Genomic DNA, 42,224 nt, shown 5'->3' on the forward strand with positions numbered 1-42,224 from the left:
TCTGTTTAATTTTCAAAGACCTTATTTTGCTTAATCGCTTTAAGCGACTATTACATAATATCATTTTGCTGTTTTCATGTCAACACTATTTTATCTTTTTTTTCAAAAAGTTTTGCGTTGTTTTAACAACAGAATTTATTATATCATGTATTCTTGCTCTTCTTAAATAATTCCCTTTTTTCATTTTTAATATATCTATCATTTTTCTTTTAATTTCTTTTATTTTCTTTAATTTTCAATCATCGACACACTAGGATTTGTTTAATTATATTCACACCTAATTCTATATTAAAACACCTAATTTTTATTCTTTTCCATTTAAATTATCTTTAATTTTATAATTTTCCCCAATATAATTATAAAAAAATACAGGTATATCAATTTGATATACCTGTACTCCATTTTTTCTATTCTTCTGTTTCAGTTTTCTCAATTAAAACTTCTAAACTATTATCCATAGTTATATCTTCTTGAATAACTTCAACATTTTCATCAGTTTCTATTTCTTCACCTAATGAATTTACTTTTTCACTAGCTGGTATTTTAGCTATTGCAACAACAGCTTCATTATCTAATGTTCTCATAAGTTTTACACCCATAGTTGATCTTCCTGAAATTGAAACATCATCTACATTTATTCTTATGGCAACACCATTACTATTGATAAACATCATTTCATCATCAAATTTACAAACAGTTGCTCCAACTACTTTTCCTGTTTTCTCAGTTACTTTATATGTTAGAAGACCCATTCCACCTCTATTTTGAACTTTATATTCATCAAGTGGAGTTCTCTTACCATATCCATTTTCACTTATTACAAGGAATTTTTCTCCTTCAACAGCAATATCTAAGCAAACTGCATAATCGCCCTCTTTAAGTCTTATAGCTCTAACTCCAGATGCTGTTCTACCCATAGGTCTAACATTTTGCTCATTAAATTTAATAGCTAAACCATTTCTAGTAGCTATTATCATATTAGCATCTCCGTGTGTTCTCTTAACTTTAAGAAGCTCATCGCCCTCTCTTAAGTTTATTGCTATTAAACCTGATTTTCTTATATTCTTGAAATCAGCTATAGGAGTTTTCTTAACTACCCCTTGCTTTGTTCCCATAAATAAGAATCCATCTTTTTCTTCATCATCTTTAATTGTAAGAATAGTTTCTATTCTTTCATCCGGATCAATCTGAATAAGATTTACAAGGTTTAACCCTTTAGCTGTTCTTCCTGCATCTGGTATCTCATATGCTCTAAGCTTATAAACTTTACCAAGATTTGTGAAGAATAATAAATCTGAATGAGTTGATGTAACAAATACATGTTCAACAAAATCATCTTCTTTTGTTGTCATTGCTTGTATTCCCTTACCCCCTCTTTTTTGAGATGAATAAGTATCAGCTTGTATTCTCTTAATATAACCTGAGTTACTCAATGTTATAACAACATCTTCCTCTTGAATTAAATCTTCTATATCAATTTCATTCATTTGTTTTTCTATTTGACTCATTCTTGGAGTAGCAAACTTTTCTTTTATAGCTAATAATTCTTCTTGAATTACTTCTTGTAATCTTTCTTCACTAGCAAGAATTTCATTTAAGTAATTAATAAGTTTCATTAACTCGTTATACTCTGCTTCTACTTTATCTCTTTCAAGTCCAGTAAGTCTTCTAAGTCTCATTTCTAAGATAGCAGCTGATTGTCTTTCACTTAAATTAAATTTACTTGCAAGCTCAGCTTTTGCTATTTCAGAATTTTTAGAATTTCTAATTATACTAATAACAGCATCTATATTATCAAGTGCTATTCTAAGCCCTTCTAATATATGAGCTCTTTCTTTAGCTTTATTTACATCAAATATTGTTCTTCTTGTTATAACTTCTTTTTGGAAAGCTATATAATGCGTAAGCATTTCTCTTAAACTTAATACTTTAGGCTCATTATTAACTAAAGCAAGATTTATAACACCAAATGTATCTTGCATTTTTGTATGTTTATAAAGCATATTTAATACAACATTAGCATTAGCATCTCTTTTAAGTTCAATAACTATTCTCATACCTTCTCTATCAGATTCATCTCTTAAATCTGATATTCCAGTTAATTTTTTATCTTTTACAAGATTAGCTATATTTTCTACAAGTCTAGCTTTATTAACTTGGTACGGAAGTTCTGTAACTATTATTTTATTTCTTCCATTTTCTTCTTCTATTTCAGCTCTAGCTCTTGTTACAACTTTTCCTCTACCAGTTTCATAAGCAGCTCTGATTCCAGTTCTACCCATTATTATTCCCGCTGTTGGAAAATCTGGTCCTTTGATATATTGCATAAGCTCTAGAGATCCAAGCTCTGGATTACCCATTAAAGCTATAGTTCCATCAATTACTTCACCAAGGTTATGTGGTGGTATATTCGTAGCCATACCAACCGCTATTCCTGATGAACCATTAACTAAAAGATTAGGATATCTTGAAGGTAAAACTGTTGGTTCTTGCTCTTCACCATCAAAGTTTGGAATAAAATCAACAGTTTTCTTATTTATATCTCTAAGCATTTCACTAGCTATTTTTGTCATTTTAGCTTCTGTATATCTCATAGCCGCCGCTGAATCACCATCAACAGATCCAAAGTTACCATGTCCATCAACTAACATTTCTCTCATTGAGAAATCTTGAGCCATTCTTACTAAAGCTTCATAAACTGAAGTATCTCCATGTGGGTGATACTTACCTAAAACTTCTCCAACTATTCTTGCACACTTTCTATAACCTCTTTCAGGATATAATCCAAGTTCTTGCATTGCAAATAGTATTCTTCTATGAACAGGTTTAAGTCCATCTCTTACATCTGGTAATGCACGACCAACTATAACACTCATAGCATAATCTATATAGCATTTTTTCATTTCATTTTTAATATCTATGGGTATAATTTTTCCCTCATTAAAACTCATTTACTTACCTCCTACTAGACTATACATCTAAGTTGCTAACTTTATTAGCATTTTTCTGTATGAATTCTCTTCTTGGCTCAACTTTATCACCCATAAGAATTGTAAATATTTCATCAGCCGCCATAGCATCTTCTATTTGAGCTCTTAATAATATTCTTTCATCTGGGTTCATTGTTGTATCCCATAATTGAACTGCATTCATTTCTCCAAGACCTTTATATCTTTGGATATTTACACTACTATCTTTTCCACCAAACTCTTCAATTTTAGAATTAAGCTCGGCATCTGAATAACAGTATGATTCTTTTTTACCTTTTGAAACCTTATATAATGGTGGCTGTGCAATACATACATGTCCGCCCTCTACAAGTTCTCTCATGTATCTATAGAAGAATGTTAATAATAAAGTTCTTATATGAGCTCCATCAACGTCAGCATCAGTCATTATTATTATTCTATTATATCTAATTTTTTCTATATCAAATTCTGGTCCAATCCCTGCTCCTATAGCAGTTACAAGTGATCTTATAGTATCCGATCCAAGTATCTTATCAAGTCTTTGTTTCTCAACGTTCATTATCTTACCTCTTAAAGGTAAAATAGCTTGGAATTTTCTATCTCTTCCTTGCTTAGCTGATCCACCAGCTGAATCTCCCTCAACTATATATATCTCACACTCTCTAGGATCTTTTGATGCACAATCTGCAAGTTTTCCTGGAAGTGAACTTCTTTCTAAAACTGACTTTCTAGTAAGCTCTCTAGCTTTTCTAGCAGCCTCTCTTGCTCTTGATGCTACAAGTGCTTTCTCAACAACAATCTTTCCTGTTGCGGGATTTTCTTCTAAGAATGCTGCAACTCCTGGTCCAACAACTGATTCAACAGCACTTCTAACTTCACTATTTCCAAGTTTAGTTTTTGTTTGCCCTTCAAATTGTGGATCAGTCATTTTAATTGAAACAACTGCTGTAAGCCCTTCTCTGATATCATCTCCTGAAAGATTCTTATCATTCTCTTTAAGATATCCAAACTTACGCCCATAATCATTTATAATTCTAGTTAAAGAAGTTTTAAATCCTGCAAGGTGAGTTCCACCCTCAATAGTATCTATATTATTTGCAAAAGTGAATATATTTTCATTGTATCCATCATGGTATTGAAGTGAAACTTCAACCATAATTTCATCTTTATCACCCTCAATATAAATTGGCTCTTCAAATAAAGCCTCTTTATTTCTGTTAAGGTATGAAACAAATGATTTTATACCACCTTCATAGTGATATTTTTCTGTAACTAGCTCTTCTTCTCTTTCATCAATAAGAGTTATATTTATCCCTTTATTTAAGAAAGCAAGTTCTCTTAGTCTTTGTGATAATATTTCAAAATCATAAACAACATCTTCAAAAATAGTAGAATCCGCTCTAAAGAATACTTCAGTTCCTGTTGTTTCTGATGTACCAACAACAGTTAAATCTGTTACTATATTACCTCTTTCAAATGTTTGTTGATATTTTTTATTATCTATATTTACAGTTACAATACACTCTTCAGATAATGCATTAACAACAGAAGCTCCAACTCCATGAAGTCCTCCCGAAACTTTATAACCCCCACCACCGAATTTTCCTCCGGCATGTAAAACTGTCATTATAACTTCAACAGCTGGTCTACCCATTTTCGGATGTATTCCAACTGGCATACCTCTACCATTATCCGTAACAGTAATTGAATTATCTTTATGAATAATAACTTTTATAGTATCACAATATCCAGCTAAAGCTTCATCAATACTGTTATCAACTATCTCATAAACTAAATGATGTAAACCTCTTGAACTTGTACTTCCTATGTACATACCAGGTCTTTTTCTAACAGCCTCAAGACCTTCTAAAACCTGAATTTGACTGGCATCATAATTTTGATTATTTTCTTCTAACATATAACTCCTCCTACTGCATACACTTCCCCTAAAATATTAAGGCCAAAGCATTAAGATTTAAGGATTTTGATTATAATTTACCTCTGTTCTCTTTGTTAAAGTTGCTGATGAAATTGGTGATAGATATACTCTACTCATTTTATCAACTTCAGCTATAACAAATGATTTAGGTTTTTCCTTTGTTATTCTTTCAACAAATCCATCTTCATCTGCCATTCTTAAAAATTGGATTGTATCAGAACTATCCATTGCAGACTGTATGTCAAATATACCTATAACATCTTTAATGGGAACAACTACATTTTCCCCTAAGTGTAGAAACACAGATATTCCTCCTTTTAAACACTCAGAATTCCATCTTTAACCTTAAAAACTCTTGATTTATTATCAAGATAACTTGTTAAATCTTCAATTCCTGTGCATGTTATTATACTTTGAATTTCTTGTATCGATTTTAAAATATATGATTTTCTTTTAAAATCTAATTCAGATAAAACATCATCTAAAAGTAAAACAGGATACTCACCAGTGAGCTCCTTTATAATTTCTAATGATGCGAACTTTATAGTTAAAACAGCTGTTCTTTGCTGTCCTTGTGAACCATAAATTTTAGAATCCATAGCGTTTATTAAAATACTAAAATCATCTCGATGAGGACCTACTGATGTCATTCGTTTCTCAATATCCCTCTTTCTCAATGATTTTAATTGTTCTACTATGCTATCCTCTACAGAATCTAAATTTTTAACTGTAGAAATATATTTAAACTCTATAAACTCTTTCCCACTAGTAATATCCCTGTGGATATTTTCTGAATAAGAATTTAATTTTTTAAGATATTCTAATCTAGAATTTATTATAAATTTTCCAAAACCTGCAAGCTGTATATCATAAATATCTAACATTGATTCATCTACATCACGTTGTTTTAAAATTGTGTTCCTTTGCAGCAACACTTTATTATACTGAACAAGATTGTAGTAATACTTAGTATTAAGTTGACACAATTCCATATCTATAAATTTCCGTCTAACACCTGGTGATTCTTTAACGATTTTTAAATCCTCTGGCGAAAACATTACGACATTAAAAATCCCAACAAGTTCACTAATTTTAGAAACTTTTATAGAATTTATTGATATTGCTTTTTTACCATCTTTTAAAATATTTATATCAATTCTTTTATCTAATCTATCTCTTCCAACTTCTAATCTTATAAATGATTTTTCTTCATTAATCCTTATAAGCTCTTTATCTCTATTCGTTCTATGTGATTTAGCAAATGCACAATAATATATCGACTCAAGTATATTAGTTTTTCCTTGAGCATTATCGCCCATAAACACATTCACATTTTTTCCTAGTTCTATTGCTAGGCTTTCATAATTTCTATAATTTAATAATTGTAAACTCTTAATATACATAAAAACACCTTTGTTAATTATAACATAATAGAACCTATAAAGACTTTATTTTATTAAATTAACTTGTAAATTTCTTCTTGGAAAGTTATTTCATCTCCAACTCTTAATTTTTTACCTCTTTGTGTACAAACTTCACCATTAACAAGCACTGCTTCTTCTTTTATATAAAATTTAGCTTCTGACCCTAAACTTACAGCTCCACACCATTTTAAAAGTGAATCTAATTTGATTATTTCTGTCTCTATTTTAACCATTTCCATAATTTTATTTTACTACAGACTCCTATCGCCCGTAGTATCCTCCTATTTTTTTATTTTGCCATTCTAACTGGGAGTACTAAATACTCACAATCATCATTATCTTTATTTTTTATAATACATGGTGAAACACTACTTGTTAATTTTATCTGTATAATTTCTTCTTCCATACTTTTTAAAACATCTATTAAATATTTTGAGTTGAAAGCAATTTGTAAATCTTCGCCTTGTGTTTCAACAGAAACTTCTTCTCTAACTTTTCCAAGTTGAGAATTTGATGTTATAACAATATTATCATTTGAAATATTAAATTTAACTAAATTAGTATTACCATCTTTAGCCATAAGAGAAGCTCTTTCTATTCCATTTTGTAATTCTTGTCTATTAACATCAATTAATATTTTATGTTCTTTTGGGAGTAATGAACTATAACTAATAAAATCACCTTCTAGTAATCTTGATATTATTCTAGTTTTCCCCATATTGAATAATATATGATTTGGTGTAAACATAATTTCAACAAGTGTATTTGCATCATCTAATATTTTTGATACCTCATTAAATGCTTTACCTGGAATAACTGCTGTAATTTCATTTGAGTTATCTATAAATTCTCGTCTTAATGCTAATCTATATCCATCTAAAGCAACTAAATTAAGATTTGAATTTGCTACTTCGAATAATATTCCTTGAAGTATTGGTCTTGTTTCATCCTGTGCAGTTGCAAAAGAGGTTCCTTTTATCATATTTTTTAACAGACCTTGAGGAATTGAAAATACTTTATCCACATCTATTGTTGGTAAACTTGGAAATTCTTCAGAACTCATGTGTAGTAAATCAAAAACAGATTTTTGACATTCTATCTTAAGCATATTATTTTCTAAGGTACTTAAAGTTACTTCTGCATTAGGTAATTTCCTAACTATTTCACCAAGTAATTTAGCATCTACAACAATTGTTCCTGGTTCAAGAATGTTAGCTTCTATTTTTGTTTCTATACTCACATCTTTATCTGAACCTATAAATGTTATTATATTATTTTTACATTCGATATACATACCCTCTAATATAGGCATAGTTGTTCTACCAGTTATTGCCTTTTGAGCTATAGCGATAGCATCTTGTAATTTATTTTTTTCACATATGAATTTCATAGTAAAATCCTCCTTAAAAATTCTAAAATTTATAATCCTAAAAACCCCTTAGATATAGATAAATATATATAGATAATATATATAGTAATAGTAATAGGGCCTGTGGATATTGTGGATAACTTTTTGAAACATAGAGTTTATCATTGTTTACAGGGCAAAATGCCTGTGGATAAACCTGTGGATAACTAACGCAGTTATCCACAGGTGAATTTGGAATTGTGGATAACTTTTTCATTGGAAAATAATCCACAGAAATTAATCCACAACCTGTGGATTAATTGTGACCAAATTTATTCGTAATATCATTAATTATATTTTGAAGTGCTTCATCAGTTTTATAATTTTCAGATATTTTTTCATAAGCATGAATAACAGTAGTGTGATCTCGACCACCAAATTCAGCACCTATTTTAGGTAATGACATATCAGTTAATTTTCGACTTAAATACATTGCTATTTGTCTTGGGTGTGAGATTGCTCTTGTTCTTCGTTGAGATTTTAAATCATCAACTCTTAAATTGAAATAATTAGCGACAGCTTCCTGTATAGTATCAACAGTAATAACTGCAGTTCCTTTATTTGCAATAATATCTTTTAGTGCTTCAGCAGCAAGTTCTACTGATAACTCTCTATTTGTTAGAGATGCGTAAGCAAGTACTCGTATTAATGCTCCTTCAAGTTCCCTAATATTAGATTTTATTTTAGTAGCAACATAAACCATAACATCATTTGAAACATTTAAATATTCAGAATCAGCTTTTTTCTTTAATATAGCCATTCTTGTTTCAAAATCTGGAGCTTGAATGTCAGCAATTAAGCCCCATTCAAACCTAGAACGTAGTCTAGCTTCTAAAGTTGGTATTTCTTTAGGTGGTCTATCAGATGATAATATTATTTGTTTATTAGCTTCGTGTAAAGCATTAAATGTATGGAAAAATTCTTCTTGAGTTCTTTCTTTACCAGCAATAAATTGTATATCATCAATTAGTAAAACATCTATATTTCTATATTTGTTTCTGAATTCTTCATTCTTGTCATCTTTGATTGCATTTATAAGCTCATTTGTAAATTTTTCTGAAGATACATAAACAACTTGAGCTTTAGGATTTTCTTTTAGTATGTAATGTCCTATTGCATGCATTAAATGAGTTTTTCCAAGACCTACACCACCATATATAAATAATGGATTATAGGCTTTAGCTGGAGATTCTGCAACAGCAAGTGAAGCTGCGTGTGCAAATCTATTACTGTTACCTATAACAAATGAGTTAAAAGTATATTTAGGATTTAATGTAGTAGACATTTCATCACTAACAAGTATAGAACTTTTTCCAGAATAATCACGTTCAATAACTTCAGATGGGTCTTCAATTTCTTCTTCTGTTTCACTTTCTAAACGAAATTCAACATCCATTTTCTTGGATGTAACAATGTTAAGAGCCTGTATTACAAGGTCTTTGTATCGTTTATCTAAAATACCACGAGTAAATTCATTAGGTACAGTAAGTCTTAAAACATGGTCGGTTAATGATTGTGGTTCGCAACATTTAATCCATGTATTAAAACTTATTTCTGTTAGTTCACTTTTTATTATACTTAATGCTTTTTCCCAGGTATTATTTAGCTGATTTTCCATATTAAATCCTCCGCTACATAATAATTGTAATAATTGCTTTAATTTCATAGTATAAATTGAAAATTAATAGTTATCCACAAATTATCCACAGGTTTATCCACAGATGGGACAAGTATAAAACCATATTGAAATAATTCACAGATAGTTGTGGATTAAATTGTGGATAGTTTATAATAAATATATATTATCCACAGCCTGTGGATAATAATATCCACAATTTAATAATTATGTAAACTTACTAAATAGATAGATTTAGAGCAACTTTTTATTTTTGAAAAAAAAGTTATAAACATATTATCCACAGGTTTATCCACAACTGTGGATAAGTTGTACATTTATCCACAGATTCTTTAATTACTTATATATATTAACATAATTAGACATACACTATCAAGAAGTTATCCACAAAAAAAAAGAATTGTGGATAAATATGTTGTGGATAACTTAAATCTTAAGACAAGCCATAGGAAAAAAACATGTTACCTGTGGATAACTTGTTTTTTAGCTAAATAATAAATATGAGTAGATTTATTAGTAAATGAGAGTTTTGAAAGTTAAATTATTTTAAGAATTGAAATGTAAAAAATTTAAAATGAAGATTAAAATTTTATAAAGAAACTATAAGTATTTGGATTTATGTGTGATAATAATATGGTAGTAGTAAATAAGTAAAAAGATTTATTATATAAGGGAAGTCTATTTTAAATAGAAAATATAAAATATTAGCATGTAAAATTTATATTTTTCAATATAAAAAATAGTACAGGCTAATATCAAAAGTTCAATTTAATTTACATAACATACTAAATGATAGAGCTCGTATTTTCTTGACATAGTGGAGTTTCAAATATATAATTAAACAGTAAAACTTTAAAAGTGAATACGTATAGTTTTTTACTATAAAAATATTTTGTTGAAGGAGGTGCATTTTCAATGTTCATGACATACCAACCAAAAAAGAGACAAAGAAAAAGAGAGCACGGATTCAGAAAAAGAATGAAAACTAAGTCTGGAAGAAATATCTTAAAGGCTAGAAGACAAAAAGGTAGAAAAAGATTAACAGCATAAGGACCACAATAATGTGGTCTTTTTCTGTAATAAAAACAGAAAAATCTGTAATAAAAGCAGAAAATTAAGGAGAGAAAACCTCGGATGAGTATGCAATCGCTAAGAAAAAATAAAGAATTTAGACTAGTATATAGAAGGGGAGAGTCCATTTCTAATAGAATACTAGTTTTATATGTTTTTAAGAATAGAAGAAATAGAGATGATGAAAATCTACCTTATAATAAGGTGGGAATTTCAGTTAGCAAAAAAGTTGGGAAAAGTGTGATTAGAAGTAGGGTTAAGAGATTAATTTTAGAATCTTACAGATTAAATTCTGAAAATCTTAAAGATGGTCATGATTTTATTTTTATTGCGAGAAATCCTATAGTTGGTAAGTCTTATAAAGAAGTAGAGAGTGCAGCAGTGCATTTACTTAAAAAGGCAGGAATATACCAAAATGAAAAAAGTGCTAATAGCAATAGTTAATTTTTATAGAAAATATTTATCTCCCTTGAAAAGGAGAGGTACTTGCATTTATTTGCCCACATGTTCACAGTATGCAATAGATGCTATAACTAAATATGGGGCTTTAAAAGGAAGTTTCATGGCAATTAAGAGGATTCTCAGGTGTCATCCCTTCCATAAAGGCGGGCATGACCCTGTTAAATAAATAAATTTTAGGAGGGATTCAGAGCTTGGATAAAATTTTAGCTCCAATTACAAATTTCTTAAGCAGTATTTTTATGGCATTTTACAATTTTGTTGCTTCGGTAACTGGAAATGCTACTTCTGCGCAAAAAGGTTTATCACTTGTTTTAGCAGTATTTTTAATTACTTTATTAGTTAGGCTAATTATATTACCTTTAACTATCAAACAAATGAAATCAACTTCAAAAATGCAAGAAGTTCAGCCTTTAGTTAAAAAGGCTCAAGAAAAATACAAAGGAAACCCTGAAAAAGCAAACGCTGAGGTTATGAAACTTTACAAAGAAAATAATGTTTCTATGACTGGTGGATGTTTACCACTTATTATACAAATGCCTATATTATTTGCTTTGTATGATGTATTTAATCAAGTTGGACAAAATGCAGTATTAATGCATGATCCAGTTCCATCATTTTTATGGATTGCTAATTTAGGAGGACATGATAAGTTTTATATCTTGCCTATATTATCAGGATTAACAACTTATTTATCATCTTACTTAATGCAAAAAGGTACTGGTTCAGGAGAGAATAGCCCTATCCCTATGGGAACTATGAATATAGTAATGGGTGTTATGCTTGGATTTATGTCATTAAAATTCCCAGCATTACTTGTGTTCTACTGGATAATTGGTAATGTTATTCAAATGATTCAAACTTACTTCTTAATTATTTTACCTAAGAAGAAAAAGATGAAGAAGATGGAACTTGAAACAGGTGTTATTGATGTTACACCAACTAAGGTGGATATACAAAATAACAGTAAGAAGAAAAAGAAAAAGTAGTGAAATTTTAAATTAGTGTTTAAACTTCAAAGGTTGGTGAAAGATATGAAGACTATCGAATTTACTGGCAAGACAGTTGATTATGCTTTAGAAAATGCTTTAAGTGAATTGAAAGTTTCTAAAGAGAGGGTTGAATATACTATAACTGATGAGGGAAGTAGAGGGTTTTTGGGCTTTGGTTCGAGACTAGCTACAATAAGAGTTACGTTAAAGATAAATATTACTGAAGAGTGTAAGATATTTTTAGAGGCAATGCTCAGTAAAATGAGTATTGAGTCTGAAGTTTCTATGAAAGAGGAGAAAGATAAAATTTTCATTTTTGTTGAAGGTGAGAATGTAGGGGGTATCATAGGATATAGAGGTGAAACTTTAGATGCTATTCAATACTTACTTAATGTTTTTGTTAATAAACAAAATAAGGGGTCTTACAAAAGGGTTATTTTAGATGCTGGTTCTTATAGAGTGAAAAGAGAGGAAACTCTTAAAAAGTTAGCTCTTAAGACTGCATATAAAGTTAAAAAATATGGTAGGACTATGAAATTTGAACCGATGAATCCTTATGAGAGAAAAATAATACATTATACTCTTCAAAGTGATGATAAAATTACTACACATAGCGAAGGGCAAGAGCCTTTTAGAAGAATTGTGGTTAGTATTAAATAAGAAGAAGCCGAAAGGCTTCTTTTTTTAGGTTTAAAATCTTTATTTTATGAAAGAATAGTATAATGCTACTTAGTTTTATGGTGTATAATGTTTTTTGACTTATTATATTTACTTAGGTAAAATAAATATAGATTTTTAATAGAAATTGTACGTTTTGAAAGAAACTTAGAAATATAGAATTTTGTTTTAGGAGGTTATTATGAAAGAGTTTGATACTATTGCAGCTATTGCCACTGCTCTTGGAGAGGGTGGAATTGCTATTATTAGAGTATCTGGGGATAAAGCTTTAGATATTGTGGATAAAGTATTTAAGGCTGTGAATGGAAAAGATATGTTTTCTATGAAACCTTATACTATGAGATATGGACATATTAAAAATAATGATGATGAAATTTTAGATGAAGTTATTGTTAGTTTTATGAAGGGTCCAAAGAGTTTTACTGCTGAAGATACTATTGAAATTAATTGTCATGGTGGAGTTATTTCTACTAATGCAGTTTTACAAGAAGTTATTAAGGTTGGAGCAAGACTTGCAGAACCAGGAGAGTTTACTAAGAGAGCATTCTTAAATGGTAGAATTGATTTAAGTCAGGCTGAAGCTGTTATGGATATTATTAGTGCTAAGACAGAACTTTCTATGAAGTCTGCTTTAAGACAGAGTGAAGGACGACTTTCTACTGAGATTAATAGACTTAGAGCAGAGGCTTTAAATGTACTTGCTTTAATTGAGTATGCTGTTGATTTTACTGAGGACGAGGAAGAAGTTGACCCAAGCATTGGAGTTGATGTTAAGGCTGGTATTGAGAAGCTTATTTCAGAAGTTGGCTACCTTATTAAAAGTGCTGATGAGGGGAAGATTATAAGAGATGGACTTAGCATTGCTATTGTTGGTAAGCCTAATGTTGGGAAGTCTTCGCTTTTAAATGTTCTTTTAAATGAAAAGAGAGCTATTGTTACTGATATTGCAGGAACTACTAGAGATGTTATAGAAGAGTACATAAATCTTGATGGTATACCTGTTAGGATTATTGATACAGCAGGAATCAGGGAAACTGAGGATGTTGTTGAAAAGATTGGTGTTCAAAGGTCTAAGGAGAAGATTGATGAGGCTGATTTAGTTGTATTTATGCTTGATACAAGCAGAGAGCTTGATAAGGAAGATTTAGATATTATTGAGTATATTAAGGATAAAAAGTATATTGTTCTACTTAATAAGGTAGATTTAGATAGAAAGATAGAAGATGGAGCGATTGAAAGTCTTGAGAATAAGATTGAAATTTCTGCTATGCAATCTATAGGGATTGATGTTTTAAAGAGTAGAGTTAAAGACTTATTCTTTAGTGGAAATATTGATGCTGAGAGTTTAATGGTTACAAATACTAGACATAAACAGGCTTTATATAGAGCATTTGAGAATCTTGAGAATGGTCTTGGTGGAATAAATAGAAATGAGTTCTTAGATTTAGTTTCTATTTATGTTATGTCTGCTTTAAAAGCTTTAGGAGAAATTACTGGTGCAGAGGTTGAGGAAGATTTAGTTACTAAAATCTTTATGGAGTTCTGTTGTGGTAAGTAATTAATGGAGGAAAAATTATTATGAGATATGATGCAGGAGAATATGATGTAGTTGTTATTGGAGCAGGGCATGCTGGAGTTGAGGCAGGTCTTGCTTCAGCTAGAATGGGATGTAAAACTCTTTTATGTACTTTAGCACTTGAGTCAGTGGCTATGATGCCATGTAACCCTAATATTGGTGGAACTGCTAAGGGACATATAGTTAGGGAAATTGATGCACTTGGTGGAGAAATGGGTAGAAATATTGATAAGACTTATATCCAAACTAAGATGCTTAATACTTCAAAGGGACCAGCTGTACACTCACTTAGAGCACAGGCTGATAAAAACTTATATCAAGTTGAAATGAAAAAGGTTGTAGAGAAGCAAGAAAATCTTGATTTAAGACAACTAGAAGTTATAGATGTTGAAGTTATAGATGGAAAAGTTAATGGAGTTTTAACTAGAAATGGTGCTTTCTTTAAGTGTAAAGCTGCTGTTTTAACAAGTGGAACTTACCTTAAAAGTAAGATATATATAGGTGAGAATAGTTTCTATGAAGGACCTAATGGACTTATTCCAGCTAATAAACTTTCAGAGAAACTTATAGGTCTTGGAATGGAACTTAGAAGATTTAAAACTGGTACGCCTAGTAGAGTTAATAAAAGATCTATTGATTTTTCAAAGCTTATAGAACAACCAGGAGATGATACAGTTTCTCCATTCTCATTTATGAATGAGAAGAATGAAAGACCACAGGTTTCATGTTGGCTTGCTTATACTAATGAGAAAACTCAGGCTGTTATTGAAGCTAATATGGATAGATCACCAATGTATAATGGTACTATCAAGAGTATAGGGCCAAGATATTGTCCATCTATTGAAGATAAAATGAAGAGATTCCCAACTAAAATAAAACATCAGATATTCTTAGAGCCAGAAGGCTTAAATACTGATGAAATGTATATTGGTGGAATGTCATCATCACTTCCAGAGGATGTTCAAGTTGAGATGATTAGAACTATGGAAGGTTTTGAAAATGCAGAAATCATGAGAACAGGATATGCTATTGAGTATGATTGTATTGATGCTACTATCCTTTCACCTACACTTGAGATGAAAGAAATTATAGGATTCTTTAGTGCTGGGCAAGTTAATGGAAGCTCAGGATATGAGGAAGCTGCTGGACAGGGACTTGTTGCTGGTATGAACGCTGCTTTAAGAGTTCAAGGAAAAGAGCAAATAGTCCTTAAGAGGTCAGATGCTTATATTGGGGTTTTAATTGATGATTTAGTTACTAAGGGGACTGAAGAACCTTATAGAATGATGACTTCAAGAGCTGAATATAGATTGTTATTAAGACAAGATAATGCAGATTTAAGACTTACAGAGATTGCTAGAGAAGCAGGACTTGTTAATGATGAAAGATATGGAATGTTTGTAGCTAGAAAAGAACTTATAGAGCAAGAAATTGCTAGACTTAAGGATGTTTCAGTTACTACAAGAAATGAAACTAATGAAATAGTTGTAGGGCTTGGTTCAACAGAGCTTAAGAAACCAATAAGTTTATATGAACTTATAAAAAGACCAGAACTTGATTATTTTGCAGTTGAAATTTTAGATAAAGAAAGACCTGAAATTCCAAGAAGCATTGGTGAACAAATGAATACTGTTGCTAAGTATGAGGGATATATAAAAAATCAATTAGAGCAAGTTGAAAAGTTTAAAAAGCTTGAAAATAAATTGATACCTGCGGATACAGACTATAGCACAATTCATAATCTTAGAACTGAAGCGATTCAAAAGCTTACAAAGATAAAACCACTAAATATTGGTCAGGCATCAAGAATATCAGGAGTTTCTCCTGCTGATCTTTCTGTACTAATGATTTATGTGCAACAATTAAAATATAAGAAGTAAAAAGTAAAAAGTAAAATAATAAATGGCTGTGGAGGACTATAGCCATTTATTATTATTTTAATGTAGAAAAAGAGTTAATCTGTGGATAAATATTTTGAAAAGTTATCAACAGATTACTGCTTTTAATAATATAAAGGTTGGAGGAATTTAAGTGAAGTATTATGAAATAATGAAAGAGGCTTGTGATAGAGTTTCTATGGAATTTAATGAGGATAAATATAATAAGTTTATGAAGTATATGGCTCTTTTACAGGAGTGGAATGAGAAAGTAAACTTAACAGCTATAACAGAAGATGAGGCAGTTGTTAAAAAACATTTTATAGACTGTATTAATGCTTTTTCAGTTGAAGAATTTAAGAATGCTAAGACTATAATAGATGTTGGTACAGGAGCTGGATTCCCAGGACTTCCAATAGCAATTATGAGAGATGATGTAGAAGTTACACTTCTTGACGCTTTAAATAAAAGAATAAAAGTTTTAGATTTAATAGTTACAGAACTTGGGCTTAAGAATGTAACAACAATACATGCTAGAGCAGAAGAGGGTTCAAGAAAAAATGAACATAGAGAAATGTATGATATAGCAACTTCAAGAGCTGTTGCTAATATGAGTTTATTATCAGAATTCTGTATGCCTTATGTAAAAATAGGTGGACACTTTATACCTCTTAAAGGACCTAGCATAGAAGAAGAGATGGCAAATGGTAAAAATGCTGTTAAAATTCTTGGTGGAGAAATTCAAGAAATAAGAGAAGTTAAAGTTGAAGATACTGATTTAAAACATAATCTTGTTATTGTTAAAAAAATAAAGAGTTGTGGACCTAAGTACCCAAGAATAATGGGAACTATAAAAAAAGCTCCTTTAAAATAATTTTAAACGGATATGTGTAAAGAATGTGGATAACTTTTAGATTTAAAATAGTTATCCACATATAAATAACAGCTTATGACTTATTGTAAAATAGGTCATTTTTTTATAAAAAAATTTCTCTAACATACATGTTAGAGAAATCATTATATTAAGTCATAATCCAAATATTTGTCATAATTAAGAAACCAGGAATCCAAGCAGTTAAAATACCTTCTATAATACTTAACCATGGTGTGAAATTCTTTAAATTTATTTTTAAAACAATTTCTATCCAAGCAGTTACCCATAAAAGTCCCCATAACCACCAAATTATTGCCATCATTACATTGTAAGGATTTGAACCATCACCCCATTGTAATATTCCAGCTGGTATTGTTGTTATTGTTACATAAAGACTATACCAAGCAAAAATTCTACCATCTAAATTGAAAATACTGTTTATTCCTATAAATAAGTATGTAAATCCAAATAATAAACCAGTAGCACTTGCATAATAAGGAATCATATTACTTCCTTGAGCATCGGCTATAAGCAAACTTCCAAAGTTCATAACTATTGATAATCCACCAGTAAATAAATTCATAATTGCTGCGGCTTTTGGATCAATATTAGTAAGTCTAGCTATACCATTTGTGATTAAAACAACACCTACATATAATAGTACTGCACCTAACATATTTATACCTCCTATTAAATTTAATATTTAAAATACATTAAAATAAATGTATTTTGCAATGTTAGTGTTTCCAATAAAATGAGGAATTATTTATATAATGTTAAAAAATAGTGTAATAATTAATTAATCATATTATTACATAGGTATGATAATATAAATTGAAGTGTTTTAATTAGGTTCAAATGCTTTAATTTTTTTAGGATGTGATGATAATGAAAGCTAAATCACTAATAATCGGAATATTAGCAGCTATAAGTATTATTATAGCAACAGAGGTTATATATCATGTTAGTACTGATATTAAAAATAAATATGAAGTTAAGAATACACCTAAAGTAGTTGTAAATAGTTCAGAAACTGAGGAAGCTAACTTAACACCAAAAGAAAAAGAAATTGTTAAATATAAATCACAGTTATTATTTCTTATGTCTGATGAAGCTAAAATTTCTACTATAAGTCAAAGTATATTAAATGATATGAGAACATTACTTCAAAGTAAGACAAGTGGAACAGTAGTAGTGAATAAAGCCGACATAGAGAAAACAAAAATAGAAATAAATAATTATTGGACAGAAAATAGTCATTTTGGAACAGAAGATGGTGTTGGTATAAAATCTGATTATGAGGTTCATCTTCAAAAACTTAATACTTATCTAGATAATGGAATGCAAACAGGGAAACTTAATGTTTCACAACTTCCAAGGTTTAGTGAGGATAATATGCAAAAAATTTATGAGGATATAAATAATGTTAAAGTTAAGCTTTTAGGGCTTGGATCAAGTGTAAACCTAAGTTCACCAACTTATTTTACAGTTCAAAATAGTCCAGGATATAAAGTGTATTCATAAAATGTTCCACGTGGAACATTTTATAAATACTAAAAAAATCAAAAAATATTATAGATGTAATAATATTATACTTTTATTATAATATGTAAGAATATATAATATTTATAGAGGAAAGGAGGTGAGATTCTCAGAGTGATAAAATCATTTTGAGATATGATTATGAAAACAGTATGTATTTTTAATCAAAAAGGTGGAGTTGGAAAGACAACGACTAACATAAATATTTGTTCTTACCTAGCTACGTTAGGATATAAGATTTTAGCTATTGATATAGACCCACAAGGAAATACAACTAGTGGACTTGGTATTGATAAGAGAAAAATAACTGAGTCAATGTATGATGTTCTTGGGGGGCATATTGGCATTGAAGATATAATAGTTCAAAGTCAATTAGTTGAAAATTTATATGTTGCCCCAGCAAATATGGATTTAGCAGGTGCTGAAATAGAAGTTATGGGTAGAGAAAATAGAGAATTTATATTACATAAAGAACTTGAAAAAGTTAGTGATAGATTTGATTTTGTTTTCATAGATTGTCCACCATCTTTAGGTATGTTAACTATAAATGCTTTGGTTGCATCACAATCAGTATTAATTCCTGTACAAGCTGAGTATTATGCTTTAGAGGGTGTTGCACAATTACTTAACACAATAACTTTAGTGAAAAAATCTTTAAATAAGAACCTTGAAATTGAAGGTGCTATTATGACTATGTTTGATAGCAGAACTAATTTAAGTAATGAGGTTTATAAAGAAGTGAAAAACTACTTTAATGATAAAATGTATGATGTAACAGTACCAAGAAATATAAGACTTGCAGAAGCACCAAGTTTCGGACTTCCAATTGTTTTATATGATGATAAATGTAGAGGTGCAAAAGCATATGAGGATCTTACAAACGAGTTCTTGAGAAGACAAGGAGTTGAATTATAGTGGTTAAAAAGTTAGGGCTTGGAAAAGGGCTAAGTGCACTTATTCCAACTAGTGTTAAAGAAGAAAATTATGTTAATGGAGTTCAAGTTGTTGATATAAAAAATATTAATGCCAATATTGGACAACCTAGAAAGTTCTTTGATGATTCAAAGATAGCTGAATTAGCAGAGTCAATTAAAGAATATGGAATTATACAACCTTTAATAGTTAAGAAGGTAGATGAAGATAAATTTGCAATTATAGCTGGAGAAAGAAGATGGAGAGCTGCAAAGCTTGCTAAAATAAAAGAAATTCCTATAATAGTAAAAGAATTTACTGAAGAAACAGCATTACAAATAGCAATTATAGAAAATATACAAAGAGAAGATTTAAACGCTATAGAAGAAGCTTTAGCTTATAAAGAGCTTAAAGATAAATATAATTTAACACAGGAAGTATTATCACATAAACTTGGAAAATCTAGAACGTCTATTGCAAATGTAATGAGACTTTTAAATTTAGATTCAAGAGTTCAAGAATATATAATACAGGGTGTTATATCAGAGGGGCATGGAAAAGTTCTACTTTCATTAGAGGGGGAAGAACAATACATTGTATCACAGAAAATAATAGATGATGAGTTATCAGTAAGGGAAATTGAAAAGTTTATAAAGACTTTAAACTCTAAAGATAGTAATATTAAAGAAAAAGAAGCAAAAAAGCTAAATCCTTATTATAAAGATATAAAGGATAAGCTTGAGGACTATTTTGGTACAAAAGTTAATATAAATTCTAATAAGAATAAAGGTAAAATTGAAATTGAATATTATTCTGAAGAGGATTTACAAAGAATATTAGATATAATTAACTTATAAGAAAATGTTCCACGTGGAACATTCTAGACAGAAAGGATGAAAAGAAGTGAACAATATTATAGAAATGATAAACCAAAACTCTGCATATATAGTCATTGGAATAGCTATATTTGCTGCTATAGAACTATTACTTATAATAATTCTATTTGCTAAAATAGGCGGAACAAATAAAAAATATAAGAAAATGATGAGAGGGGTAAACAATAAGAATCTTGAAGGATTATTAGAAGATTACCTTAATAAAGTTGAAAAAATAGAGATAGATTCATCAGATGTAGTTGGTAAATTTAATAGAATTGATGAAAGCATTAAAAAATGTGTTCAAAAAGTTGCTATGGTTAGATATAAGGCATTTGAAGATGTTGGAAGTGATTTAAGTTTCTCAATAGCGTTACTCGATGATGGTAATGATGGAATTGTTCTAACAGGTATTTATGGAAGAATGGAAAGTACAACATATGCAAAGCCAATTGATAAAGGTATTTCAAGATATGATTTATCAGAGGAAGAGTTACAAGCTTTAAGCGAAGCTATGAATAAATAATTATATAGAAAAGAGTATGACTTTTAATAAGTCATACTCTTTTCTGTTTTTAGGAAAAGTTTATAGCCAACTACAAAAAATAAGCAAAATACAACCCCAAGTAGTCCATATAATTCTATACCAACAAAGATGCAAATAAGGGATTCAAGTGGTGTAATGCCAAGAGATGATGATAATATTTTATGCTCGAATAGTTCTCTGATAACACAAAGTAATATAAATGAAATTGAGAGTAGTATAGCTAGTGTTGTATTTCCTGTAAAAAAATAAAATAAGATTAACGGAATATAAATTACAGCAGTGCCAAGGAGTGGTAGTATGTCAAAAAAACCAGCAAGGATAGCAAGAGTTAGTGCATATTTTATATTAAATACTGAAAAAATTATAAAGTTTAAAGTTGATGATATGAGTATTATAAAAAAATATGCAACGATATAGTCAGTAAATAAGCTTTTTATATTTTGTAAAATATCTAAAAGTCTAGGATAGGAATATAAAAGTCTTTTATTCTTATTTGTAGTTTGTATAAAGTTTTTTGTGAAAAAGTATGTTGCAATTACAATGCAAAAAGTTGTGCTAAGTATAAATGGAATATAACTTATAATTTTAAAAAGGTACTGTAATGAAAATCCAGCAAAATCTAAAATACTACTAACAATATTATTGAGGTGTTCTGTTAAAAATTCAAAGTCTAAATTTATGTTTAGTGAGTTTTGTATTTCATCAATTTTTTGTAATGCTATGGAAAGTGAGTCAGAGTTATCAGAAATAAAAAATTTAAGGTCTGATGCTATATCAATAGATTCTAAGGTAAGTGCAAAAATTAAAAGTGAAATTACTGCAATTATTGATATAAAAAAGATAGTAGTAGTTAATAATGATGCCACCCAACCCTTTATTCTAAGCTTTTTTGATAAAAACCTTGTAGGGCTTTTTAGTATTAAAGCAAATAATATAGCTAGCACAAAAGGTAGGGTGAAATTCAAAGTACCAAAGAAAAGTAAAAAGCCTAGTGTATATGCCATAAAAAAAATAGCAAGTTTATCAATTTTCTTTAGAAATGAATACATATATCTCTCCAATATTAAATTCTATTTTTAAGTGCAGAGATTAAGGCATCTATATCATCTTTTGTATTAAAATAACCAAGACTTATTCTAACACCACCACTTGGGTATGAACCAATAGTTTTATGTGCAAGTGGTGCACAGTGCAGTCCAGTTCTTGTTGTTATATGTTTTTCTGAATCTAAGTAGAATCCAAGTTCTGATGAATCTACATTTTTAATATTAAATATTATAGTAGAAGTTCTTTTCTTTTCATCCATTGACCCGTAGATAATTATGTCCTGTATTTTTGAAAGCTCATCAAGTGCATATTTACAAAGCATTTCTTCATGAGATTTTATTTTATCAATGCCTTCCTCTTTTATAAAGTTTATGCCAGAGTTTAGCCCTATTATGCCTACAGTGTTTAAAGTTCCGCATTCAAATTTATCAGGAAGCTCTGTTGGGTGCTCAAGAGAGTAAGAAGAACTACCAGTTCCACCAACAAATACAGTATTCATTTGTGCATTAGTTTCATCATCTAATATAAATCCACCAATTCCTTGTGGACCAAATAAAGATTTATGTCCTGTAAAAGCTAAAATATTAATATTGAATTCTTTCATATCAATAGGTAAAACACCTGCTGTTTGAGCTGAATCTACTATGAAGAAGATACCAAGTTTTTTACAAAGTTTTCCTATTTCATATAGTGGTTGTATAGAACCTGTTAGGTTAGATGCATGAGAGATAATTAATACCTTAGTATTTTCTCTACAAAGTTTTTCAATATTAGAAACTTCTAAGAAACCTTCTGTATTAGCTTCTACAAAATCAACTTCTATATTGCGTTCATTTTTTAGTTTTTCAAGAGTTCGAAGAACTGAATTATGATCCATTGTTGAAGAAAGTATATGCCAATTTTCTTTAACAAGTCCATTAAGAATTATATTAATAGAGCTTGTTATGTTATTTGTAAAAATTACATTTTCAACTTTATCAAAATTAAAAAAACTGGCTAAATTTTCTCTGCAATCATAAATAGCACGATTACTTGCTAGAGCATGAGAAGATGAACCACGAGATGGATTTCCACCACAGTTTAACATATAGTCCATCATATTATCAGTTACTGATAAGGGCTTGGGAAAACTAGTTGCTGCATTATCTAAGTAAATATTTTTTTTCATATAATTAAAAACCTCACATTACATTATAAATTTTAATAATCCTGCGATAATAAATCCAATCGATAATAAATACAAAACATAATAAATTATATTTGATGCATTACCAGTAGCTTTTTCACCAGCAAATTTTTTAAGTCCACTAGAAGCGAGTAAATTTAAAATAATGAACCATATAATAGTTGCTATAAGCATTGAGCAGATAGCTATGTAATAATATTTGGGTCCATGAGAGCTCCAGTCCTTCATTACAGTACCGCTTAGTGCAATCCATATAGAGGGTGTTGAAGGATTTAGAAAAGTTAATAAAAATCCATTTAAAACTCCAGGAACTTTATCGATATCAAATTTGTTTTTATTATTATCTTTTGTTTTTATTTTAGAAAGTTTATTAAAAATAAATAGTATTATTCCAGATATTATCCAAAAAAGACCTTCGACATTTTTATTAAGACTAAGTATACTTGCTAGTCCAAAGTGGATAAGAAAGATATAAATATAGTCAGCAAGGATTGCTCCAAGTGATACTAAAAATCCAGCAAAAAAACCTTTATCTATAGAACGTTTTACTGATTCCATACCTGCAGGTCCAAGTGGAATAGAAGCTAATAAGCCTGTTACAGAGCCAATTGCTATTGCCTTTAAAATAAACATAAAAACTCCTTTTCTTTTGTTTTAGTCAATATAAATAATATTATCATAATTATAAGTAATATTCATATAAATTTCATTTAAATGGTAGTAATAGCATATAGTATATTTAAATATTTATTTAGTTACTATATACTATTAAATAGACAGAACTATATAAAGCTAAGGAGAGGAATTTAACATATGAAATTATATATAATGGTTTTTAATAATACACATGAGGCAATGGCAGCTGAAAAGCTTATGGATACAGAAAATATAAAGGTTATGGTTATGCCTACACCTACATATATAACTAAAAGTTGTGGGATAAGTCTTAAATTTGATGATGATAGTGTTATAGCTATAGATAAATTAATAGAAGATGGTAAAATAAAATTTAAAAATGTTTATTTTAGAGATGTAGAAGGATTTAAGTTATATAAGTAAAAATTAAGGAGGTAATATGCTACTTACAAATATTTGGGATTATATTTATCAGTATAATAGTAAAACAGAAGTGCTTAAAATATTTGGTATTACTATAAATCTAGGAGAATTCATGCTTAGAATTTTAATGGTTATAGTAACTATATTTATAGTATTTTTTATGTTGAAAATAGGAAATAAAATTATAGATAAGTTAGTTGCAAAACAAACTTATAAAAATAATTTATTTAGTATTAATGATAAAAAGGCTAATACACTTGGAACACTTTTAAAAAGTATGCTAAGGTATACAGTCTATATACTAGGGATTATATCAATAGCTGGAATTGTAGTTGGGGGAACACTTCCAATTGCATTTGCATCAGTTGGAGGGGTAGCACTTGGTTTTGGTGCACAAAGTTTTGTAAAAGATATTATAAATGGTGTATTTATTCTTTTTGAGAACCAATATAATGTTGGAGATTATATAACAATTGATAAATATACTGGTATTGTTGATAGTATAGAAATTAGAAGTACAACTATTAAAGAATTTTCAGGTTCATACCATATAATTCCGAATGGACTTATAAATGTTGTGACAAATCATTCAAAAGGAAATATGCAAATTAAGGTTGAGGTTGATATAGCATATGAGGAAAGTATTGATAATGCTATAAAAATTATTGAAGCTGTTTGTATAGTATTTAGTAAGCTTGATGATGTTGAAAGAATTCCAAATGTAGTAGGTGTAACTAAACTTGGGTCATCAGGTATGACTATAAAAATTTTAGGTGATGTAAAGGCAATGAGCCAGTGGAAACTTGAAGCAAAACTTAGACAAATGATTAAAGAAGCATTAGATGAAAATAGTGTAGAGATACCATATAATAAATTAAATATAGTGAGTATTAAGGAAAATATTAAAGAGGAGTCAGTAGTTGAATGATAGATAAATTTGATTTAGGTGATATAGTAAAAATGAAAAAAATGCATCCTTGTGGGACTGACCTTTGGGAGATTATAAGAGTTGGTGCTGATGTTAAAATAAAGTGTACGGTATGTAAAAGGATAGTTATGATACCTAGAGTTAAGTTTCAAAAGGCAGCAAAGAAAATAGAAGTTAAAGCAGTTTTATAAAATTAATAAAAAAAGTGTTTTAAATTTACAAAATAGCTAATAAATAAACTTGCTTAAGTGAAATATTAGTGATAGAATATTGTAATGTAAATCCCTGCTGTATTATAGTACAGCCAGAGTCCATAGGGAGGAGGTGTAATAGAATGAGAAATTATGAAACTATATTCGTAATTAACCCATCTTTAGATACTGAAGCTGTTAAAGCTTTAATCGAAAAGTTCAAGGGTGTTATTGAAAATGGTGGAGGAACAGTTGATAACGTAGATTTCTGGGGTAAGAGAAGACTTGCTTACGAAATCAAAAAAGTTAGCGAAGGTTTCTACACATTATTCAACTTCACAGCTGATACTGAATTACCAAAAGAATTAGATAGAGTATTCAAGATCACAGATGGTATAATCAGACACATAATCATTAAAAAAGAAAACTAATTGAAAGGGTGGTATTGTAATGAATAAAGTTATTCTAATAGGACGACTTACTAAAGATCCAGACTTAAGATTTGCAGCTGGTAGTGGTAAAGCTGTTACTAGATTTACTATGGCTGTAAATAGACCAATGAAAAGAGATGAAGCTGATTTTATCGGTTGCATAGCTTTTGGTAAGACTGGTGAAACAATAGCACAATACCTTACAAAAGGTAGACAATTAGCGGTTACTGGGAACATTAGAACTGGTAGTTATGAGAAGGATGGAATTACAAGATATACTACAGATGTAATTGTAGATACTTTTGAGTTCATATCTGGAGGTAACGAAGGTGGTACTAGAGGAGCTTCTGCTTTTGATAGTGGAAACAATGCTCCTTCAGCTTTCGACTCAGTAAACAATTCGTTTAATGATAAGTCAGACGATATGATGCCAATTGATGATGGAGATATTCCATTTTAATTTTAATAAGTAAGGAGGTTAAGAACTATGAGTAGAGATATGAGAAGAGGCGGCGGAAAAATGAGAAGAGGCAGAAAGAAAGTTTGTGCATTCTGCGTTGAGAAAGCCACTGAAATAGATTATAAAGATGTTCCTAAATTAAAGAAATATATTACTGAAAGCGGTAAAATATTACCTAGAAGAATTTCTGGAGCATGTGCTAAGCACCAAAGAACTCTTACTGAAGCTATTAAGAGATCAAGAAACATTGCATTATTACCATTCACAACTGAATAGGATTTTGCTTTATAAAAAAGTCATGGGTTATACCATGACTTTTTTTTATAATTTTTTTTATAAAAGCATTTCTTTTGTTGCATAAATAGGTGAAAAAATTTACAATTATATAATAGAGAGTATAAGGTTTATGGGGGAGAATTTATGAAAAAAGATGACTTTAATATAATGGGTAATATAAAAGCTATAGAAGAATTAAAAGCACAGTTTATCTGTATGACTGGAGAACTTTTTACTATTCTAACAAAAGGTGCAGGAGCAACAAAGGGTGTAGTTGTAGAATGTATAGCATCTCTTATTATAGTTTTATATGTTTTAGCTGAAAAATTAGGATATAAAGCTATGGAAGTTGATGATAGTGTTAAAAAAATATTAAAAATGGCTATAATAGAAGATGATGTCTTAGAAAAAGAAGGTAAAAGTCTTAGTAAGCTTTTAAGACATTTTAAAAATAAGCTTTAGTTACCTTTGATTTTAAGGGTAAGGAGGAAGCAATATGAAAAATTTAAAAAGTAAAAGTATTGTTGAAGGTGGAATACTTACAGGGATAATAGTTTTATTAATGTTTATTTCTAATATTCCAGGAATTAGTTTGCTAGGATGCTTACTAGTACCTATACCGGTAGCTATACTTTACATAAAAAATGGATTAAAAATGTCTATACTATCGATTGTAGTTGGGTTTATATTTATAACTTTAATTTTAGGTCCTATATATGGTTTAACATCAATAATTATAGCTGGATTTATTGGAATTGGCCTTGGAATTGGTGTAAGGAGTAAAAAATCTGGAGTATATACCTTAATTTATATATTAATTGGGACTGTTATATCTATAGTTTCAACATCTGTAATATATATATATATGATAATGAATATGACTTTAAATCAATTTTTACTTAGTATAATTTCACAAAATAAAGTAGTAACTAAGCAGATGCTTAAAGTTGCAACTAGCCAAGAGATGAAAGATCATATAAATTATATAGAATCTATGATAACAATTCAGAATATGCAAATAGCATTACCGATAGTAGTAATTTTAATTAGTTTTATATCAGCAGTTATTATATTTATAGTTTCTAGGAATATATTAATAAGGTTAGGATTTAAATTTAATAATTTAATATCTTTTACTAAATGGTATATTGATCCTAAATTTATAGCAGCAATTGTTGTAATAGCATTAATTGGAATGGAACTTAAAAAAAATGGAATTCCGCTAGGAATAGAAGTGTTTATTGGTGCGCTAGGTAGTTTAGCATTATTATTTGGATTACAAACTATGAGTCTTGTGGCATATTTTCTTGTTGAGAAGGTAAAAATAGCAAAGGGCTTTGTAGTAGTAATAATATTTTTCTTACTTATATCAGGGCTTATAGGTTATATATTTATAATTGGACTTGTTGATGTTTTCTTTGATTATAGAGGGCTTGATGAGGATAGTCTTGGGAGTATAATTAGAAAAAAATTAAATTCAAACATATAGAATAATGGTTAGTAGGAGAAATTTATGTATCTTAAATTAAAAAGAATTCATATAGTAATAGCTATGATTATATTTACTATAATTACAGTTGTTAATTTAGCTATTTCAAATAGCTATGTTTTAGGAATTATAATTCCTATAATCTATATACTTTTTATGAGTTTAGTTGTTATTAATCTTTTGAAGAAACAAGAAGTTAATGATGATGAGAATAAAAGAATTGCTCAGGAAATAAAGAGTAGTATAGAAAATAATATTTTAGATTCTATATATCCTGCAGTTGTTATTAATTCAGAAGGGAAATTATTTTGGTATAATAAGATATTCAAAGAATTATATCCTAATTATTCGCTGAAGGATAATAAGATAGTTGCAGTAGTTAGGGGTCTTGATATAAATAAAGTTATAAAGTGTAATAGAGAAAATTCTCAAAAAATCACTATAAATAAAGTAAAGTATGATGTTTATGGTAAAGCTATAATAACAGAGGCTGGAGAAGAATATTATCTTGTTAATTTTAATGATACGAGTAATCTAAAAATGGATATAAGACAATGTATTATGCTTATAGAGATTGATAATTTGAAAGAATTAGAAATATATATAAGTACAGAAGAAAAACCAGTTTTACTTGCTAAAATACAAAAGAAAGTTAATGATTATGCGGCATCAATTGGTGCTATGGTTAAAAAATATGATCATGATAAATTTATTTTAACTATTTTAGAGAGTAAAATAGAAAGCGTAGTTTCAGAAAAGTTTGGAATTTTAGAAATAACAAGTGATATTGTCCTTAAAGATAATTTAGATATTACACTTAGTGTTGGTATAGGTAAAGGTGGCGAAAGTCCTTTTGATAATCAAGAACTTGCAAATAAAGCAATTGATTTAGCACTTGGTAGAGGTGGAGATCAAATAGTTATTAAATCAGAGCATAATACAGAGTTCTTTGGTGGAAATACTAAAGCTTTAGAAAAAACAAGTAAGGTTAGAGTTAGAGTTATAGCACATGCACTTAGAGAATTGATTTATGAGAGCAGTAGAGTTTTTGTTGTAGGACATAAAAATATCGATATGGATTGTTTTGGTGCTGCAATGGGAATTGCTAGTGTTGTTAAAGGTTATGAACTTAAGTGCAATATTGTACTAAATAATGATACAAATGCGATAGATACTTTTTTATCGGATATTAAGTCTAGAGAAGAATATAAGAACTTAATCGTAGATAATGCGTACGCTATGAATAATATTGATGATAAAACTTTGATTATAGTAACAGATGTTCATAGTGAGCAATATGTAGGAAATATTGATTTATTAAACAAATGTGATAGAGTAGTTGTTATAGACCATCATAGAAAATCAGAAGATTATATAAAAAATGCTATATTAACATATTTAGAAGTTTATGCATCATCAACATCAGAGCTTGTTACAGAACTTATTCAGTATATGTCTGATAAACCAAGTATTGCTTCAGTTGAGGCTGATGGGCTTCTTGCAGGAATAGTTATGGATACTAAAAACTTTACATTTAAAACTGGAGTTAGGACATTTGAAGCAGCTGCATTTTTAAAAAAAATGGGAGCAGATCCTATAGAAGTTAAAAAATTATTTAATAACAATTTAGAAAGTTATATTGCAAGATTTGAGATAATTAAGTCGGCAGAGATTGAACAAGGAATTGCAATTTCAGCTTGTCCGGATAATATCTCTGAGATTGTTTTTGCAGCACAGGGTGCTGATGAACTTTTAAATATAGTTGGAATAGAAAGCTCATTTGTATTTGTTAAGGTTAAGAATAAAGTATATCTTAGTTCTAGATCTAGTGGAAATATAAATGTTCAAATAATAATGGAAGCACTTGGTGGTGGTGGTCATAGAACTATGGCAGGAACTCAATTTGCTGATATGAGTATTGATGAGGCTAAAAGAATATTAAAGAAAACTCTAAAAGAGTATTTTATAAAAGAGAAAGGTGATGAATAATGAAAGTTATATTATTAAAAGACGTTAAAACATTAGGGAAAAAAGGTGATGTTATAGAGGCATCAGATGGATATGCAAGAAATTATCTATTTCCAAAGAAAATAGCACAACAAGCAACAGATAATAGCCTTCATATTTTAAATGCTAAGAAGACTATTGAAAGAAAAGCAAAACTTGCAGAAATTGAAGCTGCTCAAAAACTTGCGGATGAACTTCGTGATAAAGTTGTTAAAATTACATCTAAATCTGGTGAGGGTGGAAGATTATTCGGAGCTATCACAAATAAAGATGTTGCTGGAATGATAGAAAAAGATTTTAAAATAAAAGTTGATAAAAAGAAGATAGTTATGGAAACAATAAAAGTAGCTGGAACTTATACTATAGAAGTTAAGTTATATCCAGAAATAACAACTAAGATGAAAGTTATGGTTGTTCCTGTATAAAAGGGGGATTAAAAATTTGAAATCAGTAGATGAAAATAAAGTTTTAAGCTATTTAATGGCTGAAGGACTGAGTTTAGAGAGCCAAATAGAAGTTCTTGAGGAAGTAGCATCAAAAATGTTAGATGATGGAGCTATGAGAGCAAGAATTGTAAGATTTAAATTACAAAAGCATATGGATTCAAGTGATCCTTATGAGAAACTACATGCTTTAAATATGATTGTTACAGAAGGTCAAGGAAATCCAACTATTCCAAATAAGAGTAATTTTGAGGCAGTTATTGAGAGCGTATGTAATGCTATGTCTGGAGAACTTGCTAAAAGATATTTAAAGAAGAAAATTAATGGAGAGCTTGAAAAAGCACTTCAAGAGAAACAAGAAAAATATATGGATGATATGAGACTTGAAATTATAAGAAAGAAAAAAGGTCCTGAAAATGCTGCAACTTTGAATAAGCTTAAGCATTTAGAGGATTTAGATAAAAAAGTTTCAAGTAAGAATATTATGTCATTACTTAGACCAAGTGATTTTAAAGATATAATAGGGCAAGAAAGAGCAATTAAATCTTTAATATCAAAACTTGTGTCACCTTATCCACAGCATATTATTCTTTACGGACCTCCAGGGGTTGGTAAAACTACAGCTGCAAGAATTGCTTTAGATGCTGCGAGAAAAATAAAACAGTCAGCATTTGATGAAAATTCTAAGTTTGTAGAGGTTGATGGTACAACACTTAGATGGGATCCGAGAGAAATTTCAAACCCATTACTTGGTTCAGTACATGATCCTATATATCAAGGAAGTAAGAGAGATCTTGCTGAAGTCGGAGTACCAGAACCAAAAACAGGTCTTGTAACAGAGGCTCATGGTGGAATATTATTTATTGATGAAATTGGTGAGCTTGACTCATTCCTTCAAAATAAATTATTAAAGGTGTTAGAAGATAAGAGAGTAGAATTTACATCTTCTTACTATGATCCAGATGATAAAAATGTACCAGGATATATTAAATATCTATTCGATAATGGTGCTCCAGCTGATTTTGTTATGATTGGTGCTACAACAAGAGGACCAGGGGAAATAAATCCAGCTGTAAGATCAAGATGTACAGAGGTTTACTTTGAACCACTTAGTACACCGGATATTGAAAGAATTATAACTGATGCTGCTAAAAAACTAGGAGCAATTCTAGAAACAGGAGTTGCAAAGGTTATAGCAAACTACACAATTGAGGGTAGAAAAGCTATTAATATACTTGCAGATGCCTATGGGCAGGCACTTTTAAGAAGTAAAAGCAAGGAACCAAAGAGAGTTAAGATTCTTTTAAAGGATATTGATGAAGTTCTAAGCATGGGTAGATTTATACCTTATGAAAAATTTGAGCAACTTGATGATAAAGAAGTTGGTAAAGTTTATGGACTTGGAGTTTCAGGATTCCTTGGTTCAACAATAGAAATTGAAGCTGTTACATTTGAGGCTAAAAAGAAAGGTGCAGGAAGTATTAGATTTAATGATACTGCAGGTTCTATGGCTAAAGATTCAGTTTTCAATGCTGCTTCAGTTATTAGAAGAGTTACAGATAAAGATATAAAAGATTATGATATACATGTCAATGTAGTTGGTGGTGGAAATATTGATGGTCCATCTGCTGGTGCTGCAATAACATTATGTATTATAAGTTCACTTCTTGATAAACCTATAAGACAAGATATGGCTATAACAGGAGAGATTTCTTTAAGAGGTCATATTAAACCTGTTGGTGGAGTATTTGAGAAAATATATGGTGCAAGAAGAAAAGGTATTAGACTTGTTACTGTTCCAATAGATAATGAGAGAGAAATACCAAAAGGTCTTTTAGATGTAGAAATCAAAGCTCTAAAAAATATAGAAGAATTAATGGAAATTGCATTTTCATAATATATAGGTAAGGACTATGCTATGCATAGTCCTTATTTTTAACTATTTTCATAAAAGTTAACATTAATTTATAATACCTTTCTTTGATTAAAAAACATAATAAATGATATAATATAGAAGATTGTAAAAAAGTAATATATACTAAGATATAAAGTATTTGAGTAAAAGACTTAGTACATAGAGTAAAATGTAAATATGTGTTTGAGCACTTATATATAAATGAAATGGGATATAGAGACTATTAATGGATTAGGAGGAAGCAAAGATGGATGCACCAGTAATGAAAAGTTTGCCACAGAGCATTGAGGCAGAACAGGCAGTTCTAGGAGCTATGATGGTGGATAGAGGTGCAATAGCGAAAAGTGCAGAAGCATTATCAGCAGAGGATTTTTATAGAGATTCTCATAAAATAATTTTTAAGAGCATAGTAGAAATGTTTCAAAAAGATAATGCTGTTGACCAAGTTACTCTTGTTGAATATCTTTTATCTTCAGATAAGCTTGAAAAGGCTGGAGGAATTACGTATTTATCAGAAATGGAAGGTAGTGTTATAGATGCTGCTAATATTAATGATTATATAAAGATTGTTGAGGATAAGGCAACTCTTAGAAGACTTATAAAAGCTTCAACTGATATTATATCAACTTGTTATAATGAACAGGGTGATGTGTTAAAAGTTGTTGATTCAGCTGAAAAAAAGATTTTTGATATATCAGAAACTAAAAATTCAGGAGATTTTGAATCAATTAGTGATGTTCTTGAAAGAGGATTTGAGGAGATTGAAAGACTTTATAATAATAAGGGAGAAACTACGGGAGTAGGTTCAGGTTTTAATGATTTAGATGAGAAAACATCTGGTTTTCAAGCTGGAGATATGGTACTTATTGCTGCAAGACCATCTATGGGGAAAACAACTTTTGCTTTAAATATTGCAGAACATGCTGCATTAAAAGAGGGTAAGAGTGTTGTTATATTTTCACTAGAGATGTCTAAGGAACAACTTGCATATAAGCTATTATGTTCACAGGCAAACGTTGATATGCTTAGTCTTAGAACAGGACAACTTGAGGATAAGGATTGGGAAAATATAGCTAGAGCTGCTGGACCATTATCATCAGCTAAAATATACATTGATGATACTGCTGGTGTTTCTATTATGGAAATGAGATCAAAGTGTAGAAAACTTAAAGCAGAACATGGTGTTGATATGATCTTTATAGACTACCTACAACTTATGAGTGGTAGTGGTGAAGAGAGTAGACAACAAGAGGTTTCTGAGATTTCAAGAAATATTAAAGCTATTGCTAAGGAAATGAAATGTCCTGTTATAGCTTTATCACAGCTTTCTCGTGCACCTGAGCAAAGAGCAGATCATAGACCAATGCTTTCTGACCTTAGAGAGTCTGGTTCTATAGAGCAGGATGCTGATATTGTTATGTTCCTTTATAGAGATGAATATTATAATAAAGAAACAGATCAAAAGAATATTGCTGAGTGTATTATATCTAAGCAGAGAAATGGTCCAGTTGGAACTGTTAAACTTGCTTGGCTTGGACAGTTCAGTAAATTTGGTAATTTAGATTTATCAGATATAGAATAGAAATTATAGCACGTAAGAGGTTTCTCTTATGTGTTTTTTTGAGGATTTTATTAAAAAGGGTAGAGTTTTTAATAAAATATGGAGTATTATAAAATTAAGATTTAAGAAAATATTTAAGGAGTGTGAAGTAAAATGAATAAGAAATTAGGATTTATAGGTTGTGGAAATATGGGGTCAGCAATGCTTGAAGGTATTATAGGTTCTGGTATTATTGATGCAAAAGATGTTTACTGTAGTGCTAAAAGTGAAAATAGCAAAACTAAAATTAAAGAAAAGTTTAGCGTGAATGTAGCGAGTAATATTAATGTAGCTAAAAATGTAGATATATTAATACTTGCAGTTAAGCCACATTTTTTCTCAGAGGTAATTTCAGAAATTAAGGATAGTGTGAAACAAGATGTAATTATAGTAAGTATTGCAGCTGGAGTAGAGATTATTGATATTGAAAATTTATTTGGAATAGATAAACTTAAAGTTTTAAGAGCTATGCCAAATACACCAGCTTTAGTTGGGGCAGGAATGAGTGCATTATGCCCAAATAAAAATTTGTTAGATAATGAGATTAAATTGATAGAGGAAATATTTAATAGTTTTGGAAAGAGTGAATTATTAGAGGAGAAGTACTTCCATGGATTCATAGCGCTTTGTGGTTCATCACCAGCTTATGCCTATATGTTTATTGAAGCTATGGGAACTGCTGGTATAAGAGCTGGTATACCTGCAAATAAGTCATATAAACTTGCAGCACAAAGTTTACTTGGAACTGCAAAGATGGTTTTAGAAACAGGAGAGCATCCAGCAGTTTTAAAAGATAGAGTTTGTTCACCAGGTGGGACGACTATTGAAGCTGTTTCAATGCTTGAAAATACAGGGTTTAGAGAGTCTATAATTTTAGCAATGGATGCTTGTGAAAAAAAATCTAAAGAAATGTCAAAAAAATAGTTGACATCAATTCTCATTTGATGATATACTAAGTTCATAAGCAAGTGATAATCATTTTCAATGAAAGAGATATTGCTTAAGCAAACAACGAAATAGCAAACAATACAATACAAACAAACAAACAAACAATATAAAACAAACTCCTATAAAAACGAATAACAATACAAAAAAATGTACTAGGCTCACAAACACCTAGTACATTTTTTTACGCTTTTTTATTTATCACCAAAGATTCTTTTATTTAACTCAATCCCCGTTTTAGTGGTAGCTAGTCCACCTTGAGCAGTTTCACGAAGTGAAGCAGGTAAACTTTTTCCAACTCTATACATTGCTTCAATAGTATCATCAAATGGAATTTTACTAGAAACTCCAGCCATAACTAAATCAGCTGTGCTTAAAGCACTTATAGCTCCAGCAAAGTTTCTTTTTGCACAAGGAACTTCAACTAGTCCAGCTACAGGATCACAAACAAGTCCTAAAATGTTTTTTATAACTATTGCTCCAGCATTTAAAGCCATATCAACAGTTCCACCCATGAGTTCTACAGTAGCAGCACTTGCCATTGCAGCAGCTGAACCACATTCGGCTTGGCATCCACCTTCTGCTCCAGAAAGTGTAGCATTTTGAGCTATTAAAAGTCCGATTGTAGATGATGCAAAAAGTCCTGAAATAAGCTCATCATCTGATAAATTGAATCTATCACCTACTGTCAAAATTACAGCAGGGAGTATTCCACAAGAACCAGCAGTTGGGCAAGCAACTATTCTTCCCATAGCAGCGTTAACTTCTGATGAAGAGATAGCTCTTCCAATAGCTGAAACAATAGTATCACCACAAAGTGTATTACCTTTTTCAAGATATTTTTTAATTTTATAAGCATCTCCACCTATAAGTCCACTTACAGAGTATATTTTCTTTTCTTGTCCTTCATTTGCACCATCTTTCATAACTGAAAGAATTTTATGCATGTTTTTTATAACAGATTCTCTTGAAAGATTACTATTTTCTATTTCGTAATTTATAGCATAGTCAGCAAGTGACCAGTTTTTTTCAGTACATATTGTTAAAAGTTCTTCACCATTTCTAGCAAACATAATTAAACCTCCTTACTATCTGGCTTAATCATAATTATATTATCAACAGCCTCAAGTAGTTTTATTTCTTCAAGTAGTTCATTTGGAATATTATGATCAACTTCAAATATCATAGTTGCAGATTTACCTTTTTCATCTCTAAAAACTCTAAGTGTAGCTATATTGATATTTTGCTTATATAGTATAGTAGTTATTTTAAAGATTGATCCTGGTACATCTTTATGTGTAACTATTAAAGTTGGATATTGACCTGTGAAATCAACATTTTCTCCATTTACTTGATTTATTACGATATTTCCACCACCAATTGATGAACCCATAACATCACAAGTATATCCATTTTTAGTTTCCATTATAAATTTAACTGTATTAGGATGGAGTCCATCACCAAGGTCAGATTCTATAAACTCTACAGCAAGTCCCATTTCTTCAGCAAGTTCCATAGATTCACGAAGTCGTTTATCAGATGGCTCCATTCCAAGAATACCTGCAACTAAAGCCTTATCAGTTCCATGTCCTTTATAAGTTTTAGCAAAAGAACCATGTAGTAAAAACTTAACACTTTTAATTTCATCAGAACAAATAGTTCTTGCCACTTTTCCAAGTCTTGCAGCTCCAGCTGTATGTGAACTAGACGGTCCAATCATAATAGGACCAAGTATATCAAAAACACCAAATTTTTTCATAAATATGTCTCCTAAAAATAAATTTTAATATGTATATAATTTTATCGTAAAATTTAAAAAAAGAGTAGCTTAATATACAAGCTACTCAAAAATTTAATTATTTTCCATTTGTGCAGCAATATTTAGAAAGTCTACAATCAACAATATTCCAGTTGATACTTTTAAATATACTATCAAGATAAGCAGCTCTGTCTGTTCCATAATCTATGAAGTAAGCATGTTCATATACATCAATAACAAGAAGTGGAGTAGCACCAAATACAGCTCCAACATCATGAGCATCAAGTCCTAGAACTCTTAGTCTATTAGTTACATCATCAATTGCAACAACAGCCCATCCTCTTACAGATAACGCAACTTGCTTTAAATAAGCAAGGAAAGATTCATAACCACAAAATTGTTCTTCTATTATAGTAGCTATTTTACTATCCTTTTTAAAAGAGCAATCTGTATCACATGATAAGTTCTCAAAATAAAGTTCATGAAGCTTAACTCCATTTAGTGCAAAAGTTTCACCTTGCTTTAAAGCTCTCATTGCTGAGTAAGTTGGATTTGAACCTGTATAAGTTTCAGGATCTTTACTAGCTTTAGAAATTTCATTAACTTTAGCAATGTATCCATTATAAAGTTTTAAATGTTGATCAACTTGGTTTTCAGTTAAACCTTTAATGTCTGTTATGTTAAAATTCTTTGCTTTGATATCAGTATACATAAAAACACTTCCTTTAAAATTAATTTTATAAATATAGTTTATGCAAAATATATAAAAATATAGATAAGAATAGTTGATGTATTTAAGGAATTTATATTATAATAATAACCTCAAATGGATTAAAAAGGAATTTTATGGGTGTTTTGAAATAATAATTCTACATGATATTATAAATATATAAGTTTAAATATTTAAAAATTAAAAAGCTAAGGAGAAAAATATGGGATATATAATAGATTTAAGAAAAGAACTAAAGAATGAGAATAGACCATTAATGATGCCAGCAGCAGGAGTATTAGTATTTAATGAAAATGGAGAAGTTCTATTACAAAGAAGAACTGATAATAATAGATGGGGAATTCCTGGTGGTTCTATGGAACTTGGGGAAACTTTTGAAGAAGCAGCAAGACGAGAAGTTTTTGAAGAAGTAAATTTAACAGTTAATAAATTAGAAGTTTTTAATGTGTACTCAGGTGAAAGTCTACACTATATATATCCAAATGGACATGAGGTGTATATAGTAAGTTGCATGTATATATGTAAAAATGATTTTAGTGGAGAGTTAAAATTAGACCCAGTTGAAACTAAGGATGCAAAATTTTACTCATTAAAAAATTTACCATCAGAAGATGAGCTAAATATACCAGATAAAGTTGTCATAAAAGATTTAATAAAACAAGGATTACTAAAATAGTAAAAGTAATTTATTTGAAATAAAAAAAATGGTCGAGTATAATTACAATTAAAGAGAATAATAAATTCTACAAAATAAATTTATGTAAAAGAGGTATAGATATGATAAATAAAGAAATGACAATTGGTGAAATAATAAGACAAAACCCAACAAAGGCAGAAGTATTAATGGCATTTGGTATGGGATGTGTTGGTTGTCCATCAGCTCAAGCAGAAACTTTAGAAGAAGCTGCAATGGTTCATGGATTAAATATAGAAGAGCTTATAGTAGCTTTAAATAAATAATTATTAACTGCGAGATTAGAGATAATCTTGCAGTTTTTTTATACCAACTAATTGATAACCATTATTAAATATTTTATAAATATACATGATATATATATAAATATGCATATTTATAAATAATTGAAAATAAAATTAAAAAAGATTATTTATAAGGAATGGTACAGATAGAGGGAATAGAGAATATTATAGTATGTATTTTTGATATTTATAATAAAAATTAAAAAAACTTTGAAAAAAGGCTTGATAATCAATAATAACTATTATATAATAATAACATAACGAAGATACAGAAAAGAAATATTAAAAATGTTTGAAAAACTTTAGGAGGTTTTGTAAAATGAAAAAATTTGTTTGTACAGTTTGTGGTTATATTGCAGAAGGTGAAGTGGCTCCATCAGTGTGCCCAATATGTGGAGTAGGTGCTGATAAGTTCATGGAACAAACAGACACAATGGTATATGCTGATGAGCATAGAATTGGTGTGGCTAAGGGAACAGATTCAAGAATAATAGAGGGATTACAAGCTAACTTCATGGGAGAATGTACAGAAGTAGGAATGTATTTAGCTATGTCAAGACAAGCTGATAGAGAAGGACACCCAGAAATCGGAGAAGCTTACAAAAGAATAGCTTTCGAAGAAGCTGAGCATGCTGCTAAATTTGCAGAAATGTTAGGTGAGGTTGTTGAAGCTGATACTAAAGCTAACTTACAAGCTAGAGTTAATGCTGAGCATGGAGCATGTCAAGGTAAGAAAGATTTAGCTACATTAGCTAAACAATTAAACTTAGACGCTATACATGATACAGTACACGAAATGTGTAAAGATGAAGCTAGACACGGAAAAGCTTTCGCTGGATTATTAGAAAGATACTTTGGTGCTAAATAGTATTAAAGTTATATAAAGAGGTTTCCATTTTGAAATGGAAACCTCTTTTTTTTGCGTTATAATAGAAGAAGGTGTAAATTTAGTATAATATTTTTTATAAATTAAAATAAATTATTTTAGATTAAAGCCAAAACTAAAGATGAAAGAATATGAAAGGGTAAAAAAATGAGTAGGGTAGATTTTGAAAAAGAATATGAAATTCTATATAGAGATATAGATAAAAATTTTAATTGTAGGGTTACTTCAATAATGGATTGTTTTACAGATGTAGGACTTCGACATGAAGATGAATTAGGGATAGATATAAGTATGACTAATCCATACGGAGTAGTGTTTGTATTTTTTGAATATGATATCAAGATAGATAGGTATCCAAAATATAAAGAGAAAATAAGAGTAAAAACACATGTTGATACTATACAAAAATTTTATGCATCACGAAGTTTTGAAATGTTTGGAGAGTCTGGAGAAGTTATAGGGACAGCAACATCACTGGCCGTAGTAATAGATGTAGAAAAAAGAAAACTTTCAAAAGTTCCAGATATATATTATGAAAAACATGGAATTTCTAAGGATACAAAAATAAGACCAACTAAGTTAAAATTTGAAAAGCTTAGTAATGGTACTGTTGAAAAAGAAATAGATATAAGGTTTTCTGACTTTGATAGTAATGCACATATAAATAATGCAAAGTACTTTGAATGGTCGCTTGATGCTATACCAAATGATATTTTGGATAAATACTTAGTTTCAGAAATAAAAATTAAGTTTATCAAAGAAATTATAGGCGAGGACAAGCCTAAGGTGGAGATTGAAATTATTAAGGGAATAGATCAAATAAAGATGCTTCATAAAATATCAAATAATAAGAATGAAGAAGTTAATATAATGGAATCATATTGGACTAGAAAAGAATTTAAGTTATAAAAAGATAGTAAAAGAAATTTTAAGATGTTTTTATACTTTAAAGTAAAATAGTATGTTATAGAAATTTATCTATAACATACTATTTTTTGTTTTTATTATTTTGTACTACCAAGTGCAGCAGCAAATCCAGAGCTCCAAGCCCATTGAAGATTAAATCCACCACAATCGCCATCTACATCCATAACTTCACCACAGAAGAATAAACCTTTTACAAGCTTTGATTCTAGGGTTACAGGGTCTATATCATTTGTATCAACACCACCTGCAGTTACTTGAGCAGCTGTAAATCCATTAGAGTCAGTACATTTAAACTCCCAACTTTTAAGTGTCTTAACAAGAGCTTTTTTTTCTTTCCAAGACAAATCACAACAAGGTTTATGAATATCTCTTATTCCAGATTCTTTTAAAATAGTTATGATAAGTTTTTTATTAATAACTCCAATAAGAGCATCAACTATACCTCTCATACTAAACATTCCAAAATGTTCATCTAAGAATAGTTCAAGTTCCTTTTCGGTTTTATCTGGCATCATATCAACAACTATACGAACATCCTCACCCTTAGAAACTGCATATGAAGCAGTTCTAGATATTTGTAAAATAGGAGGTCCTGATATTCCATAGTTTGTAAATAGAATCTCACCAAAATCTTTTCTAAGCGACTTACCATTACTAACTACTTCTGTATAGCCATCAAACTTAACGCCTGTCATAGACTTTAATGCGTGGTGTTCAAGCTTTAATTGAACTATACCAGCAACTTGACCTATTATTTTGTGTCCAAGTTGCTTAGAAAGGATATAACCAGACCCATCAGAACCACTTACAGTAGCTGATTTTCCTCCACAAGCTAAAATCACTTTAGATGAAGTAATAACTTCCATACTTTCATCTGTTGGAGTAATTTTAAAAATTTCATTTGATTTAGATATTCTATTTACTTTAAATGATGTATAAACAGGAATATCTCTTTCTTCTATTGATAGCTTTAAAATATCTACAACTGAAGATGCTTGAAGAGATTTAGGGTAGCATTTACCTTTTTGAAGTTCTATTATAGGTAAACCAATATTTAAAAAGAATGCTTTAGTATCTTCAACAGAAAAATTACCTAAAACATTTTGATAAAATTTATCATTTTCACTATGATACGTATCAAATGGATGTGAGATAGTAGAGTTAGTTATATTACAACGTCCATTTCCAGTCATAAGAATTTTTCGACCAATTTTATCAGTACCTTCAATAATAGCTACATCAAGTCCAAAATCTTTAGCTGAAATAGCAGCCATCATACCAGATGCTCCACCACCAATAATAATTAAATCATGATATATCATAAAAAATTCTCCTTTATAAATTTAATTTATATAATTAATGTATTTATATTTCATAACATAAATAGTTTTTCTTTAAAAATCTTACTAATAAAGTAGAAAAAAATCTATATTAAAAGTAAAACTTACATATAGATTTTAGCATAGTAAGAAATTTCATAAAAGAAATTCTAAGAATTTATACAGAAAAATTCAATTAATTAGTATATAAATTGTGAAATTTTAATAATTTTTATATTTATTTTATAAAAAAATAATATATATTTTAAGAGAAATACTAGCGAAACTATAAAATTATATATTTTAACGATAAAAACTTTAGAAAATATTAAAATCTTTTACAAAGAAAAAAATAAGATTAAATGGCGTTATTGCTAAGTTCTATAGTTACATAAGAGTGGGAATTTATGGAGTGATTAAAAAAACAGAAAAAAACTTTCTAAAAAGTGTTGACAGTTATCCATAATTTCTGTAATATAGTCTATGTCAGGTCGGCAAGTTCGGCATGACGGTCAAATAAATAATGATGATTAACATATTGTGTGATAAGAGGTTTTTTATGGCCCCTTGGTCAAGCGGTTAAGACACCACCCTTTCACGGTGGTAACAGGGGTTCGATTCCCCTAGGGGTCACCAATTTAGGTCGCATAGCTCAGCTGGGAGAGCACCTGCCTTACAAGCAGGGGGTCACAGGTTCGAACCCTGTTGCGACCACCACACAATATGGTTCAGTAGCTCAGTTGGTTAGAGTACCGGCCTGTCACGCCGGGGGTCGAGGGTTCGAATCCCTTCTGAATCGCCACTTTATTTATTTTGGCCCCTTGGTCAAGCGGTTAAGACACCACCCTTTCACGGTGGTAACAGGGGTT

Annotated in this window: 44 protein-coding genes and 3 tRNA genes; 32 read left to right on the top strand and 15 right to left on the bottom strand. The window is 29.7% G+C overall.

Features of this window, described 5'->3' with window-relative positions:
- Nucleotides 1–407 precede the first annotated feature (407 nt).
- The 7 genes from gyrA to dnaA all read right to left on the bottom strand — a co-directional run bounded on the left by gyrA (nucleotide 408) and on the right by dnaA (nucleotide 9,358).
- Entirely contained in the window at nucleotides 408–2,951 is a 2,544-nt protein-coding gene (gene gyrA / locus Q0V15_RS01835; RefSeq protein ID WP_297435425.1) for a DNA gyrase subunit A, read from the bottom strand.
- A gap of 19 nt (nucleotides 2,952–2,970) precedes the next feature.
- Nucleotides 2,971–4,887, bottom strand: a complete 1,917-nt coding sequence (gyrB, locus tag Q0V15_RS01840; RefSeq protein ID WP_297435427.1) for a DNA topoisomerase (ATP-hydrolyzing) subunit B — start codon at nucleotides 4,885–4,887, stop codon at nucleotides 2,971–2,973.
- 57 nt (nucleotides 4,888–4,944) lie between these two features.
- Nucleotides 4,945–5,211, bottom strand: coding sequence for an extracellular matrix regulator RemB (gene remB, locus Q0V15_RS01845; RefSeq protein WP_297435429.1), 267 nt, complete (start codon nucleotides 5,209–5,211; stop codon nucleotides 4,945–4,947).
- A gap of 14 nt (nucleotides 5,212–5,225) precedes the next feature.
- On the bottom strand, nucleotides 5,226–6,311 hold the full coding sequence (gene recF / locus Q0V15_RS01850; RefSeq protein ID WP_297435431.1) for a DNA replication/repair protein RecF: 1,086 nt from the start codon (nucleotides 6,309–6,311) through the stop codon (nucleotides 5,226–5,228).
- Between the two features lie 53 nt (nucleotides 6,312–6,364).
- Nucleotides 6,365–6,571, bottom strand: a complete 207-nt coding sequence (yaaA, locus tag Q0V15_RS01855) for a S4 domain-containing protein YaaA (protein WP_297435433.1) — start codon at nucleotides 6,569–6,571, stop codon at nucleotides 6,365–6,367.
- A 50-nt stretch (nucleotides 6,572–6,621) separates the two neighbouring features.
- The gene (dnaN, locus tag Q0V15_RS01860; protein WP_297435435.1) at nucleotides 6,622–7,722 is read right to left on the bottom strand and encodes a DNA polymerase III subunit beta; all 1,101 of its coding nucleotides are present in this window, start codon (nucleotides 7,720–7,722) and stop codon (nucleotides 6,622–6,624) included.
- 274 nt (nucleotides 7,723–7,996) lie between these two features.
- Nucleotides 7,997–9,358 (bottom strand): chromosomal replication initiator protein DnaA, encoded by a 1,362-nt coding sequence (dnaA, locus tag Q0V15_RS01865; RefSeq protein ID WP_297435436.1) that lies wholly within the window; start codon nucleotides 9,356–9,358, stop codon nucleotides 7,997–7,999.
- A 933-nt stretch (nucleotides 9,359–10,291) separates the two neighbouring features.
- On the opposite strand from dnaA, the gene rpmH reads away from it, so the two are divergent.
- From rpmH to rsmG, 8 genes are all read left to right on the top strand, one after another.
- Complete coding sequence (rpmH, locus tag Q0V15_RS01870) at nucleotides 10,292–10,426, top strand: 50S ribosomal protein L34 (RefSeq protein ID WP_297435438.1); 135 nt, start codon at nucleotides 10,292–10,294, stop codon at nucleotides 10,424–10,426.
- Nucleotides 10,427–10,510: 84 nt separating this feature from the next.
- The gene (gene rnpA / locus Q0V15_RS01875) at nucleotides 10,511–10,891 is read left to right on the top strand and encodes a ribonuclease P protein component (RefSeq protein ID WP_297435440.1); all 381 of its coding nucleotides are present in this window, start codon (nucleotides 10,511–10,513) and stop codon (nucleotides 10,889–10,891) included.
- Complete coding sequence (yidD, locus tag Q0V15_RS01880) at nucleotides 10,863–11,075, top strand: membrane protein insertion efficiency factor YidD (protein ID WP_297435442.1); 213 nt, start codon at nucleotides 10,863–10,865, stop codon at nucleotides 11,073–11,075. Before rnpA ends, yidD begins: the two co-directional genes overlap by 29 nt.
- Nucleotides 11,076–11,100: 25 nt before the next feature.
- Entirely contained in the window at nucleotides 11,101–11,895 is a 795-nt protein-coding gene (gene yidC, locus Q0V15_RS01885; protein ID WP_297435444.1) for a membrane protein insertase YidC, read from the top strand.
- A 45-nt stretch (nucleotides 11,896–11,940) separates the two neighbouring features.
- Complete coding sequence (jag, locus tag Q0V15_RS01890) at nucleotides 11,941–12,558, top strand: RNA-binding cell elongation regulator Jag/EloR (protein ID WP_297435446.1); 618 nt, start codon at nucleotides 11,941–11,943, stop codon at nucleotides 12,556–12,558.
- A gap of 199 nt (nucleotides 12,559–12,757) precedes the next feature.
- Complete coding sequence (gene mnmE, locus Q0V15_RS01895) at nucleotides 12,758–14,134, top strand: tRNA uridine-5-carboxymethylaminomethyl(34) synthesis GTPase MnmE (RefSeq protein ID WP_297435448.1); 1,377 nt, start codon at nucleotides 12,758–12,760, stop codon at nucleotides 14,132–14,134.
- A gap of 20 nt (nucleotides 14,135–14,154) precedes the next feature.
- Nucleotides 14,155–16,032, top strand: coding sequence for a tRNA uridine-5-carboxymethylaminomethyl(34) synthesis enzyme MnmG (gene mnmG / locus Q0V15_RS01900; RefSeq protein ID WP_297435450.1), 1,878 nt, complete (start codon nucleotides 14,155–14,157; stop codon nucleotides 16,030–16,032).
- A gap of 151 nt (nucleotides 16,033–16,183) precedes the next feature.
- Nucleotides 16,184–16,903 carry a 16S rRNA (guanine(527)-N(7))-methyltransferase RsmG gene (gene rsmG / locus Q0V15_RS01905; protein WP_297435451.1) on the top strand — a complete coding sequence of 240 codons (720 nt, stop codon included), beginning with the start codon at nucleotides 16,184–16,186 and terminating at the stop codon, nucleotides 16,901–16,903.
- 148 nt (nucleotides 16,904–17,051) lie between these two features.
- Here the strand turns inward: rsmG and Q0V15_RS01910 are convergent, their stop codons facing one another.
- Complete coding sequence (locus Q0V15_RS01910) at nucleotides 17,052–17,579, bottom strand: AmiS/UreI family transporter (RefSeq protein ID WP_297435453.1); 528 nt, start codon at nucleotides 17,577–17,579, stop codon at nucleotides 17,052–17,054.
- Between the two features lie 212 nt (nucleotides 17,580–17,791).
- Here Q0V15_RS01910 and Q0V15_RS01915 point away from each other — a divergent pair, with 212 nt between their 5' ends.
- The 4 genes from Q0V15_RS01915 to Q0V15_RS01930 all read left to right on the top strand — a co-directional run bounded on the left by Q0V15_RS01915 (nucleotide 17,792) and on the right by Q0V15_RS01930 (nucleotide 20,758).
- A complete protein-coding gene (locus tag Q0V15_RS01915) occupies nucleotides 17,792–18,427 on the top strand; it encodes a hypothetical protein (protein WP_297435454.1) in 636 nt (211 codons plus the stop codon).
- A 159-nt stretch (nucleotides 18,428–18,586) separates the two neighbouring features.
- A complete protein-coding gene (locus Q0V15_RS01920) occupies nucleotides 18,587–19,360 on the top strand; it encodes a ParA family protein (protein WP_297435510.1) in 774 nt (257 codons plus the stop codon).
- Nucleotides 19,360–20,214, top strand: coding sequence for a ParB/RepB/Spo0J family partition protein (locus Q0V15_RS01925; RefSeq protein ID WP_297435456.1), 855 nt, complete (start codon nucleotides 19,360–19,362; stop codon nucleotides 20,212–20,214). The genes Q0V15_RS01920 and Q0V15_RS01925 overlap by 1 nt, the downstream gene beginning before the upstream one ends.
- 46 nt (nucleotides 20,215–20,260) lie before the next feature.
- The gene (locus Q0V15_RS01930; protein WP_297435458.1) at nucleotides 20,261–20,758 is read left to right on the top strand and encodes a DUF4446 family protein; all 498 of its coding nucleotides are present in this window, start codon (nucleotides 20,261–20,263) and stop codon (nucleotides 20,756–20,758) included.
- A gap of 23 nt (nucleotides 20,759–20,781) precedes the next feature.
- Here Q0V15_RS01930 and ytvI read toward each other — a convergent pair whose 3' ends face one another.
- From ytvI to Q0V15_RS01950, 3 genes are read right to left on the bottom strand one after another with little or no spacing between them, the layout of a single operon-like run.
- Nucleotides 20,782–21,828 carry a sporulation integral membrane protein YtvI gene (gene ytvI, locus Q0V15_RS12975; RefSeq protein ID WP_367173761.1) on the bottom strand — a complete coding sequence of 349 codons (1,047 nt, stop codon included), beginning with the start codon at nucleotides 21,826–21,828 and terminating at the stop codon, nucleotides 20,782–20,784.
- 14 nt (nucleotides 21,829–21,842) lie between these two features.
- Nucleotides 21,843–22,994 carry an aminotransferase class V-fold PLP-dependent enzyme gene (locus Q0V15_RS01945; RefSeq protein WP_297435463.1) on the bottom strand — a complete coding sequence of 384 codons (1,152 nt, stop codon included), beginning with the start codon at nucleotides 22,992–22,994 and terminating at the stop codon, nucleotides 21,843–21,845.
- A gap of 18 nt (nucleotides 22,995–23,012) precedes the next feature.
- A complete protein-coding gene (locus Q0V15_RS01950; RefSeq protein WP_297435465.1) occupies nucleotides 23,013–23,645 on the bottom strand; it encodes a LysE family translocator in 633 nt (210 codons plus the stop codon).
- Nucleotides 23,646–23,825: 180 nt separating this feature from the next.
- Here Q0V15_RS01950 and Q0V15_RS01955 point away from each other — a divergent pair, with 180 nt between their 5' ends.
- From Q0V15_RS01955 to proC, 13 genes are all read left to right on the top strand, one after another.
- Nucleotides 23,826–24,071 carry a DUF3343 domain-containing protein gene (locus tag Q0V15_RS01955; protein WP_297435467.1) on the top strand — a complete coding sequence of 82 codons (246 nt, stop codon included), beginning with the start codon at nucleotides 23,826–23,828 and terminating at the stop codon, nucleotides 24,069–24,071.
- Between the two features lie 16 nt (nucleotides 24,072–24,087).
- Complete coding sequence (locus tag Q0V15_RS01960; RefSeq protein ID WP_297435469.1) at nucleotides 24,088–24,999, top strand: mechanosensitive ion channel family protein; 912 nt, start codon at nucleotides 24,088–24,090, stop codon at nucleotides 24,997–24,999.
- A complete protein-coding gene (locus tag Q0V15_RS01965; protein ID WP_297435471.1) occupies nucleotides 24,996–25,190 on the top strand; it encodes a DUF951 domain-containing protein in 195 nt (64 codons plus the stop codon). The genes Q0V15_RS01960 and Q0V15_RS01965 overlap by 4 nt, the downstream gene beginning before the upstream one ends.
- A gap of 143 nt (nucleotides 25,191–25,333) precedes the next feature.
- On the top strand, nucleotides 25,334–25,621 hold the full coding sequence (gene rpsF / locus Q0V15_RS01970; protein WP_297435473.1) for a 30S ribosomal protein S6: 288 nt from the start codon (nucleotides 25,334–25,336) through the stop codon (nucleotides 25,619–25,621).
- A 19-nt stretch (nucleotides 25,622–25,640) separates the two neighbouring features.
- Entirely contained in the window at nucleotides 25,641–26,081 is a 441-nt protein-coding gene (locus Q0V15_RS01975) for a single-stranded DNA-binding protein (protein ID WP_297435475.1), read from the top strand.
- Nucleotides 26,082–26,108: 27 nt separating this feature from the next.
- Nucleotides 26,109–26,357: a 30S ribosomal protein S18 gene (rpsR, locus tag Q0V15_RS01980; protein WP_297435477.1), complete on the top strand. Its 249-nt coding sequence runs from the start codon at nucleotides 26,109–26,111 to the stop codon at nucleotides 26,355–26,357.
- Nucleotides 26,358–26,501: 144 nt separating this feature from the next.
- On the top strand, nucleotides 26,502–26,819 hold the full coding sequence (locus Q0V15_RS01985) for a MazG-like family protein (RefSeq protein WP_297435479.1): 318 nt from the start codon (nucleotides 26,502–26,504) through the stop codon (nucleotides 26,817–26,819).
- Nucleotides 26,820–26,853: 34 nt separating this feature from the next.
- Nucleotides 26,854–27,846: a DUF2232 domain-containing protein gene (locus Q0V15_RS01990; protein WP_297435481.1), complete on the top strand. Its 993-nt coding sequence runs from the start codon at nucleotides 26,854–26,856 to the stop codon at nucleotides 27,844–27,846.
- Nucleotides 27,847–27,870: 24 nt separating this feature from the next.
- Nucleotides 27,871–29,835 (top strand): DHH family phosphoesterase, encoded by a 1,965-nt coding sequence (locus Q0V15_RS01995; protein ID WP_297435483.1) that lies wholly within the window; start codon nucleotides 27,871–27,873, stop codon nucleotides 29,833–29,835.
- Nucleotides 29,835–30,278 (top strand): 50S ribosomal protein L9, encoded by a 444-nt coding sequence (gene rplI, locus Q0V15_RS02000; protein ID WP_297435485.1) that lies wholly within the window; start codon nucleotides 29,835–29,837, stop codon nucleotides 30,276–30,278. The genes Q0V15_RS01995 and rplI overlap by 1 nt, the downstream gene beginning before the upstream one ends.
- A gap of 16 nt (nucleotides 30,279–30,294) precedes the next feature.
- Complete coding sequence (lonC, locus tag Q0V15_RS02005) at nucleotides 30,295–32,193, top strand: Lon family ATP-dependent protease (protein WP_297435487.1); 1,899 nt, start codon at nucleotides 30,295–30,297, stop codon at nucleotides 32,191–32,193.
- A gap of 265 nt (nucleotides 32,194–32,458) precedes the next feature.
- Nucleotides 32,459–33,793 (top strand): replicative DNA helicase, encoded by a 1,335-nt coding sequence (locus tag Q0V15_RS02010; protein WP_297435490.1) that lies wholly within the window; start codon nucleotides 32,459–32,461, stop codon nucleotides 33,791–33,793.
- A gap of 132 nt (nucleotides 33,794–33,925) precedes the next feature.
- Nucleotides 33,926–34,735: a pyrroline-5-carboxylate reductase gene (proC, locus tag Q0V15_RS02015; protein ID WP_297435492.1), complete on the top strand. Its 810-nt coding sequence runs from the start codon at nucleotides 33,926–33,928 to the stop codon at nucleotides 34,733–34,735.
- 215 nt (nucleotides 34,736–34,950) lie between these two features.
- Here the strand turns inward: proC and sdaAA are convergent, their stop codons facing one another.
- The 3 genes from sdaAA to Q0V15_RS02030 form a co-directional block, all read right to left on the bottom strand.
- Nucleotides 34,951–35,829, bottom strand: coding sequence for an L-serine ammonia-lyase, iron-sulfur-dependent, subunit alpha (gene sdaAA / locus Q0V15_RS02020; protein WP_297435494.1), 879 nt, complete (start codon nucleotides 35,827–35,829; stop codon nucleotides 34,951–34,953).
- Nucleotides 35,830–35,831: 2 nt separating this feature from the next.
- Nucleotides 35,832–36,515, bottom strand: a complete 684-nt coding sequence (gene sdaAB, locus Q0V15_RS02025) for an L-serine ammonia-lyase, iron-sulfur-dependent subunit beta (RefSeq protein ID WP_297435496.1) — start codon at nucleotides 36,513–36,515, stop codon at nucleotides 35,832–35,834.
- A gap of 97 nt (nucleotides 36,516–36,612) precedes the next feature.
- Nucleotides 36,613–37,227, bottom strand: coding sequence for a superoxide dismutase (locus tag Q0V15_RS02030; protein ID WP_297435498.1), 615 nt, complete (start codon nucleotides 37,225–37,227; stop codon nucleotides 36,613–36,615).
- 220 nt (nucleotides 37,228–37,447) lie between these two features.
- On the opposite strand from Q0V15_RS02030, the gene Q0V15_RS02035 reads away from it, so the two are divergent.
- The 4 genes from Q0V15_RS02035 to Q0V15_RS02050 all read left to right on the top strand — a co-directional run bounded on the left by Q0V15_RS02035 (nucleotide 37,448) and on the right by Q0V15_RS02050 (nucleotide 40,018).
- Nucleotides 37,448–37,921, top strand: a complete 474-nt coding sequence (locus Q0V15_RS02035) for an NUDIX hydrolase (protein ID WP_297435500.1) — start codon at nucleotides 37,448–37,450, stop codon at nucleotides 37,919–37,921.
- Between the two features lie 101 nt (nucleotides 37,922–38,022).
- A complete protein-coding gene (locus Q0V15_RS02040; RefSeq protein ID WP_297435502.1) occupies nucleotides 38,023–38,205 on the top strand; it encodes a DUF1858 domain-containing protein in 183 nt (60 codons plus the stop codon).
- 337 nt (nucleotides 38,206–38,542) lie between these two features.
- A complete protein-coding gene (locus Q0V15_RS02045) occupies nucleotides 38,543–39,091 on the top strand; it encodes an NADH peroxidase (RefSeq protein ID WP_297435504.1) in 549 nt (182 codons plus the stop codon).
- 165 nt (nucleotides 39,092–39,256) lie between these two features.
- Nucleotides 39,257–40,018: an acyl-[acyl-carrier-protein] thioesterase gene (locus tag Q0V15_RS02050; RefSeq protein WP_297435506.1), complete on the top strand. Its 762-nt coding sequence runs from the start codon at nucleotides 39,257–39,259 to the stop codon at nucleotides 40,016–40,018.
- A 95-nt stretch (nucleotides 40,019–40,113) separates the two neighbouring features.
- Here Q0V15_RS02050 and Q0V15_RS02055 read toward each other — a convergent pair whose 3' ends face one another.
- On the bottom strand, nucleotides 40,114–41,358 hold the full coding sequence (locus Q0V15_RS02055) for an NAD(P)/FAD-dependent oxidoreductase (protein ID WP_297435508.1): 1,245 nt from the start codon (nucleotides 41,356–41,358) through the stop codon (nucleotides 40,114–40,116).
- A gap of 558 nt (nucleotides 41,359–41,916) precedes the next feature.
- Here Q0V15_RS02055 and Q0V15_RS02060 point away from each other — a divergent pair.
- From Q0V15_RS02060 to Q0V15_RS02070, 3 genes are all read left to right on the top strand, one after another.
- Nucleotides 41,917–41,991: transfer RNA gene (locus Q0V15_RS02060), tRNA-Glu, on the top strand.
- 5 nt (nucleotides 41,992–41,996) lie between these two features.
- Nucleotides 41,997–42,072: transfer RNA gene (locus Q0V15_RS02065), tRNA-Val, on the top strand.
- A gap of 8 nt (nucleotides 42,073–42,080) precedes the next feature.
- Nucleotides 42,081–42,157 (top strand) — tRNA-Asp (locus Q0V15_RS02070).
- The last annotated feature ends 67 nt before the right edge of the window (nucleotides 42,158–42,224 follow it).

Origin of the sequence: uncultured Clostridium sp., from assembly GCF_947036855.1 — a bacterium.
In the GTDB taxonomy this organism is placed as follows: domain Bacteria; phylum Bacillota; class Clostridia; order Clostridiales; family Clostridiaceae; genus Sarcina.

Coding starts and splice junctions, on each gene's coding strand:
- gyrA (WP_297435425.1), bottom strand. CDS start 2,951: ATGAGTTTTAATGAGGGAAAAATTATACCCATAGATATTAAAAATGAA.
- gyrB (WP_297435427.1), bottom strand. CDS start 4,887: ATGTTAGAAGAAAATAATCAAAATTATGATGCCAGTCAAATTCAGGTT.
- recF (WP_297435431.1), bottom strand. CDS start 6,311: ATGTATATTAAGAGTTTACAATTATTAAATTATAGAAATTATGAAAGC.
- yaaA (WP_297435433.1), bottom strand. CDS start 6,571: ATGGAAATGGTTAAAATAGAGACAGAAATAATCAAATTAGATTCACTT.
- dnaN (WP_297435435.1), bottom strand. CDS start 7,722: ATGAAATTCATATGTGAAAAAAATAAATTACAAGATGCTATCGCTATA.
- dnaA (WP_297435436.1), bottom strand. CDS start 9,358: ATGGAAAATCAGCTAAATAATACCTGGGAAAAAGCATTAAGTATAATA.
- rpmH (WP_297435438.1), top strand. CDS start 10,292: ATGTTCATGACATACCAACCAAAAAAGAGACAAAGAAAAAGAGAGCAC.
- rnpA (WP_297435440.1), top strand. CDS start 10,511: ATGAGTATGCAATCGCTAAGAAAAAATAAAGAATTTAGACTAGTATAT.
- yidD (WP_297435442.1), top strand. CDS start 10,863: ATGAAAAAAGTGCTAATAGCAATAGTTAATTTTTATAGAAAATATTTA.
- jag (WP_297435446.1), top strand. CDS start 11,941: ATGAAGACTATCGAATTTACTGGCAAGACAGTTGATTATGCTTTAGAA.
- mnmE (WP_297435448.1), top strand. CDS start 12,758: ATGAAAGAGTTTGATACTATTGCAGCTATTGCCACTGCTCTTGGAGAG.
- mnmG (WP_297435450.1), top strand. CDS start 14,155: ATGAGATATGATGCAGGAGAATATGATGTAGTTGTTATTGGAGCAGGG.
- Q0V15_RS01910 (WP_297435453.1), bottom strand. CDS start 17,579: ATGTTAGGTGCAGTACTATTATATGTAGGTGTTGTTTTAATCACAAAT.
- Q0V15_RS01915 (WP_297435454.1), top strand. CDS start 17,792: ATGAAAGCTAAATCACTAATAATCGGAATATTAGCAGCTATAAGTATT.
- Q0V15_RS01920 (WP_297435510.1), top strand. CDS start 18,587: ATGAAAACAGTATGTATTTTTAATCAAAAAGGTGGAGTTGGAAAGACA.
- ytvI (WP_367173761.1), bottom strand. CDS start 21,828: ATGTATTCATTTCTAAAGAAAATTGATAAACTTGCTATTTTTTTTATG.
- Q0V15_RS01945 (WP_297435463.1), bottom strand. CDS start 22,994: ATGAAAAAAAATATTTACTTAGATAATGCAGCAACTAGTTTTCCCAAG.
- Q0V15_RS01950 (WP_297435465.1), bottom strand. CDS start 23,645: ATGTTTATTTTAAAGGCAATAGCAATTGGCTCTGTAACAGGCTTATTA.
- Q0V15_RS01955 (WP_297435467.1), top strand. CDS start 23,826: ATGAAATTATATATAATGGTTTTTAATAATACACATGAGGCAATGGCA.
- Q0V15_RS01960 (WP_297435469.1), top strand. CDS start 24,088: ATGCTACTTACAAATATTTGGGATTATATTTATCAGTATAATAGTAAA.
- Q0V15_RS01965 (WP_297435471.1), top strand. CDS start 24,996: ATGATAGATAAATTTGATTTAGGTGATATAGTAAAAATGAAAAAAATG.
- rpsF (WP_297435473.1), top strand. CDS start 25,334: ATGAGAAATTATGAAACTATATTCGTAATTAACCCATCTTTAGATACT.
- Q0V15_RS01975 (WP_297435475.1), top strand. CDS start 25,641: ATGAATAAAGTTATTCTAATAGGACGACTTACTAAAGATCCAGACTTA.
- rpsR (WP_297435477.1), top strand. CDS start 26,109: ATGAGTAGAGATATGAGAAGAGGCGGCGGAAAAATGAGAAGAGGCAGA.
- Q0V15_RS01985 (WP_297435479.1), top strand. CDS start 26,502: ATGAAAAAAGATGACTTTAATATAATGGGTAATATAAAAGCTATAGAA.
- Q0V15_RS01990 (WP_297435481.1), top strand. CDS start 26,854: ATGAAAAATTTAAAAAGTAAAAGTATTGTTGAAGGTGGAATACTTACA.
- Q0V15_RS01995 (WP_297435483.1), top strand. CDS start 27,871: ATGTATCTTAAATTAAAAAGAATTCATATAGTAATAGCTATGATTATA.
- rplI (WP_297435485.1), top strand. CDS start 29,835: ATGAAAGTTATATTATTAAAAGACGTTAAAACATTAGGGAAAAAAGGT.
- Q0V15_RS02010 (WP_297435490.1), top strand. CDS start 32,459: ATGGATGCACCAGTAATGAAAAGTTTGCCACAGAGCATTGAGGCAGAA.
- proC (WP_297435492.1), top strand. CDS start 33,926: ATGAATAAGAAATTAGGATTTATAGGTTGTGGAAATATGGGGTCAGCA.
- sdaAA (WP_297435494.1), bottom strand. CDS start 35,829: ATGTTTGCTAGAAATGGTGAAGAACTTTTAACAATATGTACTGAAAAA.
- sdaAB (WP_297435496.1), bottom strand. CDS start 36,515: ATGAAAAAATTTGGTGTTTTTGATATACTTGGTCCTATTATGATTGGA.
- Q0V15_RS02030 (WP_297435498.1), bottom strand. CDS start 37,227: ATGTATACTGATATCAAAGCAAAGAATTTTAACATAACAGACATTAAA.
- Q0V15_RS02035 (WP_297435500.1), top strand. CDS start 37,448: ATGGGATATATAATAGATTTAAGAAAAGAACTAAAGAATGAGAATAGA.
- Q0V15_RS02040 (WP_297435502.1), top strand. CDS start 38,023: ATGATAAATAAAGAAATGACAATTGGTGAAATAATAAGACAAAACCCA.
- Q0V15_RS02045 (WP_297435504.1), top strand. CDS start 38,543: ATGAAAAAATTTGTTTGTACAGTTTGTGGTTATATTGCAGAAGGTGAA.
- Q0V15_RS02050 (WP_297435506.1), top strand. CDS start 39,257: ATGAGTAGGGTAGATTTTGAAAAAGAATATGAAATTCTATATAGAGAT.
- Q0V15_RS02055 (WP_297435508.1), bottom strand. CDS start 41,358: ATGATATATCATGATTTAATTATTATTGGTGGTGGAGCATCTGGTATG.